We start from the raw sequence: 57,174 nt of genomic DNA, 5'->3' as shown, positions 1-57,174 counted from the left end.
TCGGGTGGATTCCGTCGGGTCCGCGCCCTCCAGGCGGGAGGCGAGGAAGGCACCGGTGAAGGCATCGCCGGCGCCCGTGGAGTCCACCACCGGTTCGGCCGGCTGCGCGGCCGCCACCTCCGCCGTGAGCCGGCCCCCCTCGGCCACCAGCGCCCCCGCCGGGCCCCGGGTCACCACCACGAGCGGCACCCGCCGGCTCAGCGCCATCGCCGCCCGGGCCACCCCCGACCCTTCCGGCAGCCCCGCCAGCAGCCGGGCCTCGTCCTCGTTCGGCAGCAGCAGGCACGCGCCCGCCACGGCGTCCAGGAAGCGCTGCGGGCCCAGTGCCGCCAGGAATCCGGCCGACGCGGGATCCACGCTCACCGGCACCCCCCGCGTCCGCGCCGCCCGCAGCGCGACCAGCGCCAGCTCCCGGCTGCTGTCGGCGAAGAACAGATAACCCGACAGGTGCAGGTGCGCCGCACCGTCCAGCAGGGACGGAGCCCAGTCGGCCGGGCACAGCCGCAGCGAGGCCCCGCTGTCGGTCAGGAAGGTCCGCTCCGCGTCCTTGCCGACGAGGGCCACCACCGTCCCGGTCGGCTCCTGCGGATCGATCACCAGCCGGGGCCGCACCCCCGCGTCCACGAGCGCCCGTTCGTGCCACCGCGCCGATTCCGTGCCCACCCGCGCGAGGAGGCGCACCTCCGCGCTCCCCGTACGGGCGGCCCAGCACGCCGCGTTGGCCCCCGCGCCGCCCGGCAGGGTGCGGATGCGGGCCGCGGTGTCGGTGGCCGGAGCCAACGGCTCCGTGTGGACGGCCACCACGTCCGTCACCACGTCCCCGACGACGAGCAGCGCCCCCGCCGCCGTCATGCCCGCGCCGCCCAGGCCCCGGCGATCCGGGCACCGAGCCGCACGTTGCCGCGTACCGCCGCCAGGTTCGCCTCCAGCGAGGCCCCGCCCGTCGCCCGTACCAGGAACCCCAGAAGGAACGGCGTCACCGCCTGCCCCGTGATGCCCTGCTCGCGGCACTCGGCGAGCGCCTCGGCCAGGACCCGGTCGTGCAGCTGCGGATCCAGCTGCTCCGCGGCAGCCACCGGATTGGCCACGAGCAGCGCCGACTCAGGTCCGCCGAGTGCGTCCTGAGCGGCCATCACCGCCGCGACCTCCTCCGGCCGGTGCACGGTCCAGTCCACCGCCTCACCGGAGTCGGCCAGGTAGAACCCGGGGAAGCGGTCCGTCCCGTAGCCGAGCACCCCGACGCCCAGCGTCTCCAGCCGCTGCAGCGTGGCCGGCACGTCAAGGATCGACTTCACCCCCGCGCAGACCACCGTGATCCGGGTGCGGGCCAGCAGGGAGAGGTCCGCCGACTCGTCCTGCGTCTGGACCCATTCACGGTGTACGCCGCCCAGGCCGCCCGTCGCGAAGACGCGCAGGCCCGCCCTGGCCGCGAGGAACGCCGTCGCGGAAACCGTCGTCGCGCCGGTCGCGCCCGTCGCCAGCGCGGGTGCCAGATCCCGGTGCCCGAGCTTGCGTACGCCGTCACCGGCCGCGATCCGCTCCAGCTGCTCCTTGTCCAGGCCCGCGTGCGCGACGCCGTCCAGGACCGCGACCGTCGCCGGAACCGCCCCCTCCGCGCGGACCAGCTCCTCCAGTTCCAGGCCCACCTCCAGGTTGCGGGGGCGGGGCAGGCCGTGCGCGATGATCGTCGACTCCAGGGCCACCACGGGCCTGCCCCGGTCGAGCGCCTCGCGCACCTCGGCCGACAGGACCGGCCCACCGGACGGGGATTCAGTTGCTCTGTGCTGTGACATGTCCCCATCCATGGCACGGGATCGGCGGCCCCAAACGCACTCCTGTCACACCCGTCCCGAGCTGTCCGAGTAGCGTTCCCCCTGGACACGCGCGGCTTCTACGACGGCTCGCCGACCGCTACGACCTCGTCCACGCGGACCGGGACGCGTCCGTCACCCGGCAGGCCGGGCCCTCTGCACCCTGCTCACCGCAGCATCGGGCCCGGACCGCACAAGTCCTCGACAACGCCGGCGCCACCGGCACCCACGCCCTCGGCGACGACGTCTCGGGACCGACCTGAGCCCCCCCTGCGCCGCCCGCACCGCGGGGAGGCCGCCGGCCGCGCACTCGCCGTGCCCGTCGCCGCGGCGCGCTGCCCCACCTGCTGACCGCACGGGACGTGCGCGTCGAACTGGCCGAAACCCTGCGGGTCCCGCGCCCCGGCCCGACTGGACAGGGTGACTCGTAGGCCGGTCCGTTCCTGGACGCTGTGGTCACCGCGCCGCGCGGGCGGGCCGATCTAGGCTGGCGGGCCATGAGCACCAGTGATCACTCCGCCGCCCCCGCAGCCGCCCCCGCCTCGTTCGCCGTCGACGTGGCGGACGTGGAGCTGGAGCCCGACGACCTCGACCCCGCGCAGATCGTCTCCGGGGATCCCGTCGTCACGGGCAAGGTCCTGTGGGAGTCGGCCGACGGCAAGCAGGTGCGCGGGATCTGGCAGATCACCCCGGGCGTGGTCACCGACGTCGAGGCGAACGAGCTGTTCGTGGTGGTCAGCGGCCGCGCCACCGTCGAGGTCGAGGGCGGCGGGACGCTGGAGGTGGGTCCGGGCTCGGCATGCGTCCTGCGCGAGGGCGACAAGACCGTATGGACCGTCCACGAGACCCTGCGCAAGGCCTACCACATCAGCTACTGACCCCCGGCGGGGGCGTCTTGGCGTCCACGGGGTGGCGGCGGGCGGTGAACAGGGCGAGCGCCGCCATCGGCAGCAGCAGCGAGGCACCGACGGCGTTCAGCCAGCCGTAGCCCGCCTGGGACATGATCACGCCGGCGGCGGCCCCGCCCACGCCCGCGGCCGTGTTCATCGTGAGGTCGCTCAGACCCTGTACGGCGGCCCGCGCGGGCTGCGGAACCGAGTCGGTCAGCAGGGCCGAGCCGGACACCATCCCCGCGGACCAGCCGAGGCCGAGCAGGAAGAGGCCGAGCGCGCTCTGGCCGTGGCTCGGCCCGGCCGTCCCGGCGAGCAGCGCGGCGGCCGACAGCAGTCCTGCGCCGAGGCCGATCACGGAGAGCCGTCCGAGACGGTCCGCGAGCCAGCCCATGAGCGGGGAGAAGGCGAACATCCCCGCGATGTGACCGCTGATCACCAGACCGACGAGCTCCAGCCCGGCACCGTGGTGGCCGAGGTCCATCGGCGTCATGACCATGATCGAGACCATGGTGGTGTGGGACACGGCGACGGTGAGGAGGGCGAGCCGAGCCCGCGGCGAGGCCCGCACGGCGGCGATCCCGGCGCGGATCGAGCGGCCCTCGCGGCTCCGCTCCTCGGGTGCCGCGAGCGCCCGCGCCGTCAGCAGGGGGTCCGGGCGCAGGAGTACGGCGATCAGCGCGCCGGTCAGCACGAACACGACGGCGGCCCACACGAAGGGGCCCGCCGTCTCGGGTATGGAGGTCCCGGCGAAGCTGCGGCTCGCCGGAGCGGACAGGTTGGGGCCGAGCACCGCGCCGAGGGTGGACGCCCACACGACGACCGAGATGGCCCGGGCCCGGTGGTCCGGGGCGGCGAGGTCCGCGGCGGCGAACCGGGCCTGGAGGTTGGCGGAGGAGGCGGCGCCGAAGGCGGCCATGCCGAGCAGCAGCAGCGGGAAGCTCTTGATGGTGGCGGCGAGGACGACGAGGCCCGCCCCGACGGCGCCGATCCCGTAGGCCAGGACCAGCCCGGGGCGCCGGCCGCGCGCGGTCATCAGGGCGGCGAGCGGCAGCGAGACGAGGGCGGTGCCGATCACCGAGGCGGTGGAGGCGAAGCCGGACAGCGCCTCGGTGCCGCTGACCTCGGTGGCGAGTACGGGGGCCAGGGCGATGCTGATGGGCACGCCGAGGCCGCCGAGTATCTGGCCGGCCATGAGCACCCGGGAGGTGCGCTTGCGCAGCCGCGCGAGCTCCGGGAGGCCGAGCGGTGGGGCGGGCCGGTCCGTGCCGGGCGAGGCGGTCACGCCGTACCCCGCACTCGCGGGTGCGCGGCGCGGGGCGCGGGGGAGGCGATGGGGCCGGGTGCGGCGGCTGCAGTAGTCACCGCCGCAGTGTGCCACCCCTTACCGTCGGGCGGAACCGCGCCGTCGGCGCGGTCGGACCCGCAGGTCACAGCCGTCACAGCCGCCCGACCCGGCGGGTGCGCCCCGCACGGCGCGGGGCGGGCGTGAGGGGGCACGCGGCGCTCAGAACAGCGGCTGCGGGAGCACTCCCTCCAGCGCGAGCAGCTGCCGCTTGGTCTCCACGCCGCCGCCGAACCCCCCGATGCCGCCGTCGTTCTCCACGACCCGGTGGCAGGGCACCACCACCGGCAGCGGGTTCGAGCCCATGGCGTTGCCCACGGCCTGGGCGGCGCCGGGCTGTCCGGCGCGGGCGGCCAGCTCCCCGTAGCCGACGACCGACCCGTAGGGCACGGAACGGTCCAGCTCCTGGAGCACCTGCCGGTTGAAGCCGGAGCTGAGGCGCCAGTCCAGCGGCAGGTCGAAGCGCCGCAGCGAACCGGCGAAGTAGGCGGCCATCTGGCGCACCGGCTCGGCCAGCAGCACCTCCTCGCCCGGCGCGGGCCTGCGGGCGTCGGCGCCCAGCCGGGAGACCAGCGGGCCCATCATCCGGTCGACCCGGTCCGGCCCGGCATGGAACTCGACCCGGACCAGCCCCTCCGGGGTCGCGGCCAGGAGCAGGGGACCGATGTCGCTGGCGACGACGGTCCATTCGAGGTGCGGCCCGCGGGGCCGCTCGGTGCTGTCCACGCGTCCACGGTACGACCCGCCTCCGACAGGGCCGCTCAGAAGCCCCCGACCGCCTCCCGGACCACGTCCGGGGCGTTCGTGATGATCCCGTCCACGCCCATCTCCTGCACCTTCCGGGCCGTCGCGGCGTCGTCCACGATCCAGGTGTCCACCTCCATCGCCCTGCCGTGGGCTCCCAGCAGGCCGTGCACCGCCGCGACCCAGTCGGCCGAGATGGTGGTGTGCCACGGGTTGATCCGGTCGGTGAACTCCGCGTACCGCGGCAGGTCCGCCACGGGAGGGGTGCCCAGGAAGGCCGTCACCAGGTCGGGGCGCAGCCCGTGCACGACGCGCACGCAGTCGGCGCTGAAGCTCTGCACCACAAGGCGCCGCGCGACGTGGCGCGGGTCGAGCCAGCCCGCCTCGCCCAGGACCTTCAGGGTCTGCTCCTCGATCCCCGGGTACAGCTCCGGCCTCTTGATCTCCAGCAGCAGCCGCTGCCGGTTGCGCTGCACACGGTCGAGGTACTGCCGCAGGGTCGGCACGGCGGCGCCCGCGTACTCCTCGCCGAACCAGCTGCCCGCGTCCAGCCGGGCGATCTCGGCCGCCGTGAAGTCCTTGACCTTCCAGGGCCTCCGGTCCGGGAAGAGCTGTTCGACGTCCGTGGTCCGGGCCAGGGTGTCGTCGTGGATCACGACCAGCTCGCCGTCCTTGGTGCGCTGCACGTCGTTCTCGACCCAGGCGAAGCCCAGGCGCATCGCCAGGTCGACCGCTGCGAGGGTGTTCTCCGGGGCGTACGCCGAGGCCCCCCGGTGGGCGTACACGACGGGACCCCCCAGGCCCAGCGGTCCGGCGGCGGATCCGGGGCCGGTGGCGGCGTACGACGCCGTCCCGCCCAGCAGGGTGAGGGTGAAGCCCAGGAATGCGGCGGCGGCCGCGGCGGCGGGTCGGACGTGCATGTGCGTTCTCCTCGGGTCGTGAGCCCTGTTCCTGCGTCAGACGGGTGCGGAGCGGCAGACGTTGTGGCGATGCACTTCACCGCGATCATGGGGTTGAAGATCATGGAGCCGCCACCGAACTACGACAAACGGACCAGAACGGATGACGCCGGCCGGGCCCGGCGGGGCAGCCCGGAGCGTGCCGGGGCCCGGCGGGGAGACGTGAGTGTCAGTGGAGGGTCGTACGGTGGACTCATGCGGCCCGTATCGAAGATCGAACGCACGGTGGCGCCTTTCGAGGTCGTCAGCCCCTACCAGCCCAGCGGCGACCAGCCGGCGGCCATCGCCGAGCTGGAGAAGCGCATCCGTGCAGGTGAGAAGGATGTCGTCCTGCTGGGTGCGACCGGCACCGGCAAGTCGGCGACCACCGCCTGGATGATCGAGAAGCTCCAGCGCCCCACCCTGGTCATGGCGCCGAACAAGACGCTGGCCGCCCAGCTGGCGAACGAGTTCCGCGAGCTCCTGCCGAACAACGCCGTCGAGTACTTCGTCTCGTACTACGACTACTACCAGCCCGAGGCCTACGTACCGCAGTCGGACACGTACATCGAGAAGGACTCCTCGATCAACGAGGAGGTGGAGCGGCTGCGCCACTCCGCCACCAATTCGCTGCTGACCAGGCGGGACGTGATCGTCGTCGCCTCCGTGTCCTGCATCTACGGCCTCGGCACCCCGCAGGAGTACGTCGACCGGATGGTCGCGCTCAAGGTGGGCGAGGAGATCGACCGGGACCAGCTGCTGCGCCGCTTCGTCGACATCCAGTACACGCGCAACGACGTCGCCTTCACCCGCGGCACCTTCCGGGTCCGCGGCGACACCATCGAGATCTTCCCGGTCTACGAGGAACTGGCCGTCCGCATCGAGATGTTCGGCGACGAGATCGAGGCCCTCTCCACCCTGCACCCGCTGACCGGCGAGGTCATCAGCGAGGACCGCGAGCTCTACGTCTTCCCCGCCAGCCACTACGTCGCCGGCCCGGAGCGCATGGAGAAGGCGATCGCCGGCATCGAGGCCGAGCTGGCCGAGCGCCTCGCCGAGCTGGAGAAGCAGGGCAAGATGCTGGAGGCGCAGCGCCTGCGCATGCGCACCACCTACGACCTGGAGATGATGCGCCAGATCGGGTCCTGCTCCGGCATCGAGAACTACTCCCTGCACATGGACGACCGCGAGCGGGGATCGGCGCCCAACACCCTCATCGACTACTTCCCGGAGGACTTCCTCCTGGTCATCGACGAGTCGCACGTCACCGTGCCGCAGATCGGCGCCATGTACGAGGGCGACGCCTCCCGCAAGCGGACCCTGGTCGACCACGGCTTCCGGCTGCCGTCCGCGCTGGACAACCGGCCGCTGAAGTGGGAGGAGTTCCAGGAGCGCATCGGCCAGACCGTCTACCTGTCGGCCACTCCCGGGAAGTACGAGCTCTCCCGCGGCGACGGCTTCGTCGAACAGATCATCCGCCCCACCGGCCTCATCGACCCCGAGGTCGTGGTCAAGCCCACCGAGGGCCAGATCGACGACCTGGTGCACGAGATCCGCCAGCGCGTCGAGAAGGACGAGCGGGTCCTGGTCACCACCCTCACCAAGAAGATGGCCGAGGACCTCACGGACTACTTCCTGGAGCTCGGCATCCAGGTCCGCTACCTGCACAGCGACGTCGACACCCTGCGCCGCATCGAGCTGCTGCGCGAGCTGCGGTCCGGCGAGTTCGACGTCCTGGTCGGCATCAACCTGCTGCGCGAGGGCCTGGACCTGCCCGAGGTCTCCCTGGTGGCGATCCTCGACGCCGACAAGCAGGGCTTCCTGCGCTCGGGCACCTCCCTGATCCAGACCATCGGCCGCGCGGCGCGCAACGTCTCCGGCCAGGTCCACATGTACGCGGACATCATCACCCCGGCGATGGCCCAGGCGATCGACGAGACGAACCGGCGCCGCGAGAAGCAGGTCGCCTACAACACGGCCAACGGCATCGACCCACAGCCGCTCCGCAAGAAGATCAACGACATCGTCGCCACCATCGCCCGCGAGGAACTGGACACCGAGCAGCTCCTCGGCACCGGATACCGGCAGGCGAAGGAGGGCAAGGGCGCCAAGGCGCCCGTGCCGGCGCTCGGCGGTCTCGCGGGCCACGCCCCGGCAGGCGCCAAGGGCGGCAGGGGCGGCAAGGGTGCCAAAGCGGCCAAGGGGGCCACGGGCACCGAGGTGCTCACCGACCGGCCGGCCGCCGAACTCGCCTCGCTCATCGAGCAGATGACCGAACGCATGCGCGCCGCCGCGGCGGAGCTCCAGTTCGAGGTCGCGGCCCGGATCCGGGACGAGGTCGGCGAGCTGAAGAAGGAGCTCCGGCAGATGAAGGAAGCGGGCCTCGCCTGAGCCGGGGGCTGTCAGTAGGGTTGGGTCACAGCCGCAGGAACACGCTGCGCACCAGTCAGCTGGGGCGGGCTATGGAGAGGGGACGCGCGTGACGGTCAACATGACCAAGGGTCAGGCCATCAGTCTGCAGAAGTCGGACGGAGGGACGCTGACCGCGGTCCGGATGGGCCTGGGCTGGCAGGCGGCGAAGCGCCGCGGACTGTTCGGCTCGCGGACGCGGGAGATCGACCTCGACGCGTCGGCGGTGCTCTTCGCCGACAAGCAGCCGGTCGACGTGGTCTTCTTCCGCCACCTGCAGAGCGACGACGGCTCGGTGCGCCACACCGGCGACAACCTCGTCGGCGGCGTCGGCCAGGGCGGGGACGACGAGGCGATCCTCGTCGACCTCCAGCGCGTGCCGGTCCACATCGACCAGATCGTCTTCACGGTGAACTCCTTCACCGGCCAGACGTTCCAGGAGGTGCAGAACGCCTTCTGCCGCATCGTCGACGAGACCAACGGCCAGGAGCTGGCCCGCTACACCCTCGACGGCGGCGGCGCGTACACCGCCCAGATCATGGCGAAGGTGTCCCGCGCGGGCACCGGCTGGCAGATGACGGCCCTGGGCAACCCGGCCAACGGCCGGACCTTCCAGGACCTGATGCCGGCGATCCTGCCGCACCTGTAGCAGTACCGGAAGAAGAGAAGAAGGCGCGGGGGAGGGGCTGCACGATGACGGCCGAACTGGTCCGGGGGCAGAACCACCCCGTGTCCCAGAGCCGGGTGGAGATCAGGGTATCGGCGGGCACGCCCGTGCTGGCCCTGGCCTCACTCGCCGACGAACAGGGCCGGTTCTCCGGCAGCGAGGTCCTGGCCCACCCGGGCGCCAGGTCCCTCCCCGGCGTCCGGGCGCCGGCGGAACCCGCCGACCGGCACACCTTCGCCGTGGACCTCGAAGCCGTCGCGGCGGACGTCCACCGCATCGGCGTGCTGCTCGTACTGCCGCCCGGCGGCCCGGTCCGCTTCGGCGCGGTCCCGGCCTCCCACGTGGCCGTGGCCGCCCCCGACGGCGGCACCGAGATCGCCGGCTACACCCTGACCGGGCTGGACGCCGAGACCGCCGTGATCGCCCTGGAGCTCTACCGCCGCCAGGGCGCCTGGAAGGTCCGCGCCGTCGGCCAGGGCTACGCCGACGGCCTCGGCGCGCTGCTCGCCGACGGCGGACTGCCCGCACCGGCCGCCGGGGAGCTGGCCGCCGCCGCGCTGCGCACCGCCGCCCCGGTGAAGGAGACGGACGCGACGCTCGCGGCCCTGCCCACCCTCGTCGGCGACCTGCGCGCCCCGCAGACCCCGGCCGAGGCCCCTGCGGCCGCCCCGGAACCCCCGGACCCGCTCCCGGTCTCCGCCGTCCCGTACGCCGGCACGCCCGGCCCCGCGCCCGCCGGCGACGGCGACGGCTCCCCTCCCACGATCAGCTACACCCACCCGCGCCGCCGGCGCACCAGCAGCGAGCCGCCCGAGCCGGCCCCCCGGCCCGCCGCCGCGGCGGAGCCCGGGCAGCCCCCGCGGCCGGTCGCCGGCGACGCCGGCGGCTGGTCCATGGACGAACGGCTCTACAACCAGGTGTGGGGCATGTTCGAGGACCTGGCCCGCACGGTCGCCGCCTACCGCAGCGCCGTGGAGTTCGCCGACTCCCGCATGGACCGAGAGCTCGACGACGCCCTCTCGGACCCACGCCACCGCCTCGGCGGCTCCGGCAACGCCGCCCGCGACACCGCCCGGGCCCGCCGCGAGGAACTGGTCGCCCAGGCCCAGGCCGTCCTCGACCGGGACCTCGCCCAGCTGATCGCCGAGTCGGAGGTCGTCGAGCCCGCGCTGCCGGCCCCGTACGCCCGCTGGGACAACCCGGTCTGGCACGGCCACCGCACGCCCGAGGAGGGCCCGCTGGCCCTGCGCCTGGGCGACCTGCACCTGCCCGAGCGGCCCGACCTGCGCATCCCCATGCTGGTCCGGCTCCCTCTGGAGCGCGGCCTGTGGATCGACAACGGCCGTACCGGGTCCGAGGCCGCGATGGCCATGGACACCGACCGGCTGCGCCGTGCCGCCATGGACATGGCCGTCGCCCACGCGGTCCGGCTTCTCGCGGTCCATCCCGCCGACCGGTTCTCCGTCCACGTCATCGACGCGGCCGGGGCCGCCGCCGCCTCCCTGGCGCCGCTCGTACGGGCCGGGGTGCTGGCAGCGCCGCCCGCCGCCGGGGCCGCGGGAGTCACCCGGACGCTGGCCGAGCTGACCCGGCGGGTGGACCTCGTACAGATGGCGCTGCGGGCCGGGGCCCCCGAGGACCTGCCGCCGGACGTGGACACGGCCGAGCAGCTGCTCATCGTGCACGACTTCCCGCACGGCTTCGACGACCGGGCCGTCACGCAGCTGCGCTACCTCGCCGACGAGGGCGCGGCCGTCGGCGTGCACCTGCTGATGGTCGCGGACCGCGACGAGGCCTCCGCCTACGGGCCGCTGCTGGACCCGTTGTGGCGCTCCCTGATGCGGCTGTCGCCGGTCCCGGACAACCACCTCGCCGACCCCTGGGTGCAGCACGCCTGGACCTTCGAACCGAACCTCCCGCCGCAGGGCAGCCGGGTCCTCGACCAGGCGCTCGACCGGGTGGCGGAGGCCCGGCGCACTACCCGTCCGTGACCATCCTTTGGCATTCCCTTTACCTTTTCCGCCTTCGGCGGGTAAGCTCGTCAGCGCGGAGGGGAGTATTCCTGCTTTCCTGCTACGGCGTACCCGTCAATACGGACCACTGCGGCACCACGAGCGCGGTCGGTCCCGGGGCGCCGGCCCACGGCCTCCAGGCCGCCCGGGTGGAAGAGACCTCCGGCAGCGATGACGCTGACGAAGTGCTGAGCCATCCGCCGGAGGCGTGTTCACCATGGAAGTTTCCTGGGCCCTTTGGGTCGCGACCATTCTCGGTCTGTCCCTCCTCATCGGTGCCGACTTCTTCATCGGCCGCAAGCCCCACGATGTGTCGATCAAGGAAGCCGGCACCTGGACGGTCGTCTGGATCGTCCTCGCCGCACTCTTCGGCCTCGGCCTGTGGTTCTTCGGGACCCCGCAGGCGTCGCAGGAGTTCTTCGCGGGCTTCATCACCGAGAAGTCCCTGAGCGTCGACAACCTCTTCGTCTTCGTCCTGATCATGGCGAAGTTCGCGGTGCCCTCCCACCTCCAGCAGCGGGTGCTGCTCGTGGGCGTGCTGATCGCGCTCGTCCTGCGCGCGATCTTCATCGCCGCCGGCGCCGCGATCATCGCCAGCTTCAGCTGGGTCTTCTACATCTTCGGCGCGTTCCTGATCTACACCGCCTGGAAGCTGATCCAGGAGGCCCGCAAGGACGAGGACGACGAGGAGTTCGAGGAGAACCGCCTCCTCAAGTCCGTCGAGAAGAAGTTCGGCGTCGCCGACCAGTACCACGGCACCAAGCTCTTCATCATCAACAACGGCAAGCGCGTGCTGACGCCGCTGATGATCGTCATGCTGGCCATCGGCACCACCGACGTGCTGTTCGCGCTGGACTCGATCCCCGCCATCTTCGGCCTCACCCAGGACCCCTACATCGTCTTCACGGCCAACGCCTTCGCGCTGATGGGTCTGCGCCAGCTGTACTTCCTCATCGGCGGCCTGCTGGAGAAGCTGGTCCACCTCAGCTACGGCCTGTCGATCATCCTCGGCTTCATCGGCGTCAAGCTGGTGCTGCACGCCCTGCACGAGTCCGGGGTGCACGTCCCGGAGATCTCGATCCCCGTCTCCCTCGGCGTCATCTGCGGTGTCCTGGTCATCACCACCATCACCAGCCTGATCGCCTCGAAGAAGCAGGCGGCGGCCGAGGCCGCCGCCCGCACCGAGAGCATCGACGCCTGACCCGGCCCGCGGAGCTCTCCGCGGGGCTACACGGGGGCGGCCGAAGCGGCCGCCCCCGTTTCCGTTTCCATTCCGTCGAAGCCCGTGCCCGTCCGCTTCTGCACCACCAGCGGGCTGGTCTCGGGCAGCAGCGCGAAGCACGCGAGGCTGACCAGGGCGATCGCGGTGAGGTACGTCGCGACGCCCCACGGCGGACCGGAGCCGTCCGCCAGCGCCGTCGCCACGATCGGGGTCAGCGCCCCGCCCAGCACCCCGCCCAGGTTGTAGCCGACGGCCGCACCCGTGCACCGGATCCGCGGGGCGTACAGCTCCGGCAGGTACGCGCCCACCACGGCGAACATCGTCACCATGCCCAGCAGCGCCACCGCGAAGCCCAGCGTCATCAGCAGCGGGTCGGCCGTCCGCATCAGCGCCACCAGCGGGAACATCCACACGGCGCTGGCCGCGCACCCCGCCAGGCACAGCGGCCGCCGACCGTAGCGGTCGCCGAGCATCGCCATCAGGGGGGTCATAAGGCCCTTGAACGCGACCGCCGCCATGATGCAGGCCAGCATCGTCGTGCGGCTCACCGAGAGGTGCTCGGTGGCGTAGGCGAGGGACCAGGTGGTGACCGCGTAGAAGACGGCGTAGCCGACGGCGAGGGCCCCGCCGGTCAGCAGGAGCAGCCGCCAGTGGCCCCGGAACACCTCGGCGAGCGGGGCGTCGGCCCGCCGCCCGGTCGCCGCGAGCGCACGGAACTGCGGGGTCTCCTCCACCGAGCGGCGCAGCCACAGGCCCGCCAGGGCCAGCAGGCCGGCCGCCCAGAAAGGCACGCGCCACCCCCAGGAAGTGAACTGGGCGTCGGTCAGCGAGGCGGACAGCCCCAGCATCAGGCCGTTGGCCAGCAGGAATCCCACCGCCGGGCCGATCTGCGGGAAACTCGCCCACAGTCCGCGCCGGCGTTCCGGCGCGTGCTCGGCGGTCAGCAGCACCGCACCGCCCCACTCCCCGCCGAGCCCGAGGCCCTGGAGGAAGCGCAGCAGGAGCAGCAGCACCGGCGCGGCAATGCCGATCGTCCCGTACGTCGGTACGCAGCCGACGGCGACCGTGGCGAGGCCGGTGAGCAGCAGTGAGGCCAGCAGGACCGGGCGCCGGCCGTAGCGGTCGCCGATGTGGCCGAAGAGGGCGGATCCCAGCGGGCGGGCGAGGAAGCCGACGCCGAAGGTGCCGAAGGCGGCGAGGGTCCCGGCGAGCGGGGAGAAGGACGGGAAGAAGAGCGGCCCGAGCACGAGCGCCGCGGCCGTGCCGTAGACGAAGAAGTCGTAGAACTCGATGGCGGTCCCGGCGAGCGCGGCGAAGGCGAGCCGCAGTATGCCGGGCCGCCGGGCGGGGCCGCCGTCGTCAGCGGCCCGCGGGGCCGGAGCGGGGGCGGCGGCGGGGGGCGGGGAGGGGTCCTGTTGCATGCCGCACCAGATACCGCCTCCCCGTCCGCCGGGACAGGAGTTCGGCCGTCAACGACCGGAAGGAGTGCTCCGCGTCGGGAAGTTGACGCGTTGCGGTCCCTACCAGCCGCGCTCGCGCCACTCCGCCAGGTGCGGACGCTCCGCGCCGAGCGTGGTGTCGTCGCCGTGGCCCGGGTAGACCCAGGTCTCGTCCGACAGCTGCTCGAAGAGCTTGTGCTGGACGTCGTCGAGGAGGCTCTTGAACGCCTCCGGGTCGTCGTGGGTGTTGCCGACGCCGCCCGGGAACAGGCAGTCGCCGGTGAACACGTGCGCGTGGCCGTGCGGGTCGTCGTAGACCAGCGCGATCGAGCCGGGGGTGTGGCCGACCAGGTGCCGTGCGGTCAGCTCGACCCGCCCGACGCGCACGGTGTCCCCGTCCGCGACCGGGACGTCGGTCGCGACCGGAATGCCCTCGGCGTCGAGGGCGCCCGCGTAGGTCCTCGCCCCGGTGGCCGCCACGACCTCCGCCAGCGCGCCCCAGTGGTCGCCGTGCCGGTGGGTGGTGACGACGGAGGCGATGCCGTCGTCGCCGATCAGGTTCAGCAGCGTCTGCGGTTCGGCGGCCGCGTCGATGAGCAGCTGCTCGTCGGTGGCCCGGCAGCGCAGCAGGTACGCGTTGTTGTTCATCGAACCCACCGCGACCTTGGAAATCATCAGGTCCGCGAGCTCGTGCACGTCGGCCGGACCGCCGACCTTGACCTCTCCGGTGTACGTCATGTCTTGATCCTAGAGGTGTCTTCCTACAACGGCGGGAGCTCGGGCAGGGGGCCGCCCGCGGTGGTCAGGGAGGCGCCCTTGTCGCCGCGGCCGGCGAGCCAGGCGAGCAGTGCGGCGGGGGAGCCGGAGACGGTCACGACCGGGTCGCCGGCGGAGCCGGTGCGCCAGGTGCGCCCGTCGGCGGTGGCCAGGGCCGTCGCAGGCACCTCCGGACGACCGGCCCAGCGGTCGGCGAGGAAGGTGATCTCGCGGTCGGTGAACTCCTCCGGGAGGTCGGAGAGCTCGTAGCCGATGTTCAGGTCGACGTGGTGCAGGTCCACCTCGACCCAGCGGCGGAAGGGCACGTTCGCCGCGAGGTCCGTGACGCCGTTGCGCAGCTCGACGGTGCGCGACCAGTCCTGGTCGTGCTCGGTGGTGGCGAGGAAGCGGGCCGCGGAATCACCGAGGTCCGTCAGGTGTTCTTCCAGGGACCGGCCGGCGTCGCGGGCGATGTCCGCGTCGCGCGTCTCGCCGCTCTCATACATCGGGCGGCCCTCGAAGACGTTGACGAGGGCGTCGGCGTTGCGCGCGAGGTGGGCCAGGATGTGGCCGCGGGTCCAGCCGGGGAGGTGTGACTCCTCGGCGAGGGCGCCGTTGTCCATTTTCGCGACCGCGGTCAGCAGCCGGTCCGTGGCTTCACGTACAGATCGCAGGTCGTGCACATGATCAGTCATGACTTCGAGCCTAGTGGCTCGGGGACGGCGGCCACACGATCGGGTGAAGAGGTTTGCGGAGTGCCGTAAATCGAATGTGCGTGCTATACGCTCGAAGTCCAAGCTCCATCTCCACCGCAGAGGCGCCCCCCATACCCTGGGACGGGGGCCGTGCCCCCCGCTCTCTCAAGAAAGGTGCGGACCGGCGTGACCGACCGTCTCATCGTTCGTGGCGCTCGCGAGCACAACCTGAAGAACGTCTCGCTCGACCTGCCCCGCGACTCTCTCATCGTCTTCACCGGACTCTCCGGGTCGGGCAAGTCCTCCCTGGCCTTCGACACGATCTTCGCCGAGGGGCAGCGCCGCTACGTCGAGTCGCTCTCGTCGTACGCCCGTCAGTTCCTCGGGCAGATGGACAAGCCCGACGTCGACTTCATCGAGGGCCTCTCCCCGGCCGTCTCGATCGACCAGAAGTCCACCTCGCGCAACCCGCGCTCGACCGTCGGCACCATCACCGAGGTCTACGACTACCTCCGCCTGCTCTTCGCCCGCATCGGCAAGCCGCACTGCCCCGAGTGCCGCCGGCCCATCTCGCGCCAGTCGCCGCAGGCGATCGTGGACAAGGTGCTCGCGCTCCCCGAGGGCAACCGCTTCCAGGTGCTCTCGCCGCTGGTGCGCGAGCGCAAGGGCGAGTTCGTCGACCTCTTCGCCGACCTCCAGACCAAGGGCTACAGCCGGGCGCGGGTGGACGGGCAGACCATCCAGCTCTCCGAGCCGCCGACCCTGAAGAAGCAGGAGAAGCACACGATCGAGGTGGTCATCGACCGCCTCACCGTCAAGGACAGCGCCAAGCGCCGGCTCACCGACTCCGTGGAGACGGCCCTCGGTCTCTCCGGCGGCATGGTGATCCTGGACTTCGTCGACCTCGCCGAGGACGACCCCGAGCGTGAGCGGATGTATTCCGAGCACCTCTACTGCCCGTACGACGACCTGTCCTTCGAGGAGCTGGAGCCGCGCTCTTTCTCATTCAACTCGCCCTTCGGCGCCTGCCCCGAGTGCACCGGCATCGGCACGCGCATGGAGGTGGACCCGGAGCTGATCGTTCCCGATGAGGACAAGTCCCTCGACGAGGGCGCGGTCTCGCCGTGGTCGCTCGGCCACACCAAGGACTACTTCCAGCGGCTGATCGGCGCGCTGGCCGGGGAGCTGGGCTTCCGCACGGACATCCCGTGGGCCGGGCTGCCGGTGCGTGCGAAGAAGGCCCTGCTCTATGGTCACCGGACGCAGATCGAGGTCCGCTACCGCAACCGCTACGGGCGCGAAAGGGCCTACACGACCGCCTTCGAGGGCGCCGTGCCGTTCGTGAAGCGGCGGCACTCGGAGTCCGAGAGCGACGCCAGCCGCGAGCGCTTCGAGGGCTACATGCGCGAGGTGCCCTGCCCGACCTGTGAGGGCACGCGCCTCAAGCCGATCGTGCTCGCCGTCACGGTGATGGAGAAATCCATCGCCGAGGTCGCCGCCATGTCGATCAGCGAGTGCGCGGACTTCCTGGGGCGGCTGCGCCTCGACGCCCGCGACAAGAAGATCGCCGAGCGGGTCCTGAAGGAGGTCAACGAGCGGCTCCGCTTCCTCGTGGACGTCGGCCTGGACTACCTCTCCCTCAACCGCGCCGCCGGCACCCTGTCGGGCGGCGAGGCCCAGCGCATCCGGCTCGCCACGCAGATCGGCTCCGGCCTCGTCGGCGTGCTCTACGTGCTGGACGAGCCCTCCATCGGCCTGCACCAGCGCGACAACCACCGGCTGATCGAGACGCTGGTGCGGCTGCGGGACATGGGCAACACCCTCATCGTCGTCGAGCACGACGAGGACACCATCAAGGTGGCCGACTGGGTCGTGGACATCGGTCCGGGCGCGGGCGAGCACGGCGGCAAGGTGGTCCACAGCGGTTCGCTCAAGGAGCTGCTGAAGAACACCGAGTCGATGACCGGGCAGTACCTGTCGGGCAAGAGGTCCATCGAGATCCCGGACATCCGCCGGCCCGTGAACGGCGAGCGCAGGCTGACCGTCCACGGAGCCAAGGAGAACAACCTGCGGGACATCGACGTGTCCTTCCCGCTGGGCGTGCTCACGGCCGTGACCGGTGTCTCGGGCTCCGGAAAGTCGACCCTGGTCAACGACATCCTCTACACCCACCTGGCGCGCGAGCTGAACGGCGCCCGGTCGGTGCCGGGCCGCCACACCCGCGTGGAGGGGGACGACCTCGTCGACAAGGTGGTCCACGTCGACCAGTCGCCCATCGGCCGGACGCCCCGGTCGAACCCGGCCACGTACACCGGCGTCTTCGACCACGTGCGCAAGCTCTTCGCGGAGACGATGGAGGCGAAGGTGCGCGGCTACCTGCCGGGCCGCTTCTCCTTCAACGTCAAGGGCGGCCGGTGCGAGAACTGCTCCGGCGACGGCACGATCAAGATCGAGATGAACTTCCTGCCCGACGTCTACGTCCCGTGCGAGGTCTGCCACGGCGACCGGTACAACCGGGAGACGCTGGAGGTCCACTACAAGGGCAAGTCCATCGCGGAAGTCCTGAACATGCCGATCGAGGAGGCGCTGGGCTTCTTCGAGGCGGTTCCGACGATCGCGCGGCACCTCAAGACGCTGAACGAGGTCGGACTGGGCTACGTCCGCCTCGGCCAGTCCGCGCCGACGCTGTCGGGCGGCGAGGCGCAGCGCGTCAAGCTGGCCTCCGAGCTGCAGAAGCGCTCGACGGGCCGGACGGTGTACGTGCTGGACGAGCCGACGACGGGTCTGCACTTCGAGGACATCTCGAAGCTGATCAAGGTGCTGTCGGGGCTGGTCGACAAGGGCAACTCGGTGATCGTCATCGAGCACAACCTGGACGTCATCAAGACCGCGGACTGGGTCATCGACATGGGCCCCGAAGGCGGTTACGGCGGCGGCCTGGTGGTGGCCGAGGGTACGCCCGAGCAGGTGGCCTCGGTGGGCGCGAGCCACACGGGCAAATTCCTGCGGGACATCCTGGGCGCGGACCGGGTCTCCGACGCCGGGGCGTCCCCGGTGCGGGCCACGGCGAAGAAGGCCCCGGCCAAGAAGGCGGCTGCGGCGAAAAAGGCGGTGGCCGCGACGAAGGCGGCTCCGGCGAAGAAGGCGGCGGCCAAGAAGACGGCGACGCGGGCCCGCAAAGCCTAGGCCGTCTCTTTCGGATCGTGCCGGGCCCGGCGGGCCCGGCGCCGCGCCCCGCCGCGATGTCGGGGCTCCCGCGTACGCCCGTCCGGTTCACGGGAGCTCCTGCGCCTTGCGAGGCACGGCACCGGACGACGCGGGCTCGGCCGACACGATCCGAAAGAGACGACCCGGTCGCTGCCCTCAGTCCGGCAGAGGAGGGGTCCGGCCGTCGTGCCGGGCCCTCTCGCCGTCCGGGTCTACGAGGCGACGCCCACAGCGTGGCCGGTACAGGACGGGTCTTTCAGGCTCGCCAGGAGGGCGTCGGCGACGTCGGCGCGGGGGATGACCCGGCCGCCCGGGACATTGGCATCGATCGCACGCCGGTAGGTGCCGGTGTGGGGGGTGTTCCGCAGCATCGGCGGCCTGATGACCGTCCACTGCGTCCCGCTCGCGGCCATCGCCGCCTCCATGGTGCGCGTGCTGATGGAACGCACCCCCAACGCCGGCCCGCTCATGGCCGCCCTGCAGGCCGGCCCCGGTGACCTGGACGTCGGTGTCGAGGAGGCGCTCGCCGACATCGCCCGGCACGCCTCGCTCTTCTACGCCGACGCCATGCCCATGGCCGCCTCGCTCTTCGCCGACCCCGCCCTGCTCACCCGCCACCGCGAGGGCGCCCAGGAGCTGGGGGCGGGCCCGCACCTGGTGCTGGACACGCTCGCTGCCAGGCTGCGGCGCGAGCTGGACGCCGGCCGCCTGGGGCCGACGCGGATCCCCGCACGGCCGCCGCGCTGCTGCTCGGCGCCTGCTTCCAGCGGGCCTTCTTCCTGCACTGCACTTCTCCGGCGCCCATGTGGTCCAGCCGGTCGAGCAGTTCGCCCCGGCCGTGGCCCGCAGCGTCTGGGCCGCTATTCGCTGAGCTCCGACGCGTACGGGGGCTCCGCCCCCGGGCGGGTGCAGGTCAGGGCCGCCGCGTGGGCGGCGTAGGCCAGGACGTCCGGCCAGTCCACCGGGCCGCCCGGGGCCGCGGCGAGGCGGTGCAGGAGGGCGGCGTTGACGGTGTCGCCCGCCCCGATCGTGTCCGCCACCGCGACCGGGCGGGCCGCGGCCGAATACTCTGCGCCCTCCCGCGTCCAGACCGTCAGGCCCGCCGCGCCGCGGGTCAGCACCACCGCCGAGGGCCCGGCCGCCAGCCAGTCGCCGACCCGCCCGCCCAGCCAGGCCGCGTCCTCCTCCGACACCTTCAGGACGCCCGTGTGCGGCAGGAGCCGGTCGGTGAAGCGGGCGCGGTAGCCCGCCGGGTCCGCGATCAGCGCCGGCCGGATGTTGGGGTCCAGCAGGGTCAGGAGCCCGCGCCGCGACTCCCGGCGCAGCAGGGCCTCGTACGCGCTCGCGCCCGGCTCCAGGACGAGCGAGCAGGTGCCGAGCGCGAGGGCGCGCACCCCCTCCGGGAGGGCGGGCGGCAGGCTGAACAGCCGGTCGGCGGTGCCCTCGACGTAGAACCCGTACGAGGCCGAGCCGTCCGGGGCCAGCGACGGCACGGCGAGGGTGGTCGGCTCCGGCCCGCGCTGGACCAGCGACACGTCCACCCCGGCCGCCCGCAGGCCGGCCAGCAGGCTCTCGCCGAAACCGTCCGTCGAGACCCGGGAGCAGAAGGCGACCCCCGCGCCGAGGCGCCCGAGGGCGCGCGCGGTGTTGTACGGGCCGCCGCCGGGGCGGGGCAGCAGTGCGCCCGGCGGACCGGCCGCGGGCACCAGGTCGATGAGGGCTTCTCCGCCGACGACGATCACGCGGAGGAAGGTACTCCATGGGGCGGCGGTATCGTCGGGTGGGCCGTCCGCCCCATGGCCCCCGTCCGTGCACCTCAGGAGAACCGCATGCCCGCGCCGCAGTCCGCCGCCCGCCGTACCGTCCTCAAGGGCGCCGCCGCGCTCGCGGGAGCCGCCGGCGCCGGAGCGGCGCTCACGGCCTGCTCCACCGAGACCAACAGCGGCGGCAGCACCCCCGCCACCCCCACCGCACCCGTCGAGCTGGGCGCCGCGGCCGACGTCCCGGTGGGCGGCGCGAAGCTCTACCGGGAGCGGAAGCTGATCGTCAGCTGTCCGGCGGAGGGCCGGTACAAGGCGTTCAGCGCCCAGTGCACACACGCGGGCTGCGTCCTCGACAAGATCGACGAGGGGGAGGGGAACTGCCCCTGCCACGGCAGCCGTTTCGACGTGTCGACGGGCAAGGTCCTTCGCGGCCCGGCCGACCGGCCGCTGCCGGAGGTGCCGGTCCGAGCGGAGAACGGCAAGCTCGTCGCGGGCTGACCCGCGCCGGGCACCGGCAAGGCCGTCGCGCGTCAGTCCCAGTCCCAGGCGATCCCGAGGATCCCGCGCCGCACCGCCTGCTCCACCAGGTGCACCGCCCGGTGCCGGCCGCTCGGCGTCAGATCCGCCAGGCCGGTGCGCGGGGCGTCCGGCCCGCTGCGGGCGAAACGCCGGCAGCGCACCGGGAGGGCCGCCTCGTCGAAGCGGACCTGGAGCACGTACTGGCCGCCCGCGTAGCTGAAACCGCGCACGTACTCACCGCTGCGGGGCCCCGTGCCGTCCTCGACGCCGTAGCCGAAGACATAGGTGTCGCCGCGCCGCAGCCGGGCGTCGAAGAGCAGCTCCGCGACCACCACCCCGGCCTCCGGATGGCACCGCACCCGGCCCGTACGGCAGTTCTCGTAGGCGGTCACGCGCACCCGGGAGACGTCGCAGCCCGGGTCGCCGTGGTGGACGGCGAGGTAGCGGTCGACCCCGTCCCGGTGGGCCCGGACGATCTGCTGAGACTCGCGGACCCGCAGCTCGCCCGCCGGTCCGATGCGGACCCGCTCGTGGTGGCCGAGCGAGTGCAGCCCGCCGTCCGGCGGGAGTTCCATCCCGTCCAGCAGCCGCTCCACCGTCCCGCCCCCGCTGAACAGGGCCCGGTAGGAGCGCCCGGCGGGCCGGGCGGGCCCGGAGCCGGGCACCGGGTCCGCCAGCAGCCGGACCAGGGCTCCGTCGGGCAGCTCCAGGATCCGCTCCAGGGCGGTGACGGCCCGCAGGGACTCCGGGTGGCGCGGCCTGCGGGCGCCCTGCTGCCAGTAACTGAGGCTGGTCACCCCGACCTTGATGCCCTGTGCCGCGAGCCGGTGCTGCACGCGTTGCAGCGGCAGGCCGCGGGCGGCCAGGGCGGCGCGCAGGGCGAGGTGGAAGGGGCCGCCGTGCAAGAGCCGGTTCAGTTCGGCCAGGTCCGCCGGATCCGTGGAAGGCCGCATGGCGACTCCTCTGTGAACGTTCACGCGCCGGGGTGGGGGGATCACGGCGGCAGCCCCGGGGGACCAGGTGGAACGGCAGTAACCGTTCACACCGCAGTCCCACCGTTCACACTGCAACGTCATCGCGTATTCAAGCGCGTTGACCTGATCGCGACAACTCCCTGATGCTCCTCCACAGCGTCCGGACGCGCTCCTCCACCCCCCACTCCCCACCTCGGGAGGAACGCGATGCGCAATCGAAACCGGCGGCTTTCCCCGGCCGCCGCCCTCACCGCCCTGCTCAGCGCCCTGATCCTCGCCCTGCCCGCCGGCACCGCCACCGCCGCGCAGACCCGCGCCGACTCCGCCCTCGCCCACAAACGCCTCGGCATCACCATGCAGGCGCAGGCGAAGACCAACTGGTGCTGGGCCGCAGGCGGCAACACCATCGCCACCTGGTTCGGCCGGAACTACTCGCAGAACCAGTTCTGCAACGCCGCCTTCAACCGTCAGCAGGGCACCGACTGCCCCAACAACCAGGCCACCCTCGGCAACGTCCAGACCGGACTGCGCTGGGCGGGCGTCAACCCCGGCTCGTACGTCACCGGCTGGCTGCAGTACTCCACCGTCCAGACCGAGATCAACGCGGGCCGGCCCATCGAGACCCGGATCCAGTGGTCGAACGGCGGCGGCCACATGCACGTCGTCTACGGCTACGACACCGCGAGCAGCTGGGTCTACTGGGGCGACCCCTGGCCCTCCAGCGACCGCTACAACTGGGCCTCCCATGCCTGGTACGTCAACAACAACACCTTCTCCTGGACCCACTCCCTCTACCGGATCGGGGCGTGACCGCCATGACCCTGCGCGCTTCGGCCGCCGCGGCCGTCCTCGCCGCCACCGCCCTCCTCGGACTCGCCCCGCAGGCCGTCGCGGCCTCCGTGCCGCAGCCGGTGCCGCAGCCCGGGGCGGCCACCGCCGAACACCGGGCCGCCGCCGAGCGGGCGGCCGGCGCACCCGACACCCTCGCCACGCTCTCCCGGTTCTTCGCCCGGGAGGGCAAGGTCTCCCTCGCCGCCGCGCAGCCCCGCATCGAGGGCGAGGCGGTCCCGGTCAACCACCTCTCCCCGGACTTCGTCGCGGGCCGGCCGGGCGCGTCCGTCGCCCGCCTGGAGTTCCTCGCCAGCCGGGCGGTCTCCTCCGACGGGCAGCAGGCCGCGCTGTGGACCGCGCGGACGGAGAACGGCTGGCAGGTGGTGAACATCGCCACCGGCGACGACGAATTCCGCTACGCGCGACTGGGTGCCGAGAAACTGCCCGGCGGGACCGTGTTCCGGGAACCGCAGATCGGCGCCTGGTACGTGGCCGGGGGCGGGCGGGTACTGCCGCTCGACGAGGACGGCGTGCGGGCGGTGGGCGGGGGCGGCACGACACTCGGCGCGTACCGGGCGCGGGTCGTCAAGGCGTACGGGGACAAGCTTCCCGGCTCCGCCTATGCCGAGGGCGGCATGGCGGGGGGCTACGCCGAGCCCGGCCCGGCTGCCGGGGTGCCGCTCGCGGCCGCGGCGGGGGCCGGGGCCGGGGCGCTCGCGCTGGGCGGGGCCGGCGTGCTGCTCCTGCGCCGCCGCCGGGCCGCCGTCGCGTAGCCCTCGCCGCCCGCAGGGTCCGGCTGCCGCCGGAGGCCGGGCCCTGCGGGCAGCTCTCCCCGCCCGCCCTGCCCCCGCTCCCCGGGCTCCGCCCCCGGGCCCCGCGCCTCAAGCGCCGGCGGGGCTGGATTTCCAGCCCGTCCGGCGTTCGAGGACCAGGTCCGGGCGGAGCCCGGGAAGCCCCGTGCAGCGGGTCGGCCGCACGGTCACCCGGAGCCCGCGAGGCCATCCGCGCACCGGGCCGGAGGCCGGACGGCTGCGGGTCGTTGTCGGTGCGCGCCAGTAGGGTGGTTGGCATGGCCGACCCTTCCAGCTACCGCCCCCAGCCGGGGCAGGTCCCCGACTCCCCGGGGGTCTACAGATTCCGCGACGAGCACCGCCGGGTGATCTACGTCGGGAAGGCCAAGAGCCTGCGCCAGCGCCTGGCCAACTACTTCCAGGACGTCGCGGGCCTGCACCCCCGTACCGCCACCATGGTGACCACCGCCGCCTCCGTCGAGTGGACCGTGGTCTCCACCGAGGTCGAGGCGCTCCAGCTGGAGTACTCCTGGATCAAGGAGTACGACCCCCGGTTCAACGTCAAGTACCGGGACGACAAGAGCTACCCCTCGCTCGCCGTCACCCTGAACGAGGAGTACCCCCGGGTCCAGGTCATGCGGGGCCCCAAGAAGAAGGGCGTGCGCTACTTCGGTCCGTACGCCCACGCCTGGGCGATCCGCGAGACCGTCGACCTGATGCTGCGGGTCTTCCCGGTACGGACCTGCTCCGCCGGGGTGTTCAAGCGCTCCGCCCAGATCGGCCGCCCCTGCCTCCTCGGCTACATCGGCAAGTGCTCCGCGCCCTGCGTCGGCCGGGTCACCCCCGAGGAGCACCGCGAACTGGCCGAGGACTTCTGCGACTTCATGGCCGGCCGCACCGGCGCCTACCTCTCCCGGCTGGAGAAGGAGATGCACGCGGCGGCCGAGGAGACGGAGTACGAGAAGGCCGCCCGGCTGCGCGACGACATCGGAGCGCTGCGCCGCGCCATGGAGAAGAACGCCGTGGTGCTCGCCGACGCCACCGACGCCGACCTGATCGCCGTCGCCGAGGACGAGCTCGAAGCGGCCGTGCAGATCTTTCACGTCCGCGGCGGCCGCGTCCGAGGCCAGCGCGGCTGGGTCACCGACAAGGTCGAGGCCGTCGACACCGCCGGCCTCGTCGAGCACGCCCTCCAGCAGCTCTACGGCGAGGAGAAGGGCGAGGCCGTCCCCAAGGAGGTGCTGGTCCCCGCGCTCCCCGAGGACACGCCCGCGCTGGGCCAGTGGCTCGCCGAGCGCCGCGGGTCCCAGGTCAGCCTGCGGATACCGCAGCGCGGCGACAAGAAGGCCCTGATGGAGACCGTGCACCGCAACGCGCTCCAGTCCCTCGCCCTGCACAAGACCAAGCGCGCCAGCGACCTCACCACGCGCTCCCGGGCGCTGGAGGAAATCGCCGAGGCGCTGGACCTCGACAGCGCCCCGCTGCGCATCGAGTGCTTCGACATCTCCCACCTGCAGGGAGACGACGTCGTCGCGTCGATGGTCGTCTTCGAGGACGGGCTGGCCCGCAAGAGCGAGTACCGGCGCTTCCAGATCAAGTCGTTCGAGGGGCAGGACGACGTCCGCTCCATGCACGAGGTGGTCTCCCGGCGCTTCCGCCGCTACCTCCAGGAGAAGCTGAAAACGGGGGAGTGGGACCCCGAAGAGGGCGAGGACGCCGCCGGGCCGGCCCCCGAGGACGACGGGAAGCCCAAGCGCTTCGCCTACCCGCCCCAGCTCGTCGTCGTCGACGGCGGACAGCCGCAGGTGGCCGCCGCCCAGCGGGCCCTGGACGAGCTCGGCATCGACGACGTCGCCGTCTGCGGCCTGGCCAAGCGGCTGGAGGAGGTCTGGGTGCCCGGCGAGGACGACCCCGTCGTCCTGCCCCGCAGCAGCGAGGGCCTCTACCTGCTCCAGCGGGTGCGTGACGAAGCCCACCGCTTCGCCATCCGGTACCAGCGCAGCAAGCGCGGCAAGCGCCTGAAGTCGGGGCCGCTGGACGAGGTGCCCGGCCTCGGCGAGAGCCGCAAGCACGCCCTGGTGAAGCACTTCGGTTCGGTGAAGAAGCTGAGACAGGCGACAATCGACCAGATCTGCGAGGTCCCGGGCATAGGACGGAAGACGGCCGAGACCGTGGCCGCGGCCCTCGCCGGGGCGGTCCCCGCCGGTCCTGCCGTCAACACGGCCACAGGAGAGATCATTGAGGATGAGAACCCCGCGCCAGCGGGAGCATCGTCCGAACGGGGGACCGAGCAATGACCGAGCACGAGACCACGCACGACCGAGACGGAGCACAGGTGAGTACGGGCACGACAATGGAGCCCGGCGAGACCGCCGAGGCGGCCATCCCCGAGCTGGTGATCATCTCCGGCATGTCCGGGGCCGGCCGCAGCACGGCGGCCAAGTGTCTGGAGGACCTCGGCTGGTTCGTCGTCGACAACCTGCCGCCCGCGCTGATCCCCACCATGGTGGAGCTCGGCGCCCGCTCCCAGGGCAACGTGGCCCGCATCGCGGTCGTCGTCGACGTCCGCGGCCGCCAGTTCTTCGACGCCCTGCGCGAGTCCCTCGCCGACCTCGACAGCAAGGGCGTCACCCGCCGCATCGTCTTCCTGGAGTCCTCCGACGACGCGCTGGTCCGCCGCTTCGAGTCGGTCCGCCGCCCGCACCCGCTCCAGGGAGACGGGCGCATCACCGACGGCATCGCCGCCGAGCGCGACCTCCTGCGCGAGCTGCGCGGCGACGCCGACCTGGTGATCGACACCTCCAGCCTCAACGTGCACGAGCTGCGCGCCAAGATGGACGCCCAGTTCGCGGGGGACGAGGAGCCCGAGCTGCGGGCCACCGTCATGTCCTTCGGCTACAAGTACGGCCTCCCCGTCGACGCCGACCTCGTCGTCGACTGCCGCTTCATCCCGAACCCGCACTGGGTCCCGGAGCTGCGCCCCTTCACCGGGCTCAACGAGGAGGTGTCGGGGTACGTCTTCAGCCAGCCCGGCGCCAAGGAGTTCCTCGACCGCTACACCGAGCTGCTCCAGCTCATCGCCACCGGCTACCGCCGTGAGGGCAAGCGGTACGTGACCATCGCGGTCGGGTGCACGGGCGGCAAGCACCGCAGCGTGGCCATGTCCGAGAAGCTCGCCGCCCGCCTCGCCTCCGAGGGAGTCGAGACCGTCGTCGTCCACCGGGACATGGGGCGCGAGTGACCGCACGGACCCCGCGGCTGAGCCGCCTGCGCCGCCTCACCCCGGGACGGGGAGAGGAAGGCGCGGGCCGCTCCGGCCGCCGGAGGGGCGCCACGCCCAAGGTGGTCGCGCTCGGTGGCGGCCAGGGCCTGTCGGCCTCCCTCGCCGCCCTGCGCCGGATCACCGGTGACCTCACCGCCGTGGTCACCGTCGCCGACGACGGCGGCTCCAGCGGACGGCTCCGGGAGGAGCTCGGCGTCCTGCCGCCCGGCGACCTGCGCAAGGCGCTGGCAGCGCTGTGCGGGGACGACGACTGGGGCCAGACCTGGGCCCGCGTCATCCAGCACCGCTTCCAGTCCGAGGGCGACCTGCACGGCCACGCCGTCGGCAACCTGCTGATCGTCGCCCTGTGGGAACAGCTCGGCGACCCCGTCCAGGCCCTCGACCTCGTGGGCCGGCTGCTCGGCGCACACGGCCGGGTGCTGCCGATGTCGGCGGTGCCGCTGGAGCTCCAGGCCCTGGTCAGGGGCCACGACCCGGCCCGTCCCGAGGACGTCGACACCGTACGCGGGCAGGCCACCGTGGCCCTGACACCGGGCGAGGTGCTCTCCGTGCAGGTCGTGCCGAGCGCCCCGCCGGCCGTACCGGAAGCCGTCGCGGCGGTCCTGGACGCCGACTGGGTGGTGCTGGGTCCCGGCTCGTGGTTCTCCTCCGTGATTCCGCACCTGTTGGTGCCGGAACTGCTGGACGCGCTCGTCGAGACCAAGGCCCGGCGGGTGCTGTCGTTGAACCTCGCGCCGCAGCCCGGCGAAACAGAGGGCTTCTCTCCGCAGCGTCATTTGGAGGTTTTGGCCCGACACGCCCCTAAACTCGCCCTGGACGTGGTGCTGGCCGACGAGGCCGCCGTGCCCGACCGCGAGTCCCTCGCCGATGCCGCGAAACGGTTCGGTGCCGCGGTCGAGCTGGCCCCCGTGGCCAGGCAGGACGGCTCACCGAAGCACGACCCGGAGCTGCTGGCCGCCGCGTACGACCGTATTTTTCGGATGCATGGAAGGATCGGCCCATGGCGATGACGCCAGCGGTGAAGGATGAGATCTCCCGGCTCCCCGTCACCCGGACCTGCTGCAGAAAAGCGGAGGTCTCGGCGATCCTTCGGTTCGCGGGCGGGCTGCACCTGGTGAGCGGCCGGATCGTCATCGAGGCGGAGCTCGACACCGGGATCGCCGCCCGCCGCCTGCGCAAGGACATCCTGGAGATCTTCGGCCACTCCTCGGACCTGGTGGTGATGGCCCCCGGCGGACTGCGCCGCGGCAGCCGCTACGTGGTCCGCGTCGTGGCCGGAGGTGACCAGCTGGCGCGCCAGACGGGCCTCGTGGACGGCCGCGGACGCCCCATCCGGGGTCTTCCGCCCCAGGTGGTCTCCGGGGCCACCTGTGACGCCGAGGCAGCGTGGCGCGGCGCCTTCCTGGCCCACGGCTCGCTCACCGAGCCGGGCCGGTCCTCCTCCCTGGAGGTCACCTGCCCCGGCCCGGAGGCCGCCCTGGCCCTGGTGGGCGCCGCCCGCAGGCTCTCCATCGCCGCCAAGGCGCGCGAGGTGCGCGGCGTGGACCGGGTCGTGGTCCGCGACGGCGACGCGATCGGCGCTCTGCTGACCCGGCTCGGCGCACACGAGTCGGTGCTGGCCTGGGAGGAGCGGCGGATGCGGCGCGAGGTGCGCGCCACCGCCAACCGCCTCGCCAACTTCGACGACGCCAACCTGCGCCGTTCGGCGCGGGCCGCCGTGGCCGCCGGAGCCCGCGTCCAGCGCGCGCTGGAGATCCTCGGCGAGGAGGTCCCCGAGCACCTCGCAGCGGCCGGCCGGCTGCGCATGGAGCACAAGCAGGCCTCCCTGGAGGAGCTGGGCGCGCTCGCCGACCCGCCGCTGACCAAGGACGCCGTCGCCGGCCGGATCCGCCGCCTGCTCGCGATGGCCGACAAGCGGGCCCAGGACCTCGGCATCCCGGGCACCGAGTCGAACCTCGACCTCAGCGAGGAGATGGCCGACAACATGGCCGGATAGGCCCTGTGGCCGAGACACTCCCTACGGCAGAAGGGGCTCGCGCGATCACTCGTGCGGGCCCCTTTCCCGCATGCCCCATTGACATGAGCATGGGCCGGTCTTGAGTCTGGCGTCCGAACCTTTCGTGGCAGCCGACGCCCAGGGGGGCACATGAGTCACCGCGCGAGAGTCATCCTCGCCGCAAGCGCACTCGTCTTCGGAACCACACTCGCCGCCTTGCCCGCGACCGCCCAGGCGCGGCCCGGCACCGCCGCGCCCGGCCCCGCGTCCGGCGCCGAGGAGGTGCGGGTCTACGACGCCGACATCACCCGGGAACAGGTGCCGCTGGTCCTCGCGGCCGGCCAGGACGCCCACGAGCTCACCGAGCGCGCCCCGGAGACCGGGACCGCCCGGGTCGAGCTCTTCCTGACGGAAGCACAGGCGGGCGAGCTGGCAGCCCAGGGCGTCGAGCTCGCCGAGCGCAGGATCCCGGCCCAGGCCCTGGCCCGCGCCAAGGCGGCCGGGGACGGCGTGTTCCGCCCGTACAGCGGCAAGGGCGGCCTCCAGGAGGAGATCCTGCGCACGGCCCAGGAGCACCCGGCGCTCACCAAGGTCGTCTCCATCGGCAAGACCGTCCAGGGCAAGGACATCCTCGCCCTGAAGGTCAGCAAGAACGCGAAGAAGACCGAGGACGGCGCCAAGCCCTCGGTGCTCTACATGTCCAACCAGCACGCCCGCGAGTGGATCACCCCCGAGATGACCCGGCGGTTGATGCACCACACGCTCGACAACTACGGCAAGGACCAGCGGATCACCAGGCTGGTGGACTCCAGCGAGCTGTGGTTCCTGCTCAGCGCCAACCCCGACGGCTACGACCACACGCACGCCGCCGACAGCCAGCGGCTGTGGCGCAAGAACCTCCGCGACAACAACGGCGACGGCCAGATCACCGCCGGCGACGGCGTCGACCTCAACCGCAACTTCGCCTTCAAGTGGGGCTACGACAACGAGGGCTCCTCGCCGAACCGGGCGAGCGAGACCTACCGCGGCCCCAAGGCCTCCTCCGAGCCCGAGACCGCCGCCCTCGACGCCTTCGAGAAGCGCGTCGGCTTCGACTACGCCATCAACTACCACTCGGCCGCCGAGCTGATCCTCTACGGCGTGGGGTGGCAGGTGGCCACCCCCACGCCCGACGACGTGGCCTACAAGGCCCTCGCCGGCACCCCCGAGAACCCGGCCGTCCCCGGCTACTACCCCCAGGTGTCCTCCGAGCTGTACACCACCAACGGCGAGGCCGACGGCCACGCGTCCAACGTCAACGGCATCATGATGTTCACGCCGGAGATGACCACCTGCCAGACCGCCTCGGCGGCCGACCCGGCCGACCGGTGGAAGCCCGAGGACTGCGCATCGGGCTTCAACTTCCCGGACGACGAGAAGCTCATCCAGGCGGAGTTCGCCAAGAACGTCCCCTTCGCCCTCGCGGTCGGCGAGAGCGCCGCGCACCCAGACCGCCCCTCGTCCCCCGTCGGGCTGAGCGCGGCCGACTTCACCACCGACCCCTTCACCACCTCCTACGCGGCCCGGGGCCAGGACCAGGAGGTCGCCGTCACGGCCCGCAAGGCGCTGAAGGGCAAGGAACTCAAGTACCGGATCAACGGCGGCCGCACGCACGACGAGGACCTCAGGGCCTGGAAGGGCGGTGACGTCTACGGCGGCGAGGACAACAACTGGTTCGACGAGTACCGCGCCGAGGTCGAGGGCACCGGGCCCGGCGACAAGGTCGAGGTCTGGTTCACCGGCCGCGACCGCTCCGGCAAGCAGGTCTCCAGCGAGCACTTCACGTACACGGTGGCCGAGCGGCCCCGCGCGGACGTCCTGGTGATCGCCGAGGAGGGCGCCGCGGCCCAGCACGCCCAGAAGTACGTCGACGCGCTGCGCGCCAACGGCAGGTCCGCCGCGGTCTGGGACGTCGCCGTCCAGGGCGTCCCGCACCACCTCGGGGTCCTCTCCCACTTCGGCACGGCCGTCCACTACACCGGAGCCAAGACGCCCGGCGGAGAGACGCAGTTGGCGGTCCGTGACTTCCTGAACGAAGGCGGCAGGCTGATCGAGGCCGGCGAGCCGGCCGGCGGCAACGCCCAGGTCGGCCGCGCCGTGACCAACGACTTCAGCCAGTACTGGCTCGGCGCCTACAGCCGCAACAGCACCCCCGGCGCCACCGGCTTCACCGGCGCCGGCGCCCTGCAGGGCGCGAACGGCGGCCTCGGCGACGCCGCGGGCAACCCGCTGAACGCGCCCGGCGCCTACACGGTGACCTCCGAGACCCTGGCCCCCGCGCAGTTCCCGCAGTTCAGCAGCGCACAGGCCGGCCGGTACACCGGGATCACGAACCAGTACGCCCCCTACGCCGGCGCCGGGATGGCCTCGGCGCTGCACACCGACAGCGACTGGAAGCGGCTCGTCCGCACCATCGACCTCACCGGCGTCACCGCGGCCGACCGGCCGCAGCTGAAGCTCGCCCTCAACTGGAACCTCGAAGAGGGCTACGACCACGCCGCGCTGGAGGCCCGCAGCGCCGGCGGCGACGACTGGACCATGCTGCCGGAGGCGGGCGGCCTGAGCAGCCCGGCCGTCCCCGAGGAGTGCGCGGCCGGCTTCTTCATCAACGGCCACCCGTTCCTTCGCCGCTACCTCACCCTGGAGGGCGGCGGCTGCACCCCGCACGGCACCAGCGGCCAGTGGAACACCTTCACCGGCTCCTCCGGCGGCTGGAAGCAGGTCTCCTTCGACCTGAGCGCCTACGCGGGCCGGTCCGTCGAGCTCTCCCTCTCCTCCATCACCGACCCGAGCACGGGCGGACGCGGCGTCTTCGCGGACGAGGTGCGCCTGTCGACCGGCGGCGGGGAGCAGGCGGCCGAGGGGTTCGAGGCCTCGCTCGGCGCCTGGGCGGCCCAGGGCGCACCGGCCGGAAGCCCCGACGTCGCGGGCGACTGGTCCCGGACAGGAGAGCTCTTCCGGTCCTACGCCTCGGTGACCACGCGTGACACCGTACTTCTGGGCTTCGGCCTGGAACACCTGCCCGCGGCGGCGGATCGCGCTCTACTCGTCGGTAAGGCGCTCCGCTCGCTCAACCGCTGAACAGCGCCACCTTCGACGCTCACCCAGAGTGACCGGGGCCAAGGTCCCCGGGGCCCGCGCCGGAGCGTCCGGGGCGGGCTCCGGCGGGGGTACCCCGCGAAGTGGGGGGAGTGTCAGCCCTCGACCGATGTCACCCAAAAGCTCACGGAGAGGTAGGGTCGTAAGCGGTCGGGGACATCCCATTTACAGCTCGCCGGCGCTCTCACCGGCGCACCAACGAGGAGATCGGTTCGTGACGATCCGCGTAGGCATCAACGGTTTTGGCCGCATTGGCCGCAACTACTTCCGGGCCCTCCTGGAGCAGGGAGCGGACATCGAGATCGTCGGTGTCAACGACCTGACTGACAACGCCACCCTGGTGCACCTTCTCAAGTACGACACCATTCTGGGCCGCCTCAAGGCCCAGGTGTCCCACACCGACGACACCATCACCGTCGCCGGCAACACCTTCAAGACCTTCGCCGAGCGCGACCCCGCGAACCTCCCCTGGGGCGAACTGGGCGCCGACATCGTCATCGAGTCGACCGGCATCTTCACGAAGAAGGCGGACGCCGCCAAGCACATCGCGGCCGGCGCGAAGAAGGTCCTCATCTCGGCTCCCGCCAAGGACGAGGACATCACCATCGTGATGGGCGTCAACCAGGACAAGTACGACGCGGCCAACCACCACGTCATCTCCAACGCGTCCTGCACCACGAACTGCGTGGCGCCGATGGCCAAGGTCCTCGACGAGAACTTCGGCATCGTCAAGGGGATGATGACGACGGTCCACGCGTACACGAACGACCAGCGCATCCTGGACTTCCCGCACTCGGACCTGCGCCGCGCCCGCGCCGCCGCCGAGAACATCATCCCGACCTCGACGGGTGCCGCCAAGGCCACCGCGCTGGTCCTGCCGCAGCTCAAGGGCAAGCTGGACGGCATCGCGATGCGCGTCCCGGTGCCGACCGGCTCGGTCACGGACCTCGTGCTGGAGCTCGACCGCGAGGTCACCAAGGACGAGATCAACGCCGCCTTCCAGAAGGCCTCCGAGGGCCAGCTGAAGGGCATCCTCGACTACACCGAGGACGCGATCGTCTCTTCCGACATCGTGAACTGGCCGGCGTCCTGCACCTTCGACTCCTCCCTGACCATGGTTCAGGGCAAGCAGGTCAAGGTCGTCGGCTGGTACGACAACGAGTGGGGCTACTCCAACCGCCTCGTGGACCTGACGGTCTTCGTCGGCGGCCAGCTCTGAGTTCCAGGGCTGACACCACGATGTGAAGCACAGGGTCCGGGCCGCGCGACGATGCGCAGCCCGGACCCTGTAGCTTGCCAGTCGTTCTTCGCCCCCGACACGGGCGCCCAAAGGAGTCAGAAACACATGAAGACGATCGACGAACTGCTCGCCGAAGGCGTCAAGGGCAAGCGGGTCTTCGTCCGCGCGGACCTCAACGTTCCGCTCGCCGAGGGCACGATCACCGACGACGGCCGCATCCGCGCCGTCCAGCCCACGATCGCGAAGCTCGCCGAAGCCGGCGCCCGCGTCGTCGTGGCCTCGCACCTCGGCCGCCCCAAGGGCGCCCCGGAGCCGGCCTTCTCGCTCGCGCCGGCCGCCGCGCGCCTCGGTGAACTGCTGGGCGCGGACGTCGCGTTCGCCACCGACACCGTGGGTTCCTCCGCCAAGGAGACCGTCGCCGCCCTCACCGACGGCCAGGTGGCCGTCATCGAGAACCTCCGCTTCAACGCCGGTGAGACCTCGAAGGACGACGCCGAGCGCGGCGCCTTCGCGGACCAGCTCGCGGAACTCGCCGACATCTACGTCGGCGACGGCTTCGGCGCCGTCCACCGCAAGCACGCCTCGGTCTTCGACCTGCCCGCGCGGCTCCCGCACGCGGCCGGCCAGCTCATCGCCACCGAGGTCGGCGTCCTGAAGAAGCTGACGGACGAGGTCAAGCGCCCGTACGTCGTGGTCCTCGGCGGCGCCAAGGTCTCCGACAAGCTCGCCGTCATCGACGAGCTGCTCGGCAAGGCCGACCGCCTCCTGATCGGCGGCGGCATGGCCTACACCTTCCTCCACGCCCAGGGCCACGAGGTCGGCATCTCCCTGCTCCAGAAGGACCAGGTCGACAAGGTCAAGGAGTACATGGCCCGGGCCGAGTCCACCGGCGTCGAGCTCGTCCTGCCGGTCGACATCCTGGCCTCGACGGACTTCCCCGACCTGAAGACCAAGGCCCCGGCCGAGTACACCACCGTCGACGCGGACAAGATCCCCGCCGACAAGGAGGGTCTGGACATCGGTCCGAAGACCCGTGAGCTGTACGCCTCGAAGATCGCCGACGCGGAGACCGTCTTCTGGAACGGCCCCCTGGGCGTCTTCGAGCACCCCGACTACGCCGGCGGCACCCGCGCGATCGCGCAGGCCCTCGTCGACAGCGACGCCTTCACCGTGGTCGGCGGCGGCGACTCTGCCGCCGCGGTCCGCACGCTCGGCTTCGACGAGAACGCTTTCGGCCACATTTCTACCGGCGGCGGCGCCTCCCTCGAGTACCTCGAGGGCAAGACGCTCCCCGGCCTCGCCGCCCTGGAGGGCTGAACCCGTATGACCACCCGCACCCCGCTCATGGCGGGCAACTGGAAGATGAACCTCAACCACCTCGAGGCCATCGCCCACGTCCAGAAGCTCGCCTTCGCGCTCACCGACAAGGACCACGACGCCGTCGAGGTCGCGGTCCTGCCGCCCTTCGTCGACCTGCGCTCCGTCCAGACCCTGGTCGACGGCGACAAGCTGAAGATCAAGTACGGCGCCCAGGACATCTCCGCGCACGACTCCGGCGCCTACACCGGCGAGATCTCCGGCCCGATGCTGTCGAAGCTGCGGTGCACGTACGTGGCCGTCGGCCACAGCGAGCGCCGCCAGTACCACGGCGAGACCGACGAGATCTGCAACGCCAAGGTCAAGGCCGCCTTCAAGCACGGGATCACCCCGATCCTGTGCGTCGGCGAGGGCCTGGACATCCGCAAAGCCGGCCAGCAGGTCCCGTACACGATCACCCAGCTCGACGGCGGCCTCAAGGACGTCCCGGCCGAGCAGGTCGAGTCCATCGTGATCGCCTACGAGCCCGTCTGGGCCATCGGGACCGGCGAGGTCGCCACCCCCGAGGACGCCCAGGAGGTCTGCGGGGCGATCCGCGGCCGCCTCGCGGAGCTGTACTCGCAGGAGCTGGCCGACAAGGTCCGCATCCAGTACGGCGGCTCCGTGAAGTCCGGGAACATCGCGGCGATCATGGCGCAGCCCGACGTCGACGGCGCCCTGATCGGCGGCGCGGCGCTCGACGCGGACGAGTTCGTCAAGATCGTCCGCTTCCGCGACCAGTGAGTATGCGGTAGGGCCGATCCGTCGTACCCTTGCGGGGGCCAGAGGCTGAACCACCAGCCGCTGGCCCCCGCGCACATCTCGCAAAGCCGGAAAGCCTGAAAAGCCAGAAAGTAGGAATCAGCCGTGATTATGGGGTTCTCGATCGCCCTGATCGTCTTCAGCGCCCTGCTGATGCTGCTCGTGCTGATGCACAAGGGCAAGGGCGGCGGCCTCTCCGACATGTTCGGCGGCGGCATGCAGTCGTCGGTCGGCGGCTCCTCCGTCGCGGAGCGGAACCTGGACCGCATCACCGTCGTGGTGGGTCTGCTCTGGTTCGCGTGCATCGTCGCGCTCGGCCTCGTGATGAAGACGGGCAGCTGACCGTTCTCGCCATTCCGGCAGTCCGGTCGGCATCGCCCGGCCTATCATGAGGCTGGCGTTCACGACGTGGAATCAGTAACTCCGCTCACTGGACGTGCGTTGGGCCTTACGTAGACTTGGGCGCTCCGCGGCGGAAATTCCACTCACACTCCGCGGCACCATCACGCAGGGAGTTACGACCGTGGCAAGTGGCAACGCGATCCGTGGTAGCCGGGTCGGAGCGGGGCCGATGGGTGAGGCAGAGCGCGGGGAGTCCGCGCCCCGCCTGCGCATCTCCTTCTGGTGCTCGAACGGGCACGAGACGCAGCCGAGCTTCGCCAGCGATGCGCAGGTGCCGGACACCTGGGACTGCCCGCGCTGCGGGTTCCCGGCCGGCCAGGACCGGGACAACCCGCCCGCGCCGCCGCGCACCGAACCGTACAAGACGCACCTGGCGTACGTGCGCGAGCGGCGCTCCGACGCCGACGGCGAGGCGATCCTCGCCGAGGCGCTCGCCAAGCTCCGGGGCGAGATCTGACCCCGCCCGGCGAATGTGACGTGTGGCCCGGCCCCGCAGGAACCTCTCCTGCGGGGCCGGGCCTCTTTGTGTGCGTTGCGCCGCTTGTGATCCCTTAAGTTGGTGAACGGCGGGGCACGACAGGACGGAAGAAGTGGGTTGATGTCCGAGATGAACGCAGGCAGCCGTACGAAGCTCAACCGGACGCCCGAGTGGCAGGCACTCGGCAAGCACCGGGAGGAGTTCGGCCAGACGCATCTGCGGCAGCTGTTCGAGGAGAATCCCGGCCGCGGCGCCGGCTACACGCTGCGGGTCGGCGACCTGCACATCGACTACTCCAAGCACCTCGTCACCGACGAGACGCTGGAGCTGCTGCGCGAACTGGCTGCGGCGGCGGGCGTGGCCGAGCTGCGCGAGGCCATGTTCCGCGGCGAGAAGATCAACACGACCGAGGACCGGGCGGTCCTGCACACCGCGCTGCGCGCACCGGCCGACACCGTCGTCGAGGTGGACGGCGAGGACGTCGTCCCCGGCGTGCACGCGGTCCTCGACAAGATGGCGGCCTTCTCCGAGCAGATCAGGTCGGGGAAGTGGACCGGCTTCACCGGCAAGCGCATCAGGAACGTCGTCAACATCGGCATCGGCGGCTCCGACCTCGGTCCCGCCATGGCCTACGAGGCCCTGCGCGCCTTCGCCGACCGCGCCCTGACCGTGCGTTTCGTGTCCAACGTCGACGGGGCGGACCTGCACGAGGCCGTGCGCGACCTGGACCCGGAGGAGACGCTGTTCATCATCGCCTCCAAGACCTTCACCACCATCGAGACCATCACGAACGCCACGTCGGCGCGCAGCTGGCTGCTCGCCGGACTGGGCGGCGACCAGGCTGCCGTGGCACGGCACTTCGTGGCGCTGTCGACCAACGCGGAGAAGGTCACCGAGTTCGGCATCGACCCGGCCAACATGTTCGAGTTCTGGGACTGGGTCGGCGGGCGCTACTCCTTCGACTCGGCCATCGGGCTCTCCCTGATGATCGCGATCGGCCCGGGCGCCTTCCGCGACCTGCTGGCCGGCTTCCACCTGATGGACCAGCACTTCCGCACGGCGCCCGCCGAGGAGAACGCCCCGCTGCTGATGGGCCTGTTGGGGATCTGGTACGGCGCCTTCTTCGACGCGCAGTCGCACGCGGTGCTCCCGTACAGCCACTACCTCTCGCGCTTCACCGCGTACCTGCAGCAGTTGGACATGGAGTCCAACGGCAAGTCCGTGGACCGCGACGGCAATCCGGTGGAGTGGCAGACCGGCCCGGTGGTCTGGGGCACGCCCGGCACCAACGGCCAGCACGCCTACTACCAGCTCATCCACCAGGGGACGAAGGTGATCCCCGCGGACTTCATCGGCTTCGCGAACCCGGTGGCCGAGCTGGAAGCGGCCCCGGCGGCCCAGCACGACCTGCTGATGGCCAACTTCTTCGCGCAGACCCAGGCACTGGCCTTCGGCAAGACGGCCGACGAGGTCCGCGCGGAAGGGGCGCCGGAGTCGCTGGTCCCGCACAAGACCTTCCACGGCAACCATCCGACGACCACCATCCTGGCCACGGAACTCACCCCCGGGGTACTGGGCCAGCTGATCGCGCTGTACGAGCACAAGGTGTTCGTCCAGGGCGCCGTGTGGAACATCGACTCCTTCGACCAGTGGGGCGTGGAGCTCGGGAAGGTGCTCGCCAAGCGCATCGAGCCCGCCCTGACCGAAGGCGCGGACGTGCCCGGTCTGGACGCCTCGACGCAGGCGCTGGTGACCACCTACCGGACGCTGCGCGGACGCGGCTGACGGGTGCGCAAAGGGCCCGCTCTCCCGGAGGAGGGCGGGCCCTTCGCGTCGGCTCCCGTCAGTCGGCTCCCGTCAGGAGGAGGCCGGAGGATACATCCCGGACGGCAGCTTGGCCGCCGCCGCACGGTCCAGGAGCCACAGGGTGCGCGAGCGCCCGTACGCCTCCGCGGCCGGCGCCTGCACGCCGCCCGCCCCGCCGAGGGCGATGGCTACCGCTCCGGCCTTGTCCTCCCCCGCCGCCAGCAGCCAGACCTCGCGGGCCGCCCGGATGGCCGGGAGGGTCAGTGAGATCCGGGTGGGCGGGGGCTTGGGGGCGCCGTGCACGCCGACGACCGTGCGGTCGGTCTCCCGGGTCGCAGGGTGCTCGGGGAACAGCGAGGCCACGTGCGTGTCCGGGCCGACGCCGAGCATCAGCACGTCGAAGGTGGGGACCGGGCCGTGGTCCTCCGGGCCGGCCGCCCTGGCCAGCTCGGCCGCGTACGCGGAGGCCGCCGCGTCCACGTCGGCGCCGTAGGGGCCGTCCGAGGCCGGCATGGCGTGCACGCGGGCGGGGTCGACCGGGACGGAGTCCAGGAGGGCCGCGCGGGCCTGGGTGTGATTGCGCTCGGGGTCGTCGGCGGGCACGTACCGCTCGTCGCCCCACCACAGGTCGAGCCGCTGCCAGTCGATCGCGTCGCGGGCCGGGGCGGTGGCCAGCGCGGCGAGGAGCCCGTTGCCGTTGCGTCCGCCGGTGAGGACCACGGACGCGGTGCCGCGGGCCGTCTGGGCGTCCACGATCTTCGTGATGAGCCGGGCCGCGGTGGCCTGGGCCATCAGTTCCTTGTCCCGGTGGACGACGACCTGAGGAGTCGTCATACCCATGTGCTGCCGCCTTCTGTGTAGTTCAGGGTGTGCGGTGGTGCGCACACCGCTGCGCGGAGCCGCTCCCCGCCCCGCCCTTTCGCCGTTTCCTGGGGCTCCGCCCCGGTTTGGAGAAGGGGCGGGGTGGGGCAAGGGCTCCGCGCAGCGGCCGCACCTACTTGGCCGGGGCCTTCTTCGCCGGCTTGGCGGCCGGCTTCGAGGGCTCGGCCTTGGCCGGAGCGTCCTCCTCCGCCTTCGCGGGAGCCTCGGGCTCGGGCGCGGCGGTCGCCGCCGCCAGCTGCGACACGCCGTACTTCAGCGAGGCCGCGTACGTGTTGTCCGGGTCCAGCCGGCGCAGCTCCTCCGCCAGGAGCTCAGCCGTGTCGCGGCGCTTGAGCGCCACGTTCCGGTCGGGCTGCCCCGGCATGCACAGCGTGGCCAGCCCGCCGTCCGCCCGGTTCAGGACGATGTCGCCGTCCTTCGTCGCCAGACGTACGGCGGTCAGGCCCGGCCCAGGCGACAGCTGGCGGCGGACGGGGACCTGCAGCCGGTCCGCCAGCCACATGGCCAGCAGCTCACAGCTCGGGTTGTCGCCCTCGCCCTCGACGGTCGCCGAGACGACCGTCAGGGCCTGCTGGTCCAGCGCCGCGGCCAGCATGGAGCGCCACGGGGTGATCCGGGTCCACGCCAGGTCCGTGTCCCCCGGTGCGTACGCGCCGGCCCGGGCGCCGAGCATCCCGACCGGGTTCTCGCAGGAGTACGTGTCCGTGATGCGGCGCTGCCCGAGCGCACCCAGCGGATCGCCCGCCAGGTCCGTGGGAGCACCGTCCGGCCACCAGACGACCACAGGCGCATCCGGAAGGAGCAGCGGGAGAACCACCGACTGGGCGTGGTCGACCAGTTCGCCGTGAAGGCGCAGCACGACCGTCTCACCGCTGCCGGCGTCCGCCCCGACGCGGACTTCCGCGTCGAGCCGGGCGTCACGGCGGCTGCGCGGCGAGCGGCTGGCCCGCTTGATGACGACGACGATCCGCGAGGGGTGTTCGTGGGACGCGTCGTTCGCCGACTTGAGCGCGTCGTACGCGTTCTCCTCGTCGGTCACGATCACCAGCGTGAGGACCATGCCGACGGCCGGCGTGCCGATGTCCCGGCGTGCCTGCACCATCGCAGCATTGATCTTGCTGGAGTTGGTCTCCGTGAGGTCGATCTTCATGGCCGGCGCCAGCTCCGTCCGTCTCGTGCGAGCATCTCGTCCGCCTCGACCGGCCCCCAGGTGCCCGCCGGGTACTGCGCGGGCTTGCCGTGCTTGTCCCAGTACTCCTCGATCGGGTCGAGGATGTTCCAGGACAGCTCCACTTCCTGGTGACGGGGGAAGAGGTTCGCGTCGCCGAGGAGCACGTCCAGGATGAGCCGCTCGTACGCCTCGGGGCTCGACTCCGTGAAGGACTCGCCGTAGGCGAAGTCCATCGTGACGTCCCGGACCTCCATGGAGGTGCCCGGAACCTTGGAACCGAAGCGCACCGTCACGCCCTCGTCCGGCTGGACCCGGATGACCAGGGCGTTCTGCCCCAGCTCCTCGGTCGCGCCCGACTCGAAGGGCAGGTACGGGGCCCGCTTGAAGACGACCGCGATCTCGGTCACCCGGCGGCCCAGGCGCTTGCCCGTCCGCAGGTAGAAGGGGACGCCCGCCCAGCGGCGGTTGTTGATCTCCAGGCGGATGGCCGCGTAGGTGTCGGTCTTCGACTTGGGGTCGATGCCGTCCTCTTCGAGGTACCCGACGACCTTCTCGCCGCCCTGCCAGGCCGCCGCGTACTGGCCGCGCACGGTGTGCTTGCCCAGGTCCTCCGGCAGCTGCACCGCCGTCAGGACCTTGAGCTTCTCCGCCACCAGCGCCTTGGGGTGGAAGGAGCCGGGCTCCTCCATCGCGGTCAGCGCGAGCAGCTGGAGCAGGTGGTTCTGGATGACGTCGCGGGCCGCGCCGATGCCGTCGTAGTAGCCCGCCCGGCCGCCGATGCCGATGTCCTCGGCCATGGTGATCTGCACGTGGTCGACGTACGACCGGTTCCAGATCGGCTCGAACATGGTGTTGGCGAAGCGGAGCGCCAGGATGTTCTGGACGGTCTCCTTGCCGAGGTAGTGGTCGATCCGGAAGACCTCGTCACGCGGGAAGACCTCGTGGACGACCTTGTTGAGCTCCTCGGCGCTCTTCAGGTCGTGGCCGAAGGGCTTCTCGATGACGGCACGCCGCCAGGAGCCCTCCTTCTGCGCCAGGCCGTGGTCCTTGAGCTGCTGGACCACCTTGGGGAAGAACTTCGGCGGGACGGACAGGTAGAAGGCGAAGTTGCCTCCGGTGCCCTGCGCCTTGTCGAGCTCGTCGATCGTCGCCTTCAGCGTCTCGAAGGCGGCGTCGTCGTCGAAGTCGCCCTGGACGAAGCGGCAGCCCTGGACCAGCTGCTGCCAGACCTCCTCCCGGAAGGGGGTGCGCGAGTGCTCCTTGACCGCCTCGTACACCTCCTGGGCGAAGTCCTCGTGCTCCCACTCCCGGCGGGCGAACCCGATGAGGGAGAAGCCCGGCGGGAGCAGGCCGCGGTTGGCCAGGTCGTAGACGGCAGGCATCAGCTTCTTGCGCGACAGGTCACCCGTAACGCCGAAAATGACCAGGCCGGACGGCCCCGCGATGCGCGGGAGCCGCCGGTCCTGTGCGTCACGAAGCGGGTTCGCTCCGTTGAGAGACAAGGTGTTCAGGCCTCCGTGGGGGCGAGGCGCTCGAGCTCCGCCTCGGTCGACTTCAGCAGGTCGTTCCAGGACGCCTCGAACTTCTCGACGCCCTCGTCTTCCAGCAGCTGAACGACATCGTCGTACGAGATGCCCAGCTTCGCGACCGCGTCGAGCTCGGCGCGGGCCTGCTCGTAGGTACCGCGGACGGTGTCACCGGTGATCTGCCCGTGGTCCGCGGCGGCCTCCAGGGTGGCCTCCGGCATGGTGTTCACCGTGTTCGGGGCGACCAGGTCGTCCACGTACAGGGTGTCCTTGTACGCCGGGTCCTTGACGCCCGTCGAGGCCCACAGCGCACGCTGCTTGTTGGCTCCGGCGCGTTCCAGGGCGGTCCAGCGGTCCGAGGAGAAGACCTCCTCGTAGGCCTCGTAGGCCAGACGGGCGTTGGCGAGGGCCGCCTTGCCCTTGAGGGCCTTCGCCTCGTCGGTGCCGACGGCGTCCAGGCGCTTGTCGATCTCGGTGTCCACGCGGGACACGAAGAAGGAGGCGACCGAGTGGATCAGGGAGAGGTCCAGGCCGGCGGCCTTGGCCTTTTCCAGACCGGCCACGTACGCGTCCATCACCTCGCGGTAGCGCTCCAGCGAGAAGATCAGCGTGACGTTGACGCTGATGCCCTTGCCGATGACCTCGGTGATCGCCGGCAGGCCGGCCTTCGTCGCCGGGATCTTGATGAGCGTGTTCGGGCGGTCCACCAGCCATGCGAGCTGCTTGGCCTCGGCGACGGTCGCAGCGGTGTCGTGCGCCAGACGGGGGTCGACCTCGATGGACACGCGGCCGTCCTGGCCGTCGGTGCGGTCGTAGACCGGGCGCAGGATGTCGGCGGCGTCCCTGACGTCCGCCGTCGTGATCATGCGCAGGGCCTCTTCCACGGTGACCTTGCGGGTCGCGAGGTCGGTGAGCTGCTGCTCGTAACCCTCGCCGCCGCTGATCGCCTTCTGGAAGATCGCCGGGTTGGTGGTGACACCGACCACGTGCGACTGGTCGATGAGCTCGGCCAGGTTGCCGGACGTGATGCGCTTGCGGGACAGGTCGTCCAGCCAGATCGCGACGCCTTCGTCGGAGAGGCGCTTGAGTGCGTCTGTCATGGGATTACATCTCCTACTGGTTGCGTGCGGCGTCAGCGCGCGGCGGCGGCGAGGCGTACTGCATCGATGCTGGCCTGTGCGGCGGCCACCACGTTCTCGGGGGTGAAGCCGAACTCGCGGAAGAGCACCTTCGCGTCGGCGGAGGCACCGAAGTGCTCCAGCGACACGATCCGGCCGGCGTCGCCGACGTAGCGGTGCCAGGTCAGGCCGATGCCCGCCTCGACCGCGACGCGCGCCTTGACCGACGGCGGCAGGACGCTGTCCTTGTACTCCTGGCTCTGCTCCTCGAACCACTCGACCGACGGCATCGAGACGACCCGGGTCGGGACGCCCTGCGCCTGGAGCTGCTCGCGGGCCTCGACGGCCACGTGCACCTCGGAGCCGGTGCCGATGAGGACGACCTGCGCCGGGCCGCCCTCGGCCTCGAACAGGACGTACCCGCCCTTGGCGGCGGCCTCGTTGCGCTCGTAGGTCGGCACGCCCTGGCGGGTCAGCGCCAGGCCGTGCGGGGCGCCCTTGCCGAAGACCTTGGTGTGGCGGCGCAGGATCTCGCGCCAGGCGATGGCGGTCTCGTTCGCGTCGGCCGGGCGGACGATGTTCAGGCCCGGGATCGCGCGCAGCGAGGCGAGGTGCTCGACCGGCTGGTGGGTCGGGCCGTCCTCGCCGAGGCCGATGGAGTCGTGCGTCCACACGTAGGTCACCGGCAGGTGCATCAGCGCGGACAGGCGCACGGCGTTGCGCATGTAGTCGGAGAACACCAGGAAGGTGCCGCCGTAGATGCGGGTGTGGCCGTGCAGCGCGATGCCGTTCATGGCCGCGGCCATGGCGTGCTCGCGGATGCCGAAGTGGATGGTGCGGCCGTACGGGTCGGCCTCCGGCAGCGGGTTGCCCACCGGCAGGAACGAGGAGTCCTTGTCGATGGTGGTGTTGTTGGAGCCGGCCAGGTCGGCCGAGCCGCCCCACAGCTCCGGGATGACCGCGCCGAGCGCCTGCAGGACCTTGCCGGACGCTGCACGGGTGGCGACGCCCTTGCCGGTCTCGAAGACGGGGAGCTTGTCCTCCCAGCCCGCGGGCAGCTCGTTGGCGTTGATGCGGTCGAACTCGGCGGCGCGCTCCGGGTTGGCGGTGCGCCAGGCGGAGAAGTCCTTCTCCCAGGCGGCCTTGGCCTCGCGGCCGCGGTCCAAGGCCTTGCGGGTGTGGGCGATGACCTCGTCGGAGACCTCGAAGGTCTGCTCCGGGTCGAAGCCGAGCACGCGCTTGGTGGCCGCGACCTCGTCGTCGCCGAGCGCCGAGCCGTGGGCGGCCTCGGTGTTCTGGGCGTGCGGGGCGGGCCAGGCGATGATCGAGCGGGCCGCGATGAAGGACGGGCGGTCCGTCACGGCCTTGGCGGCCTGGAGCGCGGCGAAGAGCGCCTTCGGGTCGAGGTCGCCGTTCTCCTGCTGCTCGACGCGCTGGACGTGCCAGCCGTACGCCTCGTAGCGCTTCATGGTGTCCTCGGAGACGGCCGTCTCCGTGTCACCCTCGATGGAGATGTGGTTGTCGTCCCACAGCAGGACGAGGTTGCCCAGCTTCTGGTGGCCGGCCAGCGCGGACGCCTCGTGGGAGATGCCCTCCTGGAGGCAGCCGTCGCCCGCGACCGCGTAGACCATGTGGTCGAACGGGGAGGTGCCGGGGGCGGCCTGCGGGTCGAAGAGACCGCGCTCGTAGCGGGCGGCCATGGCCATGCCCACCGCGTTGGCGACACCCTGGCCGAGGGGGCCGGTGGTGGTCTCGACGCCGGCCGTGTGGCCGTACTCCGGGTGGCCGGGGGTCTTGGAGCCCCAGGTGCGGAACGACTTCAGGTCGTCCAGTTCCAGCCCGAACCCGCCCAGGTACAGCTGGGTGTAGAGGGTCAGGGACGAGTGCCCCGCGGAGAGCACGAAACGGTCGCGGCCCACCCACTCGGGGTCCGCCGGGTCGTGCCGCATCACCTTCTGGAAGAGGGTGTACGCGGCGGGGGCCAGGCTCATCGCCGTACCGGGGTGGCCGTTTCCGACCTTCTGGACCGCGTCAGCGGCCAGGATGCGGGCGGTGTCGACGGCCCGCTGGTCCAGTTCGGTCCACTCGAGCTCTGTGGTGGTCGGCTTGGTGCTCACCGTGGGTCAGGGCTCCTCTCCACATGTTTGTATCCCGGTGACGAACGGTGCACCGGCGCGATTCCGAGCCTACCCCCGCAACGGCGTGCAGCTATTCGAGTGCAGGCGGTCCGTCATCGCGCCGCCGGCCCGCGTTCACCCGGCCACGGGGCGCGGGCGGTGTCGTCCCCCGTATGTATGCACGGTCCGATCGGCTCAACACGAGGCGACCCCGGCGCGGGGCGACGTAAGCGCAACGTCTACAGTGGCGTGGTACGCGCAAGCCTTAACCGGGCCTTCATGTTGTGAACGGCCCGAGTCGGAGCTTGCTGGATTCTCTCTCAGGGGTGTGCGTGACGGCCGTCGAATCCCGTCCAGCGGGGGTGCTCGGGACGAGCCCCGGTCACCGGCCGTTCGGGACCCGCGTCATGGCTTTCGTGGCATTGACCAAGCCGCGGATCATCGAACTTCTGCTGATCACCACAGTGCCGGTGATGTTCCTCGCGGAGCAGGGCGTTCCGTCGCTGTGGCTGGTCCTGGTGACCTGCGTCGGCGGCTACCTGTCCGCGGGCGGCGCGAACGCGCTGAACATGTACATCGACCGCGACATCGACGCGCTGATGGACCGCACCTCGCAGCGCCCGCTGGTGACCGGCATGGTCAGCCCGCGGGAGTGCCTGGTCTTCGGCATCACGCTCGGCGTGGTCTCCACCCTGTTCTTCGGCCTGCTCGTCAACTGGCTGTCGGCGGCACTCTCCCTCGGGGCGCTCCTCTTCTACGTCATCGTCTACACGATGCTGCTGAAGCGGCGCACGACCCAGAACATCGTCTGGGGCGGCATCGCGGGCTGCCTGCCGGTGCTCATCGGCTGGTCCGCCGTCCGCAACGAGCTCTCCTGGGCCGCGGTCATCCTCTTCCTCGTCATCTTCTTCTGGACGCCGCCGCACTACTGGCCGCTGTCGATGAAGGTGGCCGACGACTACGCGCGCGTCGGGGTGCCGATGCTCCCCGTCGTCGCGGGCAACAAGGTCGTGGCGCGCCAGATCGTGCTCTACAGCTGGGTGATGGTCGGTGTCTCGCTGCTGCTGACCCCGCTGGGGTACACCGGCTGGTTCTACACCTCGGTCGCGCTGCTGGCCGGCGGCTGGTGGCTGTGGGAGGCGCACGCGCTGCACGCGCGGGCCAAGTCGGGCGTGACGGGCGCGAAGCTCAAGGAGATGCGCCTGTTCCACTGGTCGATCACCTATGTGTCGCTGCTGTTCGTGGCGGTGGCCGTGGATCCCTTCCTCCGTTGATTACTCGCCGGTAGCATGGCCTCCATGGGAGACACCGCAGACAGCGCGGCCGCCGCAGGCGCCGCGGACAAGAAGCAGGACCGTACCGCCGCGAAGCTGGCCAGGCAGATCGGCGCCTTCGCCAAGCAGCACGGCGGCGCCGAGGGCCAGCTCGCCCACATGGGCCAGGCCGGCACCCGCATCGTGCTCGTGGGCACGGACGGCGGCTGGGGCGACCTGGTGGCCCCGACCTTCGCGGTGGCGCAGCTCGCCGCGCAGAAGGCCGGGCTGACCCTCCACGAGGAGTTCGACGGGGAGTTCGCCGCGCGGGTGCGGACCGGCCCGTACGAGTGGTCGCGGATGGCCGGCATCCAGCTCGGCGGATCCGAGAACCCGGCGGCCTGACCGCCGCCCGGACGGCGTCCTGAGGACCGGAGTGCGGTCTCGGTCAACAGCCCGAGCAACACCTCACACCCGGCTCACCCGTTAGGACGTGTGGAAGCGCCTTCCTCACGTCCGCAACGGGATGCCCGGATGATCGAAACGCCGCCCCTGGTGGACCAGTACTGCCACGGAGTCCTCCGTACGGAGCTGGGCCTGGGCACCTTCGAGGCCCAGCTGATCCACTCGGCCGGCCCGCCCGCCGCGGGCACGACCTTCTTCGACACCCAGACCGGCTTCGCCGTCCGCCGGTGGTGTCCGCCGCTGCTGGGACTGGAGCCGCACGCCGCCCCCGCCCGCTATCTGGCCAGGCGCCGCGAGCTGGGTCCGGTCGAGTCCGCGCGGCGGCTGCTGCGGGGGTCCGGAGTCGCCGCCTACCTGGTCGACACGGGTATGGCCGGGGACCTGACGTGCCCCAAGGACATGGCGCTGGCCGCCGGCGCCGAGGCATTCGAGACGGTCGGGCTGGAGTTACTGGCCGAACAGGCCGCCGACACCTCCGGGACGGTGGCCGCCTTCCTCGCCAATCTCGCCGAGGCCGTGCACCACGCCTCCGCCGGGGCCGCCGCCTTCTCCTGCGCCACGGCCCTCGGCCGCGCGGACGGCGCTCTCCTCGACCCCGAGCCGCCCGGTCCGGGCGAGGTGCGCGGGGCGGCCGGACGGTGGCTGGCCGGGCGGGCGCGCGGCGGAGCGCTGCGGGACCCCGTGCTCCTGCGGCACCTGCTCTGGAGCGCGGTGGCGTCCGGGCTGCCGCTCCAGCTGCACACCGGTACGGGGGACCCCTCGGCGCTGACCGGGTTCGTACGGGCCACCGTGGGGTCGGGCACGCAGCTGGTGCTGCTCGGCGGATATCCCCACCACCGGCACGCGGCGCGGCTCGCGGAGGCCTTCCCGCACGTCTACGCCGACGCGGGCGCGGGCCTCGGGCGCACCGGGGCGCGGGCCGCGGCGGTCCTGGCCGAGCTGCTGGAGCTCGCGCCGTTCGGGAAGCTGCTGTTCTCCAGCGGGGGACGGCGGTTGCCCGAACTGCACGCGGTGGGCGCCCTGGTGTTCCGGGAGGCGCTGGCCCGGGTGCTGGGCGGCTGGGTCGCCGAGGGGTCCTGGTCCTGGCGGGACGCGGACCGGGTGGCGGCCATGGTCGCGGCGGGCAACGCCCGCCGCGTCTACCGGCTGGACCGGCCGTGAGGCCGGTCCGGGGGCGTACCGCCCGGCCGGCTCAGACGGAGGAGAGCTGGGCGTCGCCCGGTGCGATGATCCCCACCTCGTCCGCCGGCCGCTCGCGCAGGCTCAGGGCGAGCCGGAGCACCGCGATCCACACCAGGCAGGAGCCCAGCATGTGGACGGCGACGAGGACCTCGGGCAGGTCGGTGAAGAACTGCACGTAGCCGATGCCGCCCTGGGCGAGCAGCACGAGAAGCAGGTCGCGCGCACGGGCCCGGGTGTCGACGGGGGCGTCGACGACGCGCAGCACCAGCCACATCGCGACGGCCAGCGCGCAGACCACCCAGGCGGCGATCGCGTGCACGTGCGCGGTGGCCTCCCAGTCGAACGGCATCCGCTTGATCTCGCTGCTGTCACCGGCGTGCGGGCCGGAACCGGTGACCACCGTGCCCGCGGCGATCAGCACGAGGGTGGTCAGGATCAGTGCCCACGACAGCTTGCGGACCGGGCCGGGGACGCGCGGGCGGGGGGCGGTGTCGCCCTCGCCGACGCGCTGCCAGGTGACGGTCGTCACGGCGATCAGCGTGGTGGCCAGCAGGAAGTGCCCCGCCACGCTGTACGGGTTGAGGCCCGTCATGACGGTGATGCCGCCGAGCACGGCGTTGCACATCACGAGGGCGAACTGGATCCAGCCGAGCTTCGTCAGCGAGCGGCGCCAGGGCTCCGCCGAGCGGGCCGCGACGATCACCCAGCCGACGGCGGCGCAGAGCACGTACGTCAGCATCCGGTTGCCGAATTCGACGGCGCCGTGGAAGCCCTGCTCCTGCGTCACGATCAGACTGTCGTCGGTGCACTTTGGCCAGGTGTCGCAGCCGAGACCGGATCCGGTCAGCCGCACCGCGCCGCCGGTGACGACGATGGCCACGCTCATGAGGAGCGCGGCGAGCGCGGCCCGCCGGACGATCCGGGGTGACGGAGTCCAGCGGCTGGCGATGTATGCGAGGGGGTTCAACACGCCCCATATCGTAGGCGACCCCTTGTGCAAAGTTTCACGAGGGGGTGGGGGGTGGTGTGTCGGGGCCGACGAGCAGCCGGAACCGGGCTCCGGCGGGGTCGCCCTCCTCGTGCCACCACAGGAGGACGCGCCAATGCGCGGCGTCGCCCGGGTAGTCCGGCGAACTCGTGAACCCGCGAAGTAATTCGCCCGCTACGTCCTCGGCTGTCCGGTTCCTCACCTCTGTGGCGCTGTGCCAGGGATGGGGGAGTGCGCCCCACCGTCCGTCAGGGCCGCGGACGTCGAAGCGCCACACCGCGAGCCACGGCGTGACCTCCAGCATCGTGCGCACCTGTTCGGTGTCGAGGTGCAGCCGGGCCGCGATCTCGGGCTCCGCCACCGACCGGATGCGGGCGGCCACCACGGCCCGGGGCAGCAGCCTTTCGGGCAGCAGTCCCCGGGCGCGCAGGCCGACCAGTTCGTCGAAGGCCAGGTGGCGCAGGCGCAGCTCCAGCTGGCGGCCGATGTGGTCGAGGGCCTCCTCGGCCGCCTCGGCCTCCTCCGCGCCGGGGTCGGCCAGGAGCAGCCGGCGGAAGTCGGACTCCGCGTCCACGGCCCAGGCCACCGCCTCCTCGGCGGAGCCCAGCTCGGCGAGGCGGTCCCCGAGGAACACCTTGGCCTGGGCGAGGCCCCGCCGGTTGACCGGATCGGCCTGGTCCAGTCCCGCCCACACCTCCACCGCGGTACGGGTCAGATCGCGGGCGCGCTCACCGGCGGCCCGCTCCATGGCGCTCGGGCCGTCGCCGGCGGCCGGGCCCAGCGGATGCTTCGGCAGCCGGTCCGCGTCGCTCAGCGGCCAGGCCAGCCAGACACCGTGGTTGATCAGCCCGCGGGCGTACCAGCGGGCGTACTCCGGGGTGTGCCGGGCGGCGCGTTCGGAGCTGCGCAGGCCCTCCTCGATGGTGGCGAGGGCGCCCGCGCGGTCTCCCGCGGCGAACCGCAGGGCGGCCCGGTCGGCGAGGCGCAGCCCGAGCAGGGCGGTGCACTCAGGATCGTCGGTGAGCGTGCGCAGGGCGCCGATCAGCTCGTCCAGGAGCCTTTCGCGCTCCGCCGGCTCCGCCCGCGCGGCCCCCGCCCGCACACGCGCCCATTGGTCGTCCAGCCGAAGAACGGCCTCCCGCTGCACCATGTCCGCCCCCCGGCTTCATGTGTGGAGGCGCCCATCCTCCCGGCCGCGCCGCCGCGAGGGAAAGGGTTTCATTCCCAGCGGAAGAGCCGCGCGGCGGCGCCCAGACCGAGTACGGCCCAGGCCGCGAGGACGGCCGCGTCGCCCCACGGCAGCGCGGCCCCGTGCCGCAGCACCTCGCGCAGCCCGTCGGACAGGGCCGAGATCGGCAGCAGCTCCAGGACGGACCGCACCGAATCCGGGAACTTGTCGAGCGGCACGATCACCCCGCCGCCGACCAGCAGCAGCAGGAAGACCAGGTTGGCGGCGGCCAGGGTGGCCTCGGCCTTGAGCGTGCCCGCCATCAGCAGGCCGAGCCCCGAGAAGGCGGCGGTGCCCAGCAGGACCAGCGCGGCGACCGACAGCGGGTTCCCCTGCGGGGACCAGCCCAGGGCGAGGGCGATCACCGTCAGCAGGGCGATCTGCAGCACCTCGGTGACCAGCACCGAGAGGGTCTTGGCGGCCATCAGCGCCCAGCGCGGCAGCGGGGAGGCCCCGAGCCGCTTGAGCACCCCGTAGCGGCGGTCGAAGCCGGTGGCGATGGCCTGGCCGGTGAAGGCGGTGGACATCACGGCGAGGGCGAGGACGCCGGGGGCGAGGAAGTCCACCGGCTTCCCGGCGCCCGTGTCGACGATGTCGACGGCGGAGAACAGCACCAGCAGCAGCGCCGGGATGATCACGGTCAGGAGCAGCTGCTCGCCGTTGCGCAGCAGCATCCGCGTCTCCAGCGCCGTCTGCGCGAGGATCATGCGGGACACGGGTGCGGCCCCCGGGCGGGGGGCGAACGTACCGGCGCTCATGCGCGCAGCTCCTTACCGGTCAGTTCGAGGAAGACGTCTTCGAGGGTGTGCCGCTCCACCGCCAGGCCGTCCGGCATCACGCCGTTCTGCGCGCACCAGGAGGCGACGGTGGCCAGCAGCTGCGGGTCGACCTCGCCGGTCACCCGGTAGACGCCCGGGGTGACCTCGGCCGCCTGGGTGCCGTCGGGCAGGGCCTTCAGCAGCGAGGCCAGGTCGAGGGAGGGACGGCCGGTGAAGCGCAGGGTGTTCTCGGCGCCGCCCCGGCACAGCTGCTCGGGGGTGCCGTGGGCGATGACGCGGCCCGCGTCCACGATGGCGACCTCGTCCGAGAGCTGCTCGGCCTCGTCCATGTGGTGGGTGGTGAGGACGACGGTGACCCCGTCGGCGCGCAGTTCCCGTACGAGGTCCCAGGTGGCGCGGCGGGCCTGCGGGTCCAGGCCGGCGGTGGGCTCGTCGAGGAAGACCAGCTCGGGGCGGCCCACGACGGCCATGGCCAGGGCGAGGCGCTGCTGCTGGCCGCCGGAGAGCCGGCGGTAGGGGGTGCGGCCGCAGCCGCCGAGTCCCAGGCGTTCCACCAGGGTGTCCGGGTCGAGCGGGGCGGCGTACAGCTTGGCCATGTGGCGCAGCATCTCGACGGCGCGGGCTCCGGAGTAGACGCCTCCGGACTGGAGCATCACGCCGATCCGCGGGCGCAGGGCCTCGGCCTGGGCGACCGGGTCGAGGCCGAGGACGCGGACGGTGCCGGCGTCGGGGCGGTGGTAGCCCTCGCAGGTCTCCACCGTGGTCGTCTTGCCCGCGCCGTTGGGACCGAGGACCGCGGTGACGGAGCCCCTGCGGACGGTGAGGTCCAGTCCGTCCACCGCCGTCTTGGCGCCGTACCGCTTCACCAGTCCGCGGATCTCCACGGCGGGGTCGTTGCTCATGGTGGGTGAGTCTACGGAGCCGGGGGTCGGGCCCCCGGTCCCGGGTCCCGAGGGCCGGGGTATTCGAACACCCGGTAGTGAAAACGGCTTTTTTCAGTCCGGTGGCCCTGGGTGGACCATCCGGTTTCGGTGATCTTTTACGGAAGGCGGCGTTCAGGGCGCCGGGAACCGCCGCGGGCGCATGAGCGCTGGTGGGGGCCGTGAATCCGGCGATGCAAGGTGCTTGGAGGGTGGGTGGAATTCACCCCTCCGAATAACTCTCCGTCGATAAATAAGGTAACCCTTAGTGATGGAGGCCACCAGGCGTGGCCTCCGTCACGGCTTGTCCGGGCTCGGTTAATTACGCAACAATGGCGTTGTGAAATACGGCGAACGGCAGAACGAGGCCCCTCAGGGGGAGCTCGCCACCGGGGAGCGGTCAACCCGCAACCGCGTGGCGCGCTCGATCCTGGACCACGGCCCGTCCACCGTCGCCGACCTCGCCCAGCGCCTCGGCCTCACCCAGGCCGCCGTCCGCCGCCACCTCGACGCGCTCGTCGCCGACGACGTGGTCGAAGCCCGTGAGCAGCGCGTGTACGGAGCGCGGACCCGGGGTCGGCCCGCCAAAGTCTTCGCGCTCACCGACTGCGGCCGCGACGCCTTCGACCAGTCCTACGACAAGCTCGCCGCGGACGCCCTGCGCTGGATCGCGCAGTCCGTCGGCGGCGGCGAGCAGGGCGAGGCGGCCGTCGCCGCCTTCGCCAGGTCGCGGATGGAATCGCAGGCGCAGGCCTACCGGGAAGCCGTCGACGCGGCCGCCCCCGAAGGCCGCACGCAGGCCCTTGCCAAGGCGTTGACGCAGGACGGGTACGCTGCTACGGCGAAGAGCGCTCCCGGTCCGCACAGCGGTGAACAGCTCTGCCAGCACCACTGCCCGGTCGCCCACGTGGCCGAGCAGTTCCCGCAGCTCTGCGAGGCGGAGACCGAGGTCTTCTCCCGCCTGCTCGGGACGCACGTGCAGCGCCTCGCCACGATCGCCCACGGCGACGGAGTGTGCACGACGTTCATTCCGCGAAGCGCGGGCGCCACACAGACCGACACATCAGTATCTGCAAGTACGGCCGGGAGGAACCCCGCATGACCACGGAGACTGCTCACCCTGAGCTCGATGGCCTGGGCACCTATGAATACGGCTGGGCCGACTCCGACGCGGCCGGTGCCGCCGCCAAGCGGGGTCTGTCCGAGGACGTCGTCCGCGACATCTCGGCGAAGAAGTCCGAGCCGGAGTGGATGCTGAACCTCCGCCTCAAGGGGCTGAAGCTCTTCGGCAAGAAGCCCATGCCGATGTGGGGCTCCGACCTCTCGGGCATCGACTTCAACAACATCAAGTACTTCGTGCGCTCCACCGAGAAGCAGGCCGCTTCGTGGGAGGAACTGCCCGAGGACATCAAGAACACGTACGACAAGCTCGGCATCCCGGAGGCGGAGAAGCAGCGGCTCGTCGCCGGCGTCGCGGCCCAGTACGAGTCCGAGGTCGTCTACCACCAGATCCGCGAGGACCTGGAGGAGCAGGGCGTGATCTTCCTCGACACGGACACCGCGCTCAAGGAGCACCCGGAGCTCTTCCAGGAGTACTTCGGCACGGTGATCCCGGTCGGCGACAACAAGTTCGCCTCGCTGAACACCGCGGTGTGGTCCGGCGGGTCGTTCATCTACGTCCCCAAGGGTGTCCACGTGGACATCCCGCTCCAGGCCTACTTCCGCATCAACACGGAGAACATGGGCCAGTTCGAGCGGACGCTGATCATCGTCGACGAGGACGCCTACGTCCACTACGTCGAGGGCTGCACCGCCCCGATCTACTCCTCTGACTCGCTCCACAGCGCCGTCGTCGAGATCATCGTGAAGAAGGGCGGCCGCTGCCGCTACACGACGATCCAGAACTGGTCGAACAACGTCTACAACCTGGTCACCAAGCGCGCCGTGGCGTACGAGGGCGCGACCATGGAGTGGATCGACGGCAACATCGGTTCCAAGGTCACCATGAAGTACCCGGCCGTCTACCTGATGGGCGAGCACGCCAAGGGCGAGACCCTGTCCATCGCCTTCGCGGGCGAGGGCCAGCACCAGGACGCCGGTTCCAAGATGGTCCACATGGCGCCGAACACCTCCTCGAACATCGTCTCCAAGTCGGTGGCCCGTGGCGGTGGCCGCACCTCCTACCGCGGCCTCGTCGAGATCGGCGAGGGCGCGCACGGCTCCAAGTCCAACGTGCTCTGCGACGCCCTGCTCGTCGACACCATCTCCCGCTCGGACACCTACCCCTACGTGGACGTCCGCGAGGACGACGTCACGATGGGCCACGAGGCCACCGTCTCCAAGGTCTCCGACGACCAGCTCTTCTACCTGATGGCCCGCGGCCTGACCGAGTTCGAGGCCATGGCGATGATCGTGCGCGGCTTCGTCGAGCCGATCGCCAAGGAGCTGCCCATGGAGTACGCGCTGGAGCTCAACCGGCTGATCGAGCTGCAGATGGAGGGCTCGGTCGGCTAGTCCCGGCCGCTCCCGCCCCGCAGCACATCCATAGACGTAGACGTGTTCTTTTAAGAGAGCGAGCAAGACGACAGCCATGGCTGAGGCTCAGAACATTCCGGCGGGCTCCACCACCGCCGGCGCGATTGCGGTGGCCGCCGAGTCCACCGTCGCCACCCGGATGAGCGCGCCCCCGTCCTTCGACGTGGCCGACTTCCCGGTTCCGCACGGCCGCGAGGAGGAGTGGCGGTTCACGCCGCTCGCCCGCCTCAAGGGCCTGCACGACGGCACCGCTGTCGCGGACGGCACCATGAAGGCCCAGATCGACGCGCCCGAGGGCGTCACGGTCGAGTCCGTGGAGCGCGGCGACGAGCGGATCGGCAAGGCCGGCACTCCCGTCGACCGCGTCGCCGCACAGGCGTTCTCGTCCTTCGCCAAGGCCACGGTCATCACCGTGCCCAAGGAGACCGTGCTCAGCGAGCCGATCCGGGTCGCCCTGCACGGCGAGGGCGGCACGACCTTCGGCCACACCGTCTTCGACGTGAAGCCCTTCGCCGAGGCGATCATCGTGATCGACCACACCGGCGACGGCGTGCGCGCCGCCAACGTGGACATCCTCGTCGGCGACGGCGCCAAGGTGACCTTCGTGTCCGTCCAGGACTGGGACGACACCGCCGTCCACACCTCGCAGCACAACGCCCTCGTCGGCCGCGACGCGAGCTTCAAGTCCGTGGTCGTCACCTTCGGCGGCGACCTGGTCCGCCTGCACCCGCGCATCACCTACGCGGGCCCCGGCGGCGAGGCCGAGATGCTCGGCGTGTACTTCACGGACGCAGGCCAGCACCAGGAGCACCGCCTCCTCGTCACGCACGACGCCCCGCACTGCAAGTCGAACGTGGTCTACAAGGGCGCGCTCCAGGGCCAGGACGCCCACGCCGTCTGGATCGGTGACGTGCTCATCGAGAAGAGCGCCGAGGGCACCGACACCTACGAGATGAACCGCAACCTCGTCCTCACGGACGGCGCGCGGGTCGACTCCGTGCCGAACCTGGAGATCGAGACCGGCGAGATCGTCGGCGCCGGCCACGCCTCCGCCACCGGCCGCTTCGACGACGAGCAGCTCTTCTACCTGCAGGCCCGCGGCATCCCGGCCGACGAGGCCCGTCGCCTGGTCGTCCGCGGCTTCTTCGCCGAGCTCGTCCAGCAGATCGGTGTCGACGACATCGAGGAGCGCTTGATCACCAAGATCGATGCCGAGCTCCAGGGTTCCGTCTGATGAACTACGTCAAGGCCTGCGCGCTGAGCGAGCTGGAGGAGAACACCCCCAAGCGGGTGGAACTCGACGGCACGCCCGTGTCCATCATCTCCACCGACGGGGAGGTGTTCGCCATCAACGACATCTGCTCGCACGCGAACGTCTCGCTCTCGGAGGGCGAGGTCGAGGACTGCATGATCGAGTGCTGGCTGCACGGGTCGGCCTTCGACCTGCGCACCGGCAAGCCCTCCGGTCTGCCCGCGACGCGCCCCGTCCCCGTATACCCCGTAAAGATCGAAGGGGACGACGTGCTCGTCTCCCTCACCCAGGAGTCCTGAGGTATCCATGGCAACGCTTGAAATCCACGACCTGCACGTCTCCGTCGAGGCCGAGAACGGCGCCCGCGAGATCCTCAAGGGCGTCGACCTCACCGTCAAGCAGGGTGAGACGCACGCCATCATGGGTCCGAACGGCTCCGGCAAGTCCACGCTGGCGTACTCCCTGGCCGGTCACCCGAAGTACACCGTCACCGGTGGCACCGTGACCCTCGACGGCGAGGACGTCCTGGAGATGTCCGTCGACGAGCGCGCCCGCGCCGGCGTCTTCCTCGCCATGCAGTACCCGGTCGAGGTCCCCGGCGTCTCGGTCTCCAACTTCCTGCGCACCTCCGCCACCGCCATCCGCGGCGAGGCCCCCAAGCTGCGCACCTGGGTGAAGGAGGTCAAGTCCGCCATGGAGCAGCTCCACATGGACCCGGCCTTCGCCGAGCGCAACGTCAACGAGGGCTTCTCCGGCGGTGAGAAGAAGCGCCACGAGATCCTCCAGCTGGAGCTCCTCAAGCCGAAGATCGCGATCCTCGACGAGACCGACTCCGGCCTGGACGTCGACGCCCTGCGCATCGTCTCCGAGGGCGTCAACCGCGTCCGCGAGACCGGTGAGGTCGGCACCCTGCTGATCACCCACTACACGCGCATCCTGCGCTACATCAAGCCCGACTTCGTGCACGTGTTCGCGAACGGCCGCATCGCCGAGTCCGGCGGCGCCGAGCTCGCCGACCAGCTGGAGAACGAGGGCTACGACAAGTACGTGAAGGGTGGCGCGACCGCGTGACACAGCTGCCTGGCCTCCTCGACACCGAGGCGATCCGCAAGGACTTCCCCCTGCTGGATCGTGTGGTCCACGACGGGAAGAAGATCGTTTACCTGGACAACGCTGCGACCTCGCAGAAGCCGCGCCAGGTACTCGACGCGCTGAACGAGTACTACGAGCAGCACAACGCGAACGTCCACCGCGGCGTGCACGTGCTCGCCGAGGAGGCCACGGCGCTGTACGAGGGGGCCCGCGACAAGGTCGCCGCCTTCATCAACGCGCCGAGCCGCGACGAGGTGATCTTCACCAAGAACGCCTCGGAGTCGCTCAACCTCGTCGCGAACATGCTCGGCTGGGCGGACGAGCCCTACCGGGTCGACCGCGAGACCGAGATCGCCATCACCGAGATGGAGCACCACTCCAACATCGTGCCGTGGCAGCTGCTCGCGCAGCGCACCGGCGCGAAGCTGAAGTGGTTCGGCCTCACCGACGACGGCCGGCTCGACCTGTCCAACATCGAAGAGGTCATCACGGAGAAGACGAAGATCGTCTCCTTCACGCTGGTCTCCAACATCATGGGCACGGTCAACCCGGTCGAGGCGATCGTCCGGCGCGCCCAGGACGTCGGCGCGCTGGTGCTGATCGACGCCTCCCAGGCCGCTCCGCACATGCCGCTGGACGTGCAGGCGCTCGGCGCCGACTTCGTGGCCTTCACCGGCCACAAGATGTGCGGCCCGACCGGCATCGGCGTCCTGTGGGGCCGCCAGGAGCTGCTGGAGGACCTGCCTCCGTTCCTCGGCGGCGGCGAGATGATCGAGACCGTGTCGATGCACGCCTCGACCTACGCCCCGGCGCCGCACAAGTTCGAGGCCGGTACGCCCCCGATCGCCCAGGCCGTCGGCCTCGGCGCGGCCGTGGACTACCTGTCGGCGATCGGCATGGACAAGATCGCCGCGCACGAGCACGCGATCACCGAGTACGCGATCAAGCGCCTCGCCGAGGTGCCCGACCTGCGGATCATCGGCCCCACCACGGCCGAGGACCGCGGCGCCGCGATCTCCTTCGTACTCGGCGACATCCACCCGCACGACGTCGGCCAGGTCCTGGACGAGCAGGGCATCGCGGTCCGCGTGGGACACCACTGCGCGCGCCCCGTCTGCCTGCGCTACGGAATTCCGGCGACGACGCGAGCGTCTTTCTACCTGTACTCCTCTCCGGCCGATGTCGACGCGCT

The 57,174-nt window shown here is 71.6% G+C and carries 50 protein-coding genes (2 of these 50 cut by a window edge); 30 read left to right on the top strand and 20 right to left on the bottom strand.

What is annotated here, in order from left to right; genetic code table 11:
* Positions 1 to 852, bottom strand: partial view of a carbohydrate kinase family protein gene (locus AB0F82_RS26280; protein WP_362631770.1) — the 5' portion only. 54 nt of this gene lie to the left of the window's left edge; only the first 852 of its 906 coding nucleotides appear in the window; its start codon is at positions 850 to 852; its stop codon lies off the left edge, out of view.
* The gene (locus AB0F82_RS26275) at positions 849 to 1,793 is read right to left on the bottom strand and encodes a pseudouridine-5'-phosphate glycosidase (RefSeq protein WP_362631768.1); all 945 of its coding nucleotides are present in this window, start codon (positions 1,791 to 1,793) and stop codon (positions 849 to 851) included. Before AB0F82_RS26275 ends, AB0F82_RS26280 begins: the two co-directional genes overlap by 4 nt.
* 515 nt (positions 1,794 to 2,308) lie before the next feature.
* Between AB0F82_RS26275 and AB0F82_RS26270 the strand changes: the two genes are divergently transcribed.
* A complete protein-coding gene (locus AB0F82_RS26270) occupies positions 2,309 to 2,689 on the top strand; it encodes a cupin domain-containing protein (RefSeq protein ID WP_362631766.1) in 381 nt (126 codons plus the stop codon).
* On the opposite strand, the gene AB0F82_RS26265 is transcribed toward AB0F82_RS26270, so the two are convergent.
* The 3 genes from AB0F82_RS26265 to AB0F82_RS26255 all read right to left on the bottom strand — a co-directional run bounded on the left by AB0F82_RS26265 (position 2,679) and on the right by AB0F82_RS26255 (position 5,710).
* Complete coding sequence (locus AB0F82_RS26265) at positions 2,679 to 3,896, bottom strand: MFS transporter (RefSeq protein WP_436842159.1); 1,218 nt, start codon at positions 3,894 to 3,896, stop codon at positions 2,679 to 2,681. The two genes, AB0F82_RS26270 and AB0F82_RS26265, sit on opposite strands and share 11 nt — an antisense overlap.
* Before the next feature lie 312 nt (positions 3,897 to 4,208).
* Positions 4,209 to 4,772: a methylated-DNA--[protein]-cysteine S-methyltransferase gene (locus AB0F82_RS26260; RefSeq protein ID WP_362631764.1), complete on the bottom strand. Its 564-nt coding sequence runs from the start codon at positions 4,770 to 4,772 to the stop codon at positions 4,209 to 4,211.
* 35 nt (positions 4,773 to 4,807) lie between these two features.
* Positions 4,808 to 5,710, bottom strand: a complete 903-nt coding sequence (locus AB0F82_RS26255; RefSeq protein WP_362631762.1) for a glycerophosphodiester phosphodiesterase — start codon at positions 5,708 to 5,710, stop codon at positions 4,808 to 4,810.
* 234 nt (positions 5,711 to 5,944) lie between these two features.
* Here AB0F82_RS26255 and uvrB point away from each other — a divergent pair, with 234 nt between their 5' ends.
* From uvrB to AB0F82_RS26235, 4 genes are all read left to right on the top strand, one after another.
* On the top strand, positions 5,945 to 8,119 hold the full coding sequence (gene uvrB, locus AB0F82_RS26250; protein WP_356811964.1) for an excinuclease ABC subunit UvrB: 2,175 nt from the start codon (positions 5,945 to 5,947) through the stop codon (positions 8,117 to 8,119).
* An 88-nt stretch (positions 8,120 to 8,207) separates the two neighbouring features.
* Positions 8,208 to 8,786, top strand: coding sequence for a TerD family protein (locus AB0F82_RS26245; protein WP_356811965.1), 579 nt, complete (start codon positions 8,208 to 8,210; stop codon positions 8,784 to 8,786).
* Positions 8,787 to 8,830: 44 nt separating this feature from the next.
* Complete coding sequence (locus tag AB0F82_RS26240) at positions 8,831 to 10,795, top strand: TerD family protein (RefSeq protein ID WP_362631760.1); 1,965 nt, start codon at positions 8,831 to 8,833, stop codon at positions 10,793 to 10,795.
* Between the two features lie 238 nt (positions 10,796 to 11,033).
* Positions 11,034 to 12,017: a TerC family protein gene (locus tag AB0F82_RS26235; RefSeq protein ID WP_356811967.1), complete on the top strand. Its 984-nt coding sequence runs from the start codon at positions 11,034 to 11,036 to the stop codon at positions 12,015 to 12,017.
* A gap of 26 nt (positions 12,018 to 12,043) precedes the next feature.
* On the opposite strand, the gene AB0F82_RS26230 is transcribed toward AB0F82_RS26235, so the two are convergent.
* The 3 genes from AB0F82_RS26230 to AB0F82_RS26220 all read right to left on the bottom strand — a co-directional run bounded on the left by AB0F82_RS26230 (position 12,044) and on the right by AB0F82_RS26220 (position 14,928).
* Positions 12,044 to 13,369: an MFS transporter gene (locus AB0F82_RS26230; RefSeq protein ID WP_362631796.1), complete on the bottom strand. Its 1,326-nt coding sequence runs from the start codon at positions 13,367 to 13,369 to the stop codon at positions 12,044 to 12,046.
* A gap of 189 nt (positions 13,370 to 13,558) precedes the next feature.
* On the bottom strand, positions 13,559 to 14,215 hold the full coding sequence (locus AB0F82_RS26225; protein WP_356811968.1) for an MBL fold metallo-hydrolase: 657 nt from the start codon (positions 14,213 to 14,215) through the stop codon (positions 13,559 to 13,561).
* Between the two features lie 23 nt (positions 14,216 to 14,238).
* Entirely contained in the window at positions 14,239 to 14,928 is a 690-nt protein-coding gene (locus AB0F82_RS26220) for a maleylpyruvate isomerase family mycothiol-dependent enzyme (protein WP_362631757.1), read from the bottom strand.
* Between the two features lie 186 nt (positions 14,929 to 15,114).
* Here AB0F82_RS26220 and uvrA point away from each other — a divergent pair, with 186 nt between their 5' ends.
* Positions 15,115 to 18,114, top strand: a complete 3,000-nt coding sequence (gene uvrA, locus AB0F82_RS26215; RefSeq protein WP_356811970.1) for an excinuclease ABC subunit UvrA — start codon at positions 15,115 to 15,117, stop codon at positions 18,112 to 18,114.
* A gap of 233 nt (positions 18,115 to 18,347) precedes the next feature.
* Here the strand turns inward: uvrA and AB0F82_RS26210 are convergent, their stop codons facing one another.
* Positions 18,348 to 18,548, bottom strand: a complete 201-nt coding sequence (locus tag AB0F82_RS26210) for an NAD(P)H-binding protein (protein WP_362631755.1) — start codon at positions 18,546 to 18,548, stop codon at positions 18,348 to 18,350.
* On the opposite strand from AB0F82_RS26210, the gene AB0F82_RS26205 reads away from it, so the two are divergent.
* On the top strand, positions 18,493 to 19,074 hold the full coding sequence (locus AB0F82_RS26205) for a hypothetical protein (RefSeq protein ID WP_362631800.1): 582 nt from the start codon (positions 18,493 to 18,495) through the stop codon (positions 19,072 to 19,074). The genes AB0F82_RS26210 and AB0F82_RS26205 overlap by 56 nt on opposite strands.
* Here the strand turns inward: AB0F82_RS26205 and AB0F82_RS26200 are convergent.
* Positions 18,996 to 19,877, bottom strand: a complete 882-nt coding sequence (locus AB0F82_RS26200; RefSeq protein ID WP_362631753.1) for a carbohydrate kinase family protein — start codon at positions 19,875 to 19,877, stop codon at positions 18,996 to 18,998. The two genes, AB0F82_RS26205 and AB0F82_RS26200, sit on opposite strands and share 79 nt — an antisense overlap.
* Positions 19,878 to 19,964: 87 nt before the next feature.
* On the opposite strand from AB0F82_RS26200, the gene AB0F82_RS26195 reads away from it, so the two are divergent.
* Positions 19,965 to 20,396 carry a Rieske (2Fe-2S) protein gene (locus AB0F82_RS26195; protein WP_356811972.1) on the top strand — a complete coding sequence of 144 codons (432 nt, stop codon included), beginning with the start codon at positions 19,965 to 19,967 and terminating at the stop codon, positions 20,394 to 20,396.
* Positions 20,397 to 20,428: 32 nt separating this feature from the next.
* Here the strand turns inward: AB0F82_RS26195 and AB0F82_RS26190 are convergent, their stop codons facing one another.
* On the bottom strand, positions 20,429 to 21,370 hold the full coding sequence (locus AB0F82_RS26190) for a hypothetical protein (protein ID WP_356811973.1): 942 nt from the start codon (positions 21,368 to 21,370) through the stop codon (positions 20,429 to 20,431).
* Positions 21,371 to 21,598: 228 nt separating this feature from the next.
* Between AB0F82_RS26190 and AB0F82_RS26185 the strand changes: the two genes are divergently transcribed.
* The 13 genes from AB0F82_RS26185 (at position 21,599) to pgi (ending at position 37,453) form a co-directional block, all read left to right on the top strand.
* Entirely contained in the window at positions 21,599 to 22,201 is a 603-nt protein-coding gene (locus AB0F82_RS26185; RefSeq protein ID WP_362631750.1) for a papain-like cysteine protease family protein, read from the top strand.
* 5 nt (positions 22,202 to 22,206) lie between these two features.
* Complete coding sequence (locus AB0F82_RS26180) at positions 22,207 to 22,995, top strand: hypothetical protein (RefSeq protein WP_362631794.1); 789 nt, start codon at positions 22,207 to 22,209, stop codon at positions 22,993 to 22,995.
* A gap of 296 nt (positions 22,996 to 23,291) precedes the next feature.
* Positions 23,292 to 25,310 carry an excinuclease ABC subunit UvrC gene (uvrC, locus tag AB0F82_RS26175; protein WP_362631748.1) on the top strand — a complete coding sequence of 673 codons (2,019 nt, stop codon included), beginning with the start codon at positions 23,292 to 23,294 and terminating at the stop codon, positions 25,308 to 25,310.
* On the top strand, positions 25,307 to 26,254 hold the full coding sequence (gene rapZ / locus AB0F82_RS26170) for an RNase adapter RapZ (protein WP_030659985.1): 948 nt from the start codon (positions 25,307 to 25,309) through the stop codon (positions 26,252 to 26,254). Before uvrC ends, rapZ begins: the two co-directional genes overlap by 4 nt.
* A complete protein-coding gene (locus AB0F82_RS26165) occupies positions 26,251 to 27,306 on the top strand; it encodes a gluconeogenesis factor YvcK family protein (protein ID WP_356811976.1) in 1,056 nt (351 codons plus the stop codon). The genes rapZ and AB0F82_RS26165 overlap by 4 nt, the downstream gene beginning before the upstream one ends.
* Complete coding sequence (gene whiA / locus AB0F82_RS26160; RefSeq protein ID WP_030009075.1) at positions 27,297 to 28,292, top strand: DNA-binding protein WhiA; 996 nt, start codon at positions 27,297 to 27,299, stop codon at positions 28,290 to 28,292. Before AB0F82_RS26165 ends, whiA begins: the two co-directional genes overlap by 10 nt.
* 150 nt (positions 28,293 to 28,442) lie before the next feature.
* Positions 28,443 to 31,412 (top strand): M14 family metallopeptidase, encoded by a 2,970-nt coding sequence (locus tag AB0F82_RS26155; RefSeq protein WP_362631746.1) that lies wholly within the window; start codon positions 28,443 to 28,445, stop codon positions 31,410 to 31,412.
* A 232-nt stretch (positions 31,413 to 31,644) separates the two neighbouring features.
* On the top strand, positions 31,645 to 32,649 hold the full coding sequence (gap, locus tag AB0F82_RS26150; RefSeq protein ID WP_356811978.1) for a type I glyceraldehyde-3-phosphate dehydrogenase: 1,005 nt from the start codon (positions 31,645 to 31,647) through the stop codon (positions 32,647 to 32,649).
* Between the two features lie 126 nt (positions 32,650 to 32,775).
* The gene (locus AB0F82_RS26145) at positions 32,776 to 33,987 is read left to right on the top strand and encodes a phosphoglycerate kinase (protein WP_356811979.1); all 1,212 of its coding nucleotides are present in this window, start codon (positions 32,776 to 32,778) and stop codon (positions 33,985 to 33,987) included.
* A 6-nt stretch (positions 33,988 to 33,993) separates the two neighbouring features.
* The gene (gene tpiA, locus AB0F82_RS26140) at positions 33,994 to 34,770 is read left to right on the top strand and encodes a triose-phosphate isomerase (protein ID WP_362631743.1); all 777 of its coding nucleotides are present in this window, start codon (positions 33,994 to 33,996) and stop codon (positions 34,768 to 34,770) included.
* A 129-nt stretch (positions 34,771 to 34,899) separates the two neighbouring features.
* On the top strand, positions 34,900 to 35,130 hold the full coding sequence (gene secG / locus AB0F82_RS26135) for a preprotein translocase subunit SecG (protein ID WP_356811981.1): 231 nt from the start codon (positions 34,900 to 34,902) through the stop codon (positions 35,128 to 35,130).
* Between the two features lie 181 nt (positions 35,131 to 35,311).
* Positions 35,312 to 35,647 (top strand): RNA polymerase-binding protein RbpA, encoded by a 336-nt coding sequence (locus tag AB0F82_RS26130; protein ID WP_010352468.1) that lies wholly within the window; start codon positions 35,312 to 35,314, stop codon positions 35,645 to 35,647.
* Between the two features lie 150 nt (positions 35,648 to 35,797).
* Positions 35,798 to 37,453, top strand: a complete 1,656-nt coding sequence (pgi, locus tag AB0F82_RS26125) for a glucose-6-phosphate isomerase (RefSeq protein ID WP_362631792.1) — start codon at positions 35,798 to 35,800, stop codon at positions 37,451 to 37,453.
* 72 nt (positions 37,454 to 37,525) lie between these two features.
* Here pgi and pgl read toward each other — a convergent pair whose 3' ends face one another.
* The 5 genes from pgl to tkt all read right to left on the bottom strand — a co-directional run bounded on the left by pgl (position 37,526) and on the right by tkt (position 44,288).
* Entirely contained in the window at positions 37,526 to 38,308 is a 783-nt protein-coding gene (gene pgl, locus AB0F82_RS26120) for a 6-phosphogluconolactonase (RefSeq protein WP_362631790.1), read from the bottom strand.
* Positions 38,309 to 38,468: 160 nt separating this feature from the next.
* Positions 38,469 to 39,506 carry a glucose-6-phosphate dehydrogenase assembly protein OpcA gene (gene opcA, locus AB0F82_RS26115; RefSeq protein ID WP_362631742.1) on the bottom strand — a complete coding sequence of 346 codons (1,038 nt, stop codon included), beginning with the start codon at positions 39,504 to 39,506 and terminating at the stop codon, positions 38,469 to 38,471.
* Positions 39,503 to 41,029, bottom strand: a complete 1,527-nt coding sequence (gene zwf / locus AB0F82_RS26110; protein ID WP_356811984.1) for a glucose-6-phosphate dehydrogenase — start codon at positions 41,027 to 41,029, stop codon at positions 39,503 to 39,505. The genes opcA and zwf overlap by 4 nt, the downstream gene beginning before the upstream one ends.
* 5 nt (positions 41,030 to 41,034) lie before the next feature.
* Positions 41,035 to 42,153, bottom strand: coding sequence for a transaldolase (tal, locus tag AB0F82_RS26105; RefSeq protein ID WP_356811985.1), 1,119 nt, complete (start codon positions 42,151 to 42,153; stop codon positions 41,035 to 41,037).
* A gap of 32 nt (positions 42,154 to 42,185) precedes the next feature.
* Positions 42,186 to 44,288, bottom strand: coding sequence for a transketolase (gene tkt / locus AB0F82_RS26100; protein WP_362631739.1), 2,103 nt, complete (start codon positions 44,286 to 44,288; stop codon positions 42,186 to 42,188).
* A gap of 326 nt (positions 44,289 to 44,614) precedes the next feature.
* Between tkt and AB0F82_RS26095 the strand changes: the two genes are divergently transcribed.
* The 3 genes from AB0F82_RS26095 to AB0F82_RS26085 all read left to right on the top strand — a co-directional run bounded on the left by AB0F82_RS26095 (position 44,615) and on the right by AB0F82_RS26085 (position 47,167).
* Complete coding sequence (locus AB0F82_RS26095) at positions 44,615 to 45,562, top strand: heme o synthase (RefSeq protein ID WP_356811987.1); 948 nt, start codon at positions 44,615 to 44,617, stop codon at positions 45,560 to 45,562.
* A 24-nt stretch (positions 45,563 to 45,586) separates the two neighbouring features.
* Positions 45,587 to 45,946, top strand: a complete 360-nt coding sequence (locus AB0F82_RS26090) for a hypothetical protein (protein ID WP_356811988.1) — start codon at positions 45,587 to 45,589, stop codon at positions 45,944 to 45,946.
* A gap of 129 nt (positions 45,947 to 46,075) precedes the next feature.
* Complete coding sequence (locus tag AB0F82_RS26085; RefSeq protein ID WP_362631737.1) at positions 46,076 to 47,167, top strand: amidohydrolase family protein; 1,092 nt, start codon at positions 46,076 to 46,078, stop codon at positions 47,165 to 47,167.
* Between the two features lie 31 nt (positions 47,168 to 47,198).
* On the opposite strand, the gene AB0F82_RS26080 is transcribed toward AB0F82_RS26085, so the two are convergent.
* The 4 genes from AB0F82_RS26080 to AB0F82_RS26065 all read right to left on the bottom strand — a co-directional run bounded on the left by AB0F82_RS26080 (position 47,199) and on the right by AB0F82_RS26065 (position 51,085).
* Positions 47,199 to 48,158, bottom strand: a complete 960-nt coding sequence (locus AB0F82_RS26080; protein WP_436842156.1) for a COX15/CtaA family protein — start codon at positions 48,156 to 48,158, stop codon at positions 47,199 to 47,201.
* A gap of 34 nt (positions 48,159 to 48,192) precedes the next feature.
* Positions 48,193 to 49,326 carry a hypothetical protein gene (locus AB0F82_RS26075; protein ID WP_362631733.1) on the bottom strand — a complete coding sequence of 378 codons (1,134 nt, stop codon included), beginning with the start codon at positions 49,324 to 49,326 and terminating at the stop codon, positions 48,193 to 48,195.
* 68 nt (positions 49,327 to 49,394) lie between these two features.
* Entirely contained in the window at positions 49,395 to 50,162 is a 768-nt protein-coding gene (locus AB0F82_RS26070; RefSeq protein ID WP_362631731.1) for an ABC transporter permease, read from the bottom strand.
* Positions 50,159 to 51,085, bottom strand: a complete 927-nt coding sequence (locus tag AB0F82_RS26065) for an ABC transporter ATP-binding protein (protein ID WP_362631729.1) — start codon at positions 51,083 to 51,085, stop codon at positions 50,159 to 50,161. The genes AB0F82_RS26070 and AB0F82_RS26065 overlap by 4 nt, the downstream gene beginning before the upstream one ends.
* A gap of 358 nt (positions 51,086 to 51,443) precedes the next feature.
* On the opposite strand from AB0F82_RS26065, the gene AB0F82_RS26060 reads away from it, so the two are divergent.
* The 6 genes from AB0F82_RS26060 to AB0F82_RS26035 all read left to right on the top strand — a co-directional run.
* Positions 51,444 to 52,205, top strand: a complete 762-nt coding sequence (locus AB0F82_RS26060; protein ID WP_356811994.1) for a helix-turn-helix transcriptional regulator — start codon at positions 51,444 to 51,446, stop codon at positions 52,203 to 52,205.
* Positions 52,202 to 53,617 (top strand): Fe-S cluster assembly protein SufB, encoded by a 1,416-nt coding sequence (sufB, locus tag AB0F82_RS26055; RefSeq protein ID WP_356811995.1) that lies wholly within the window; start codon positions 52,202 to 52,204, stop codon positions 53,615 to 53,617. The genes AB0F82_RS26060 and sufB overlap by 4 nt, the downstream gene beginning before the upstream one ends.
* Before the next feature lie 76 nt (positions 53,618 to 53,693).
* Positions 53,694 to 54,872, top strand: coding sequence for a Fe-S cluster assembly protein SufD (sufD, locus tag AB0F82_RS26050; RefSeq protein WP_356811996.1), 1,179 nt, complete (start codon positions 53,694 to 53,696; stop codon positions 54,870 to 54,872).
* A complete protein-coding gene (locus tag AB0F82_RS26045; RefSeq protein ID WP_030831344.1) occupies positions 54,872 to 55,189 on the top strand; it encodes a bifunctional 3-phenylpropionate/cinnamic acid dioxygenase ferredoxin subunit in 318 nt (105 codons plus the stop codon). The genes sufD and AB0F82_RS26045 overlap by 1 nt, the downstream gene beginning before the upstream one ends.
* Before the next feature lie 7 nt (positions 55,190 to 55,196).
* Entirely contained in the window at positions 55,197 to 55,961 is a 765-nt protein-coding gene (gene sufC, locus AB0F82_RS26040; protein ID WP_356811997.1) for a Fe-S cluster assembly ATPase SufC, read from the top strand.
* On the top strand, positions 55,958 to 57,174 hold the 5' portion of the coding sequence (locus AB0F82_RS26035) for a cysteine desulfurase (protein ID WP_356811998.1). 40 nt of this gene lie beyond the right edge of the window; the window shows 1,217 of its 1,257 coding nt (coding positions 1–1,217); its start codon is at positions 55,958 to 55,960; its stop codon lies beyond the right edge, outside the window. The genes sufC and AB0F82_RS26035 overlap by 4 nt, the downstream gene beginning before the upstream one ends.

Origin of the sequence: Streptomyces virginiae, from assembly GCF_040638905.1 — a bacterium.
Lineage (GTDB): Bacteria > Actinomycetota > Actinomycetes > Streptomycetales > Streptomycetaceae > Streptomyces > Streptomyces virginiae_B.
This window is presented reverse-complemented; position numbering and strand designations above follow the sequence as displayed.

Coding starts and splice junctions, on each gene's coding strand:
- AB0F82_RS26275 (WP_362631768.1), bottom strand. CDS start 1,793: ATGTCACAGCACAGAGCAACTGAATCCCCGTCCGGTGGGCCGGTCCTG.
- AB0F82_RS26270 (WP_362631766.1), top strand. CDS start 2,309: ATGAGCACCAGTGATCACTCCGCCGCCCCCGCAGCCGCCCCCGCCTCG.
- AB0F82_RS26265 (WP_436842159.1), bottom strand. CDS start 3,896: ATGGCCGGCCAGATACTCGGCGGCCTCGGCGTGCCCATCAGCATCGCC.
- AB0F82_RS26255 (WP_362631762.1), bottom strand. CDS start 5,710: ATGCACGTCCGACCCGCCGCCGCGGCCGCCGCCGCATTCCTGGGCTTC.
- uvrB (WP_356811964.1), top strand. CDS start 5,945: ATGCGGCCCGTATCGAAGATCGAACGCACGGTGGCGCCTTTCGAGGTC.
- AB0F82_RS26240 (WP_362631760.1), top strand. CDS start 8,831: ATGACGGCCGAACTGGTCCGGGGGCAGAACCACCCCGTGTCCCAGAGC.
- AB0F82_RS26235 (WP_356811967.1), top strand. CDS start 11,034: ATGGAAGTTTCCTGGGCCCTTTGGGTCGCGACCATTCTCGGTCTGTCC.
- AB0F82_RS26225 (WP_356811968.1), bottom strand. CDS start 14,215: ATGACGTACACCGGAGAGGTCAAGGTCGGCGGTCCGGCCGACGTGCAC.
- AB0F82_RS26220 (WP_362631757.1), bottom strand. CDS start 14,928: ATGACTGATCATGTGCACGACCTGCGATCTGTACGTGAAGCCACGGAC.
- AB0F82_RS26210 (WP_362631755.1), bottom strand. CDS start 18,548: ATGGCCGCGAGCGGGACGCAGTGGACGGTCATCAGGCCGCCGATGCTG.
- AB0F82_RS26195 (WP_356811972.1), top strand. CDS start 19,965: ATGCCCGCGCCGCAGTCCGCCGCCCGCCGTACCGTCCTCAAGGGCGCC.
- AB0F82_RS26190 (WP_356811973.1), bottom strand. CDS start 21,370: ATGCGGCCTTCCACGGATCCGGCGGACCTGGCCGAACTGAACCGGCTC.
- AB0F82_RS26185 (WP_362631750.1), top strand. CDS start 21,599: ATGCGCAATCGAAACCGGCGGCTTTCCCCGGCCGCCGCCCTCACCGCC.
- AB0F82_RS26180 (WP_362631794.1), top strand. CDS start 22,207: ATGACCCTGCGCGCTTCGGCCGCCGCGGCCGTCCTCGCCGCCACCGCC.
- uvrC (WP_362631748.1), top strand. CDS start 23,292: ATGGCCGACCCTTCCAGCTACCGCCCCCAGCCGGGGCAGGTCCCCGAC.
- rapZ (WP_030659985.1), top strand. CDS start 25,307: ATGACCGAGCACGAGACCACGCACGACCGAGACGGAGCACAGGTGAGT.
- whiA (WP_030009075.1), top strand. CDS start 27,297: ATGGCGATGACGCCAGCGGTGAAGGATGAGATCTCCCGGCTCCCCGTC.
- AB0F82_RS26155 (WP_362631746.1), top strand. CDS start 28,443: ATGAGTCACCGCGCGAGAGTCATCCTCGCCGCAAGCGCACTCGTCTTC.
- AB0F82_RS26145 (WP_356811979.1), top strand. CDS start 32,776: ATGAAGACGATCGACGAACTGCTCGCCGAAGGCGTCAAGGGCAAGCGG.
- tpiA (WP_362631743.1), top strand. CDS start 33,994: ATGACCACCCGCACCCCGCTCATGGCGGGCAACTGGAAGATGAACCTC.
- secG (WP_356811981.1), top strand. CDS start 34,900: ATGGGGTTCTCGATCGCCCTGATCGTCTTCAGCGCCCTGCTGATGCTG.
- pgi (WP_362631792.1), top strand. CDS start 35,798: ATGAACGCAGGCAGCCGTACGAAGCTCAACCGGACGCCCGAGTGGCAG.
- pgl (WP_362631790.1), bottom strand. CDS start 38,308: ATGACGACTCCTCAGGTCGTCGTCCACCGGGACAAGGAACTGATGGCC.
- opcA (WP_362631742.1), bottom strand. CDS start 39,506: ATGAAGATCGACCTCACGGAGACCAACTCCAGCAAGATCAATGCTGCG.
- tal (WP_356811985.1), bottom strand. CDS start 42,153: ATGACAGACGCACTCAAGCGCCTCTCCGACGAAGGCGTCGCGATCTGG.
- AB0F82_RS26090 (WP_356811988.1), top strand. CDS start 45,587: ATGGGAGACACCGCAGACAGCGCGGCCGCCGCAGGCGCCGCGGACAAG.
- AB0F82_RS26085 (WP_362631737.1), top strand. CDS start 46,076: ATGATCGAAACGCCGCCCCTGGTGGACCAGTACTGCCACGGAGTCCTC.
- AB0F82_RS26075 (WP_362631733.1), bottom strand. CDS start 49,326: ATGGTGCAGCGGGAGGCCGTTCTTCGGCTGGACGACCAATGGGCGCGT.
- AB0F82_RS26070 (WP_362631731.1), bottom strand. CDS start 50,162: ATGAGCGCCGGTACGTTCGCCCCCCGCCCGGGGGCCGCACCCGTGTCC.
- AB0F82_RS26065 (WP_362631729.1), bottom strand. CDS start 51,085: ATGAGCAACGACCCCGCCGTGGAGATCCGCGGACTGGTGAAGCGGTAC.
- sufB (WP_356811995.1), top strand. CDS start 52,202: ATGACCACGGAGACTGCTCACCCTGAGCTCGATGGCCTGGGCACCTAT.
- sufD (WP_356811996.1), top strand. CDS start 53,694: ATGGCTGAGGCTCAGAACATTCCGGCGGGCTCCACCACCGCCGGCGCG.
- AB0F82_RS26045 (WP_030831344.1), top strand. CDS start 54,872: ATGAACTACGTCAAGGCCTGCGCGCTGAGCGAGCTGGAGGAGAACACC.
- sufC (WP_356811997.1), top strand. CDS start 55,197: ATGGCAACGCTTGAAATCCACGACCTGCACGTCTCCGTCGAGGCCGAG.